The organism is Nocardia nova NBRC 15556 (assembly GCF_001613005.1).
Lineage (GTDB): Bacteria > Actinomycetota > Actinomycetes > Mycobacteriales > Mycobacteriaceae > Nocardia > Nocardia nova.
In genome coordinates this window covers 1-57,671 of sequence record NZ_BDBN01000045.1, presented here as the reverse complement: position 1 = coordinate 57,671, position 57,671 = coordinate 1, and the positions used below count along the sequence as shown (strand labels likewise).

The following is a 57,671-nucleotide window of genomic DNA, read 5'->3' as shown; positions in this document are numbered from 1 at the left end:
GCGCACGCGGAAAGGCGGTGCAGCCCAAGCTGATGCACGCCCTCTCGGGCGTCGTGCCCGCGCTGCTGGATGCCGACACCCCGGCGATGGTCCGCACCGCGGTTCGCCACACCCGCCGCCGCAGCCTGGTGGTCTGGTTCACCAGTCTCGACGGGGCGATGGTCGAAGAGAATCTGCTGCCGGTACTCCCGGTGTTGAGCAGCCGGCACCGGGTGCTGCTGGTGTCGGTCACCGATCCGGAGATCGCGGCGACCGCGACCCGTCGCGATACCGCTGCCGAGGTCTATGCCGCCGCGGCCGCCGAACATCTGCTGACCGAACGCGCGATCGTGCGAGAAACCCTGCAGCGCCAGGGCATCGACGTGGTGGCCGCGGCGCCGGAGCGAGTCCCGGAGGCGCTGGCCGACGAGTACCTGGAACTGAAGCGGTCCGGAGCCCTCTGAGCGTTCACGATCCCGGCCGGACCACCGATGCGTACGGCTGCGCCGGCCCGGCGGGTGGCGCCCACTGCTGGGGCATCGGCCAGAAGGGCAGGCGGGGCGGCGGCAGAATACGGCGTTGCCGCTCCCCGATGACCGCACCGAGGATGTGCAGCGGCGGATATCCGGCCGGTGGCGCCACCCGCAGTTGATCGCACACCGCGATCACCAGCGCCGCACCGAGTTCCGCCTGCACCTGCGGGGTGAGCTGCGGGAAGCGGGTCAGATACCGCCGCACGGGCAGCGCGAGATCCTCGGTGAGACCGGACAGATCCAGCCGGCCCACCCAGTCGACCAGCCAGGGCGGGGCAGTGGCCAGCGCGGGCATGGGAATTCGCGCCCGATCCGATACCACGACGGTGCCGGCCAGGATGTCACCGACCCGGCGCGCCCGCGGCGAACAGAGCGAGGTGACCACCGCGACCAGACCGAACCCACCGAGATTCCAGAAATCGACGAGGGCGCCGGCGAGGCCGCGGGTCAGCGCGTGCCGGAAATCGACGGGCCCGCCGTCGCTGCGCACCACGCGCAGGCCCAGCGCCAGTTTTCCCACGGTCCGCCCGCGCGTCAGCGTTTCGCTGACGACCGGATAGCCGACGAGCACGGTCACCATCGTCACCAGCACGGCCACGTCGACCCACGCGCCGTCGGGTTCGAATCGGAACAACACGGCGAAGACGGCCGACAACAACAGCAGGCCGAGCACGAGTTGCAGCACCAGATCGATCGCGAAGGCCGCGGCCCGGGTGGGGATGCGCGCGATCGGCAACTGCAGGGAGACGGCCTCCCCGGTGGTGAAATCGGCCATGATCGCTCCAGTATCCCGAATCGGGCCCGTGCGAACTAGCCTTCGAGAGGACCGGGCGGACACAGGAGAATCGCCGCGATACCCAGCGCAGCTCATTGCGGCGATTCGGTCGGGTGCGGGTGTCCCGCAGGAGCACAGGAGGAGCCGATGGACGTCGACGCCTATTCGTTCGCGCAGCGGCGGCATTGGGATCGGCTCGACCGGCTGACCGCGCAGCGGCGGCTCAGCGGCGCCGAGGTCGACGAATTCGTGGCCCTGTACCGCCGCACCTCCCAGCAGCTGGCGCGGTTGCAATCACATTCGCCCGATCCGGAGTTGATCAACGGTCTGAGCGCGGTACTCGCGCGGGCCCGGGGACGGCTGCTGGGCGCGCGCACCGACACCTGGTCGCAGATCGGCTATTTCTTCACCCATCGGTTCCCCGCCGCGGTGTATCGATCGTGGCCGTGGTGGGCCTCGGTGGCGGCGGCGTTTCTGGCCGTCTCGGCCGGTATCGGCATCTGGGTGTCCGGTTCCGGTTCGGCGCGAAGGACTTTGGGGCTGCCGTCGAACGCGGAATCGCTGACAGCCCCCGGCGGCCGCTTCGAGTCCTATTACTCCGAACATCCCCACGACGCCTTCGCCGCACAGGTGTGGACCAACAACGCCTGGGTGTCGGCCATCGCGTTGTTCACCGGCATCCTGATTCTCCCGGCAGCCTATCTGCTGTTCATGAACGCACTGAACGTCGGAGTCTCCGCGGGGCTGATGGCGGATGCCGGTCGGCTCGACTCGTTCTTCGGATTCCTGCTCCCCCACGGCATGCTGGAGCTCACGGCCGTCTTCGTCGCCGGCGGCGCGGGGCTGAAACTGGGTTGGACGCTGATAGAGCCGGGGCGGTCGTCACGCGCCGAGGCGCTGGCCCGGCAGGGACGGGCGACGGCGACGATCGCACTCGGGCTGGTGGCGGTCCTATTGGTCTCGGGCCTGATCGAGGGTTTCGTCACACCCGCCGACTGGCCCGCGTCGGTGCGAATCGGTGTCGGGCTGGTTGCCGAACTCGGATTTCTGACCTACGTCTTCGGCCCGGGGCGCCGAGCGGTGCAGGAACGAGCGGCGTTGCGGTCCGCGACCGATGCGAGCGAGCGCATATCGAGCTAACGCCGGGGCGGTTCTGCTGAGGCTGAGAAAATCCCTTGCGAGAGGGCGGGGATTCGAAGGATCATCGGAGTGCCGATTTGAGATCCACTGGCCGCAGCGAGTCCAGCTCAGCTGCGGCCAGCGTTACCGTCGACTCTACACAATCGTTATCCCTGCGCAACCTCCTGCACACTCCGTCTGCCCGGCCGTAACCGAGCCGAAACCCGCAGTCCGACAGCATCTCCGGAGACCATTCGCAAATACCTGGCGGGCGGTCGGAAATAACGGTCCCACGCATACCGCAACGCTCCGGTAGCCGGGATTTTTCTGCTAATTCGGCCGTTACTCGCGGTGCCGGATACCCGGACCGCGATGATTCCCCGGCGCGTCGCCTGCTGCTCACCTGTTGGTCATCACTGCAGGTCAGGGGCTCAATCGACCTGCGTCCGACCGGCTTTACCCACCTCACTCGGCCAGCAAACAAACTTCAAGTTTGTTACTGCCGGAGTTTCCAAGTCTGCTGTCAGGTAATTCTCAGATGGTTGCGTATGCGCTTCCATTGAATTGCGCAGTTATTTCGACAGCGAACTCGAACGGCGTTTTTTCACCGGTGATATCCGAAGCGAATAACGACCGGTCAACCGCCGAAAGTGCGGCGAAGATCACACCGGCACGCGCGTCCTCGCTCGAACCTGCGGGTATCCGACCTGCCGGACCGCGATACTGAGACCCATGACCGCCGAACAGCAACCCACTCCGGTCGTCACGCAGGCCGCGGAACGGTTCGAAATCAGCGTGGACGATCGGCTCGCCGGATTCACCGAATACCTCGACCACGACGGGCAGCGGATCTTCTACCACACCGAAATCGACTCCGACTTCGCTGGACGCGGCCTGGCCGGCGCCCTGGTCTCACAGGCACTGGACCGCACCCGCGAGGCCGGTTTGCGGATCGTGCCGATCTGCCCGTTCGTGGCCGGCTACATCCAGAAGCACGAGGAATTCGCCGACATCACCGACGCTGTCACGCAGGACGCCGTCGACTACGTGCGCACGCAGCGAGGCCGCTGACGACCGTCCCCGGAAACGATGCCGTCAGCGCACCCGGTCCGCGACCGGAACGTTCCACGCCTCGGGCAGATTGTGACTCGACACCTCGGCGATATCGCGCAATCGCCCGAGGGGAGTTCCCAAGCGGCTCAATTGGATAAGGCCCTGCGCGGTCATCACCACGGTGGCGCTGTAGGCGGCCAGGGTCGACGCGTCGAGTTCGGCGCCGGATTCCTCGGCGGCGCGGCGTAGCCGCTCGGCGACACCGCGTTCCATGGCGGCGGTGGTCCGATTCCCGATGCTGATCACTTCGGGCAGCCGCGAGCCGAGCTGGGCGATGCTGTTGAGCATCAGGCAACCACGCCGATCGGGCTGTGAGACGCAGTCGTCGATGATCGCCTCGAACAGTGCGCGCACCGCCGCCTGCGCCGAACCGGGAGCCGAGGTCACCACCTCCCGGACCAGGCGAGCACGGCCCTCGCAATAGCGTTCGAAGGCCGCGAGGAACAGTCCGCGCTTGCTGCGGTAGGCGGCGTAGATGCTGCCGTTTCCGATGCCACTGGCCCGCGAGACGTCCTCGACCGACGTCTGCTCGAAACCCTGCGACCAGAACAGTTCGGTGGCGGCGTCGAGCAAGGCCGATTCGTCGAACTGTCGTGGCCTCCCCATGGCGCCCACCGTATCAATCCCACTGCGACCCCGGCCACAAAGCTTGTTCTGGAGGCGTCACTCCAGAATGATGGCGGGATGGCCCTCGAACTCGCTCAACTACCGCGTCGGCGCGTAGGAATTCTGGTCTTCGACGGCGTCAAGATGCTCGACTTCACCGGTCCAGCGGAGGTGTTCGTCGAGGCCAACCAAGCCTGCCCCGGATACGAGGTCGTGCTGGTATCGGCGGACGGCGGCAGTGTGCAGACCTCGATCGGCGCCCGGATCGAATGCGCTGTCGCGGCAGCCGACGCGGGCGCCTTCGACACCGTCGTGATCCCGGGCAGTGAGCTGCCACCCTCGAAATTCGTCACACCCGAACTGCTCGCAGCGGCACGGCGACTGTCGTGGAACACCCGGCGTCTGGCATCGGTGTGCAGCGGCGCGTTCGTCCTCGCCGAACTGGGCCTGTTCGACGGACGCCGGGCCACCACGCACTGGAAGTTCGCCGCCCATCTGGCCCGGCGCTATCCCGCGATCGACGTGGCCGCCGACGACATCTACGTGCGTGACGGAAACCTCTACAGCTCGGCCGGAGTCACCGCCGGGGTCGACCTGGCGCTGGCGATGGTCGAGGAGGATTTCGGCCCCGACATCGCGCGCCGGATCGCCCAGCTCATGGTGGTGTACATGCAGCGCGCGGGCGGGCAGTCGCAGTTCTCGGCCTCGCTGTCGGGGCCGGCGCCGCGCAGCCCGCTGGTGCGCAAGGCCGTCGACCTCGTCTGCGCGAATCCGGCCTTCCCCCATACCGTTCGGACGCTGGCGGCACACGCCAACGTCAGTCCGCGCCATCTGACCAGACTGTTCCGCGCCGAATTGGAGCGCTCCCCCGCCGAGTACGTCGCCTTCATCCGCTTCGGGGTCGCCCGCGACATGCTGCATGCCGGCTTCGGAGTGACCGAGGCGGCGATGGCCGCGGGCTACGGCAGCAGTGAGGCGATGCGCCGCGCGTTCGTCGCCCGGCTCGGGATATCGCCCAGTAAATATCAGCGCCGGTTCCGCTCGACCGGTTCCGGCGAGACCCCCTTGGTCGCCGCCGTGTCTTGATCCGGTGTTTTCGCGTCCCGTAGCGAGGGGCGCGCCGCCCTCCGACCAGCGGAAACTGGTCGGGCGCCGCGTTGTTCGCAGCCGCACACCCGCTGAAAGGAAAAACCCGATGACCGGAAATCCGCTGGGCGTCTCCCTCGAGCCGGCCGCCCAGGAGTTCGTCGACGCAACCTCCCAGCCGCCGTTCCTCTATCAGCTGCCGCCCGAGGAGGGCCGCAAAGCCGTTGATTCGGTGCAGGATTCACCGATCGAGAAGCCGGCGATCGACGAGGAGTGGATCACCGTCGAGGGCGGGCCGACCGGGTCGGTGCGGGCCCGCATCGTCAAGCCGCAGGGTGTGACAGACATCCTGCCCGTCATCGTCTACACCCACGGCGCGGGCTGGGTGTTCGGCGATGCGCACACCCACGACCGGCTGGTACGCGATCTCGCCGTGGGCGTGCACGCGGCCGTCGTCTTCCCCGAATACGACCGCTCCCCCGAGGTGCGCTACCCGGTGGCCAACGAGCAGTCCTACCGCGTCGCGCAGTGGGTGCGCTCGAACGGCGCCGAGAAGGGGCTCGACACCACCCGCATCGCGATCGCCGGTGATTCGGTGGGCGGCAATATGGCCATCGCGCTGACACTGATGGCCAAGGAGCGGGGCGACGTCTCGTTCGTCCAGCAAGTGCTGTTCTATCCCGTCACCGACGCCAACTTCGATACGCCGTCGTACGAGCGGTTCGCCGAAGGCTACTTCCTGACTCGGGAAGGGATGCGGTGGTTCTGGGACCAGTACACGACCAGCGAAGCGGACCGCGCCCAGATCACGGCCTCGCCGCTGCGCGCCACCACCGAGCAGCTCGCCGGGCTGCCGCCGGCGCTGGTGATCACCGGTGAGGCCGACGTCCTGCGCGACGAGGGCGAGGCCTTCGCCGCCAAACTCCGCGACGCCGGCGTCCCCGTCGTCCAGACCCGTTACGGCGGCATCATCCACGATTTCGTCATGGTCAACTCCATGCACGACACCAACGCCGCGAAAGCAGCCGTCGCCCAGGCGGTTTCGGTGCTGCGGGCGGCCCTGTACCCGGCCTGACACACAAAAAGAAGAGCCGCAGATCGGATTCGATCTGCGGCTCTTCTTTTTGTGGGCGAAGGGGGACTTGAACCCCCACGTCCCGAAGGACACTGGCACCTGAAGCCAGCGCGTCTGCCATTCCGCCACTCGCCCGAGCGACTGGAAGACAGTATCACGCGCTCGGTTCCGGCACGAAATCGCCTGCTCACGGGGGTTGCGGACGAGTATTTTCGGGTAATGGGAACCGTGGGTGGACGGTCGTGAGTTACAGGGGTGGAGGATCGTGGATATCATGCAGTGACCGTGTCCGTTCGACGACACGCCCTATCGGCATGTCGTGTCGCGGGATCGTGACGCCCGGACGACACAGACCGATCAGCTGACGTAGACATACAGCGTAGGCAACGAGGGCGGGCATCGAAGGGAGGCCGGTATGGGCATCGTCTCGCGTTTCGAGCGACGTCTGCAGGGCGCCGTCGGTGACGCCTTCGCCAGGGTCTTCGGCGGCAGCGTCGTTCCCCAGGAGGTGGAAGCGGCGCTGCAGCGCGAGGCCTCGGATCGCCTGAGCGAACTCGACGGCGGGCATCTGCTCGCCCCGAACGTCTACGTCATCACGGTCAACCCCACGGACCTGCAGGAACTCGACGCAGACCACGAGTTGACCACCCGCGCGTTCGCCAAGCATTTACAGGACTACATCCGCGATCAGGGGTGGCAGACCTACGGTGAAGTGCACGTCGAATTCGAGACATCCCCTACGCTGCACACCGGACAGTTCAGGACGCACGGCCGGGTCGACCCGGATGCGGGCCGCCGGAACCCCCCGGCGCCGCGCCGGCCGCCCGATCGACCTGGACGACCCCCACAACGACCCGCACACCCGCAACCAGGAGCTGGCCCCATGACGCAGAACTCAGGCTACGACCCCAGCCGAGAGCCCGCGGAGTCCGATCCACGCAACCGCGGGTACGCACCCCCGCCGGGGGGCCGCCCCGCGCCGCAATATCAGGACGACTACGGCCGGGGTGGCCAGTATCCCGGTGCCGGTGAGTACGCCGCGCCGGAATCGCAGCCTGCCTATGGCGACTATCAGCAGGGCGGCGGCGACTACCAGAACGGCTACGACTACCAGCAGGGCGGCGCGGGCTACCAGCAGGGCGGCGCGGCCTACGGTCAGCCGGGCTACGAGCAGGGCAGCTACGACCAGAGCAGTTACGACCAGGGTTACGGCCAGCAGGCCTATGCCGACCAGGGGTACGGCCAGCAGCAGGCGTACGAACAGGGCGGCTACGAGCAGAGCGGCTACGACCAGGGTTACGGCCAGCAGGGCTACGCCGACCAGGGGTACGGGCAACAGCAGGGCTACCCGGAGCAGAACTACGGTCAGCAGCCGGGCTACGGCCAGGCTCCCGGATACGACCAGGGTTACCAGGCTCAGAGCGGCTACGGCCAGCAGGGCTACGCCGACCCCGGCTATGCCGATCAGGGGTACGCGGACCAGGGCGGTTACGGCGCCGAGGATCAGGCCTACGGTCAGCAGCCGGCCTACGGACAGCAGGGCGGCTACGCAGCGGCCCCGCCGCCGGCGCGCGGGGGGTCCGGTTATTCGGCCACCCTGCACCTGGACGACGGCAGCGGCCGCACGTACCAGCTACGCGAGGGCAGCAACATCATCGGGCGTGGCCAGGACGCCCATTTCCGGCTTCCCGACACCGGGGTGTCCCGCCGCCACATCGAGGTGCGCTGGGACGGTCAGGTCGCGATGCTGTCGGATCTCGGTTCCACCAACGGGACGCTGGTCAACGGCTCGCCCGTCCAGGATTGGCAGCTCGCCGACGGAGATGTGATCCGGGCCGGGCATTCCGAGATCCTGATCCGAATCGTCTGATCCCGTAAGCTCGCCGGTGCAGGTCACGATGGGGCGCGAAAACCGCTCGCCCGTATCGTGATCGCAACCGGTCATCGGCCCTATTATGCTGCCAACATTCGCTCGGCAGCCGGGCCGTGCTGACCAGCACGCCGGTTGGGGGACGAAACGCCACTACGGGACCGGTCGAACAGGAGGTGGAGCGCCGTGCAGGGACTGATCCTGCAGTTGACCCGTGCGGGGTTCCTCTTGTTGTTGTGGCTGTTCGTGTGGGCGGTGCTTCGCACCTTGCGCAGCGACATCTACGCGGCATCAGGCATTCGGATCCAGCCCCGACCCACCCGAGGTTCGGTGGTGCTGCCATCCTTCAGCCGTGGCCAGAAGGGCGCCAAGTATCTAGTGGTGACTCAGGGTTCACTCGCCGGCACTCGGATCACGCTCGGCACCCAACCGGTGCTCATCGGGCGTGCAGACGACTCCACGCTGGTACTGACCGACGACTACGCCTCGACCCGGCATGCACGGTTATCGCCGCGCGGCGAGGACTGGTACGTCGAAGACTTAGGATCGACCAACGGGACCTACCTCGATCGAGCGAAGGTCACCACCCCCGTCCGAGTTCCGCTCGGCACCCCTGTCCGTGTCGGTAAGACTGTGATCGAGCTGCGATCGTGACTCAAGTTCTCCGCTACGCAGCGCGTAGCGACCGTGGTCTCGTCCGGGCGAACAACGAGGACTCCGTCTATGCCGGTGCACGCCTGCTGGCGCTCGCCGACGGCATGGGCGGGCACGCCGCCGGTGAGGTGGCCTCGCAGTTGATGATCGCCGCGCTGGCTCATCTCGACGACGACGAGCCCGGCGACGATCTGCTCGGCAAACTCGACCGGGCGATTCGCGAAGGCAACGCCGCGATCGCCGACCAGGTCGAGGAGGAACCCGAACTCGACGGTATGGGCACCACGCTCACCACCATCCTGTTCGCGGGCAAGAAGCTCGGCCTCGCCCATATCGGCGACTCCCGGGCCTATCTGCTCCGCAACGGCGAGCTCGCCCAGATCACCCGCGACGACACCTTCGTCCAGTCGCTGGTCGACGAGGGCCGGATCACCCCGGAGCAGGCCCACACCCATCCGCAGCGGTCACTGATCATGCGGGCACTCACCGGAAACGAGATCGAGCCGACGCTCATCGTCCGGGAAGCCCGCGCCGGTGACCGCTATCTGCTGTGTTCGGACGGCCTGTCCGACGTGGTGAGCGACGAGACCATCGCGAACACCCTGCGCGAGGGCAATACCGACGAGGCGGCCGACCGGCTCATCGAATTGGCCCTGCGCAGCGGCGGTCCCGACAATGTGACCGTCGTCGTCGCCGATGTGATCGATCTCGACTACGGCCAGAGCCACCCCATCGTCGCGGGTGCGGCCTCCGGTGAGGACGAGGACACCCCGCCGCCCAACACCGCCGCCGGGCGTGCCGCCGCCATGCGTCCCCCGCGAGCGGCACCTCGCCGGGCCGCGGTCGCGGCGGAACCGCCCGAGCCGCACAAGAGTCACAAGGGCCGCTGGATCGCGCTGGCCGTCGCCCTGGTCGTGGCCGTCGTGGTCGGACTCGTGGTGGGCTACAAGATGATTCGCAGCAACTACTACGTGGGCGCCGACAACGGCAACGTGGTGATCATGCGCGGTCTGCCCGGCTCGGTCCTCGGCTATTCGATTCAGGATGTGGACCAGCTGGTCTGCGTCGACTCGCACAACAAGGTCACCCTCATGCGCCCCGGCGCCGGGTTCCCCAGCGGGTGTAAGCAGCTGGCCGTAGCCGATCTGCAGCAGACCGGCCGCGACAAGGTCAACAACGGCCTGCTGCCGCCGGGTGGATTCGACTCCACCCGCGGGCAGCTGGAGAAGCTGGCCGCCACCGATCTGTTGCCCGTCTGCGTCAAGCCGGCGCCGCCGGTCGCCCCGCCGCCGCCCGCCGAGGGCAGCACCGCGGCCCCGGGCAGCCCGGCTCCCGCACCCTCCCCCGCGCCCAACACCCCGGGTACGGCCGCGCCGAACCCGACCAATGCCCCCGCCCATTCCGAGCAGCCGGCACCCACCACCGCGGCGCCGGCCCCTCAGACTCCGGGGGAGAACTGCAGGAAGGCGGACTGATGTCCGCACCGGCACCGCCGTCCGCTGGAGCGTTCCCCAGTCCACCGGGCGGGTTCGCTCCCGCGCCGCCACCCTCGACCCGCCGCAACGTCGAACTGTTGCTGCTGGGTTTCGCGGTGGTCATCACCACGGTTGCGCTGGTGCTGGTGGAGGCCAGTCAGGATCAGGAAATCACCTGGGATCTGGCCAAATTGGGTTTCGCCTATCTGGCGCTGTTCGGTGTCGCCCATCTGGCGGTGCGGCGGTTCGCCCCGTTCGCCGATCCGCTGCTGTTGCCGATCGCGGCGCTGCTCAACGGACTCGGGCTGGTGTTGATCCATCGCCTGGATCTCGCCGACGAGCAGACCGCGATCCACAATTCGTGGTCGATCCCCTCCCCCGACGCCAATCAACAGGTGCTGTGGACAGCGCTGGGGATCACCCTGTTCATCGCGGTGCTGGTGCTGCTGCGCGACTACCGCACCCTGGCCCGCTACGGCTATACGCTCGGTCTGCTCGGCCTGGTGGCGCTGATGATCCCGGCGCTGCTGCCCGGGAGATTCTCCGAAACCAACGGCGCCAAGATCTGGATCCGGTTACCGGGTTTCAGTGTGCAGCCGGGTGAGTTCGCGAAGATCCTGCTGATCATCTTCTTCGCCTCGGTACTGGTCGCCAAGCGCGATCTGTTCACCGCGGCCGGACGCCACGTCCTGGGGATGGAGTTGCCGCGACCGCGCGACCTCGGCCCGATTCTGCTGGTGTGGGCGGCCTGCCTGGTCGTGTTGTTCTTCGAGAAGGACCTCGGCACCTCGCTGCTGATCTTCGCGACCGTGCTGGCCATGCTCTACATCGCGACCGAACGGGTGGGCTGGCTGATCGTCGGTGCCGGACTGCTCGCGCTCGGATTCTTCCTCGCCTACAACGCCTTCGGCCACGTGCGGGTGCGGGTGTCGACGTGGTTGCACCCGTTCGACGACTACAACAACACCGGTTACCAGATCTCGCAATCGCTGTTCGGGCTCGCGACCGGCGGCCTGGCCGGAACCGGACTCGGCAGCGGACGGCCCTCGCAGGTGCCGTTCGCCAAGACCGACTTCATCGTCGCCACCATCGGTGAGGAGCTGGGCCTGATCGGGCTCACCGCGATGCTGATGCTGTTCGCCGTCTTCGTGGTGCGCGGCCTGCGCACGGCACTGGCGGTCCGCGACAGTTTCGGCAAGCTGCTCGCCGCCGGATTGGCGTTCACGATCGCCATTCAGGTATTCGTGGTGGTGGGTGGCGTCACCAAACTGATTCCCCTGACCGGACTCACCACCCCCTTCGTGTCCTACGGCGGCTCCTCGCTGCTCGCGAACTACGCCCTGCTGGCGTTGCTGGTCAAGATCTCCGACGCCGCTCGTGCGCCGGCGCCGGCTCGCCGCCGGGAAGCCGCGCCGATCGCCGAAGCGCAGACCGAGATGATCCGCGCCGAGACGCCCCGACCCGAGAAGGGAGAGCCGGCATGAACACCCCGCTCCGCCGGGTCGCGATGGCCGTCATGGTGATGATCGTCGCGCTGCTGGTCAACGCGACCTACGTCCAGGTGATCAAGGCCGACAGCCTGCGCAACGACCCGCGCAACTCCCGGGTCCTGCTCGACGAGTACAGCCGCCAGCGCGGTCAGATCTCGGCGGGCGGCACGGTGCTCGCCAGTTCGGTGGCCACCGACGACCGCTACAAGTATCTGCGCACCTATCCCACCGACCCCTCCGCCTACGCCCCGGTGACCGGCTTCTATTCGATGCAGTACGGCAGCACCGGTCTGGAGCGTTCCGAGGATTCCGTGCTCAACGGGTCCGACAGCGCGCTGTTCGGCCGCCGCCTGATCGATATGATCTCCGGACGCGATCCGCGCGGCGGCAATGTGGTGACCACCATCAATCCGATGATGCAGAAGGTCGCCTACGACCAGCTCACCAGCAAGGGTTACACCGGTTCGGTGGTGGCCATCGAACCGAGTACCGGCCGCATCCTGACCATGGTGTCGACACCGAGCTACGACCCGAACCAGCTGTCCACGCACGACGGCGCGCGTGCCACCCAGGCCTGGGAATCGCTGAGCGCGGACCCCGGTCAGCCGATGTTGAATCGTGCGGTGTCGCAGACATATCCGCCCGGTTCGACGTTCAAGGTCGTCGTCGCCGCGGCCGCGCTGTCGATGGGGATCAAGCCGGAGGACGCGTTCACCGCCGCGCCGAACATCACCCTGCCCGGTACGAACACCACGCTGGAGAACTACAACGGCACCCCGTGTGGCGGCGGTGCGACCGCGACCATGCACGACGCGTTCCGGCTCTCGTGCAACACCGCCTTCGCCGAGATCGGCATGAAGGTGGGTGCGGCCAAACTCAAGGACGAGGCCGCGGCCTTCGGCATCGGCCCGCATTCGGGCATTCCGATTCCGGTGGCCGACAGCACCGTCGGGCCGATTCCGGACAACGCGGCGCTCGCGCAGACCAGCATCGGACAACGAGACGTGGCTCTCACCCCGCTCGACGATGCGGTGATCGCGGCTACCGTAGCCAATGGCGGTGTGCGGATGGAACCGCATCTGGTCGACCGGACCCAGGGTCCCGACCTGCGCGATCTGTCCACCACCAAACCGGTGTCGGTCGGGCAGGCGATCAGCGCCCCGGTGGCCAGCCAGCTGACCGGGCTGATGATCGATTCGGAGAAGTCCACGGCCGGGGGCACCCAGCCGCGGCCGTACCAGATCGCTTCCAAGACGGGCACCGCCGAACACGGCAGCGACCCGCGCAACACCCCGCCGCACGCCTGGTACATAGCGTTCGCGCCGGCCCAGAACCCGAAGATCGCGATCGCTGTCATCGTGGAGAACGGCGGCGACCGTGCCCTGGCGGCGACCGGTGGATCGGTGGCGGCGCCGGTGGCACGGGCGGTGCTGGATGCCGGATTGCAGGGGGGCTGAGAACAATGAGTAAGCGAGGACCAGGACCCCAGGTGGATATGCAACAACGTCGTGATCGGCGAACCTACCGACGGGGGCGGCCATGCTGAACAACGGTGCCCTGATCGCCGATCGGTATCGGCTGCAACGTCTGATCGCCACGGGCGGTATGGGCCAGGTGTGGGAGGCATTGGACACCCGCCTGGACCGCCGGGTCGCGGTGAAGGTCCTCAAGGCCGAATTCTCCGCGGATCCGACGTTCCGGCATCGGTTCAAGACCGAGGCCAAGACCACCGCCCAGCTCAACCACCCCGGCATCGCAGGCGTCTACGACTACGGCGAGACCTACGATCCACAGGGTGGTGAAACCGCCTACCTCGTGATGGAGCTGGTCCAGGGCGAACCGCTGAACGCGGTGCTGAACCGGCTCGGCCGGCTCTCGGTCGGCCAGGGTCTGGACATGCTGGAACAGACCAGCCGCGCCCTCGAGGTCGCCCATGCCGCGGGCGTCGTCCACCGCGACGTGAAGCCCGGCAATATCCTGGTCACCCCCACGGGTCAGGTGAAGATCACCGACTTCGGCATCGCGAAGGCGGTCGACGCCTCACCGGTGACCAAGACCGGCATGGTGATGGGCACCGCCCAGTACATCGCCCCCGAGCAGGCCACCGGCGAGGACGCCACCTCGGCCAGCGATGTGTACTCGCTCGGCGTCGTCGGCTACGAGGCGCTGTCGGGCCATCGGCCGTTCACCGGCGACGGTGCCCTGACGGTGGCGATGAAGCATGTGCGCGAGGCGCCCCCGCCGATGCCGGCCGATCTGCCGCCGAACGTGCGCGAGCTGATCGACATCACGATGACCAAGGATCCGACGCGGCGCTACCACAGCGGCGGCGAATTCGCCGATGCCGTGGCCGCGGTCCGGGCCGGTCGACGCCCACCGCCGCCGCGCGGAGGTGCGGTGCCGCAGACCGGTGCGACTCGCGTACTCCCGCCCGGTCCGACCGCGGTGATCCCACGCAACGACTACGACGGCGCGACCGTCCGCTACCCGACCGCCGAACCGGCCCGGGTGGGCGCGGCGGCAGGTTCGACGGCCATGATGCCGGGTCCCGGCGGCCCGGACGAGGACGGCGAGAAGTCGGGATTCACCACCGGTCAGAAGGTGATGGCCGGGCTCGGCGCCGGCGCGGTGCTGCTCGGCGGCCTGGCCGCGTGGGTGCTGCTCAGCGGTAAGGCGCCGGATTCGACGGTGTCGCCGGTGAAGTCGACCACCTCCGTCGTCGCGCCTCCGCCGCCGACCACGGTGTGGACGACGACCGAGGAACCGACCACCACCACCCAACCGGCCCCGCCGCCGGTGGTGACGACGACTCCCGAGCCGACCACGACGACGACACCCCCGCCGACCACGACCACCACCGCACCGCCGACGACCACCACCACCCGGGAGCGGCCGACCCGCACCACACGCCCCACAACTCGCCCGTCCTACCCCTCGCTCGACCTACCATTGCCGGGGGCCGGCGATTCACTGCCGGGGGTCGGCGGTACGCACGAAGCCGACAGCAGCAGATACCCCGAAACCTCCTCACAAGGAATGCCATGACGACCCCGAAGAATCTGTCTTCTCGCTACGAACTGGGCGAGATCATCGGATTCGGCGGTATGTCGGAGGTGCACAAGGCTCGTGACCTGCGGCTGGGTCGCGACGTGGCGATCAAGGTGCTGCGCGCCGACCTCGCTCGCGACCCCACGTTCTATCTGCGGTTCAAGCGCGAGGCGCAGAATGCGGCGGCGTTGAACCATCCGGCGATCGTCGCGGTGTACGACACCGGCGAGGCCGAGGTGGACGGCGGCCCGCTGCCCTACATCGTGATGGAGTACGTCGACGGCGAGACGCTGCGCGATATCGTGCGCGGCAAGGGTCCGCTGCCGCCGCGGCGGGCGATGGAGATCATCGCCGATGTCTGTGCCGCACTGGATTTCAGCCACAAGAACGGCATCGTGCATCGCGACATGAAGCCGGCCAACATCATGATCAACCGCCAGGGTGCGGTGAAGGTGATGGACTTCGGCATCGCGCGCGCCATCGCGGACAGTTCGAATCCGATGACCCAGACCGCCGCGGTGATCGGCACCGCGCAGTATCTGTCCCCGGAACAAGCCCGCGGCGAGCAGGTCGACGCCCGGTCCGATGTGTACTCCGTCGGCTGTGTGCTGTACGAAATCCTCACGGGGCAGCCACCTTTCACCGGCGACTCGCCGGTCGCCGTCGCCTACCAGCATGTCCGCGAGGATCCGAAGCTGCCGTCGCTGGTTCATCCCGGCGTACCGCGCGAACTCGATTCGGTCATCCTCAAGGCGATGAGCAAGAATCCGGCCAACCGGTATCAGTCCGCGGCCGAGATGCGCGCCGATCTGATCCGGGTGCTGGGCGGCCAGAAGCCGCAGGCCCCGATGGTGATGACCGAGGAGGACCGCACCACCTTCCTCGGCAGTATGGATCCCGAACCGCGTAGTTACCGCACGGTCGAACGCAACGACGGCGACGACGAACCGGAACCCGAATCCGAGGGGTCCAGACGCAAGTTGTGGATCGGCATCGGCGCGGCCGCGGTGGTCGCGGTGCTGGTCGCGCTGTTTTGGGTGTTGATCGGGCCGGGCAGCCGGCCCGATCAGGTCGCGATCCCCGATCTGGCCAACAGACCCGCCCAGGAAGCGCAGAGCGATCTGGAGAAGCTGGGCTTCGACGTCGCCATCCAGCAGAAACCGGACGGCAAGGTCGCCAGCGGCAATGTGGTCGCGACGCAGCCGCTCGGCGGCGCTCGGGTGGACAAGGGGTCCACGGTGACCCTGCAGATTTCGACCGGACCGCAGCAGGTACCGGTGCCACAGCTGACGAAACTCACTCAGCAGCAGGCCGAGCAGAATTTGAACGCGGCCGGGCTACTGCTGGATCCGCAGATCCAGCGGGGCGCCTCCAGTCCGGAGGACAAGGACAAGGTGATCGCCGAATCCCCCGCCGCCGGCACCAGGATCGATGCCGGTTCCAAGGTGACGATCACCCTCGGCAAGGGTCCGGACCAGGTTCGCGTGCCCGATGTGGTGGGTCAGTCGATCGATGTGGCCGAACCGAACCTGGCCGACAGCGCGGGGTTCAAGGTCGTGATCCAGAAGGTCAGCTCGTCGCGGCCCGCCGGTGAGGTGCTGTCCACCGATCCGGCCGGCGGCTCCATGGCCGACAAGGGCTCGACCATCACGGTCCAGGTCTCCAGCGACCAGATCACCATGCCGTCGCTGACCGGCCTCACCCCGTCGCAAGCCGTGGACAAACTGCGCTCGGTGGGCTGGACCGGCGGTGTGGGCCAGATCAGCCAGAGCACGCAGGGCACATTCGACGCGAGCAATGTCGGCCGGGTGATCGATCAGCAGCCCCGACCGGGTTCGTCGGTGGCGCGCAACGCGACCATCACGATCGTCACGGGAGTGCTGGGACCGCCCTGATCCGGGCCGGTAATCACAACGCGAGGTGGCGATTCATCGACATGGCTTCTTCGGCCAGGTCGGGAAGTTCGACCACCTCGACGCCGTGTTCGCACAGGTTCTCCACGCCGACGCAGTTCTCCACGAAGGTGCGCGGTTCCCGCCACGCGATGACGACGCGCGGAATTCCGGCAGCCAGGATGCGGTCGGCACACGGGACGCGGCCTACCGAGGCCCGGGTGGAACACGGCTCGAGCGTGCTGTAGATGGTGGCCTGAGCGAGCCGGGGGTCGGCGCCGAGTTTGTTCAGCGCCGATTCCTCGGCGTGCACCTTCGCGTCGGTCTCGCGGGAGTAGCCGTGCGCGAGTTCCACGCCGTCCGGGCCGACGATCACCGCGCCGACCGAGAAAGCGGTCGCACTCGGCGGGCACAGCCGGGCCAGGCCGATCGCGTGATGCATCCAGAATCGGTGCGCCCCCGGCCGGCCGGGGACACGGCTGGCCGACTCGACCGACTCCCACGCATCGGATTCGGTTGTCACTGTGAGTGTTCCATCGTCGGCGAACTCCCATCGGACGGTGTCTGCTTCGGCAGATAACGCAGCACTGCGATATCGCCGAGACGAGTGATATCCACCAAAGCCATTCTGCGCCGAGAACCGCCGGGAAAGTCGGCAGGATGCAGAAATTTCGGGGCCCCGCTGTCCCCGACCAGCACCGGGGCGACCGCCATCAGCAGTTCGTCGGCCAGATCCGCCGCGAGAAACGCGGTGTGGATGCGGCCGCCGCCCTCGACCATCAGGCGGCCGATCCCGCGCTCGCCCAGATCGTCGAGCAGCGCGCCGAAATCGACGGAGTTGCCGAGGGCGACGACCTCGGCGCGGCCTGCGAGCCGATCGCCCAGCCGCGCGCGCCCGGCCGTGGTCGTATAGACCAGTCGCTCCCCATCCTGTTTCCACAGCCGCTGTCCGGGATCGAGTTCACCGCTCGCGGTGACGATGACGCGCACCGGGAATTCGGATTTTCCCGCCGCGATGCGAGCCTCGCGCCGCCGCTCACTGCTCAGCGACAGCCGGGGATCGTCGCGCCGCAGGGTCTCGGCGCCGATCAGAATGGCGTCGGCCTCGGCACGCACCTGGTCGACGCGATCGAAATCCTCGGCATTGGACAGCAGCAGTCGTTGCGGGCCGGCGTCGTCGATATATCCGTCGACACTCGTGGCCACCGACAGCACGACATAGGGCCGAGCCATCAGCGCCGCCGGGTCACGACGACCGCACCGGGCTTATGCATGCGCAAACTCCTTGTCACGGTAAGGCTTTCGCGTGCGGCGCTACGAGCCCGTCAGACCAGCGCGGCGACCTCGGCTTCGAGCGTCTCGACCAGGCCCTCGGCCGGCCGCTCGCCGCACACCTCGAGCCAGTTCGCCAGCATCCGGTGCCCGCCCTGGGTCAGCACCGATTCGGGATGGAATTGCACACCGTGAATCGGCAGGTCGCGATGCCGCATGGCCATCACGATCCCGCTCTCGGTCCGCCCGATCACCTCGATATCACCGGGCAAGGTGTCCTCGAGCACGGTCAGCGAGTGATAGCGGGTGGCGGTGAACGGGTCGGGCAGCCCGGCCAGCACCCCGGAACCGATGTGGAAGACCGAACTCGTCTTGCCGTGCAGCAGCTCGGGGGCACGAGTCACGGTCGCGCCGAACGCCTCTCCGATCGCCTGATGTCCCAGGCACACCCCGAGCAGCGGAGTCCGGTTCCGGGCGCACGCGCGGACCAGTTCGATGCTCGCGCCGGCGCGGTCCGGTGTGCCCGGGCCCGGGCTGATCAACAGGCCGTCGAAATCGGCGGCCGCGGCATCGGTGTCCTGCAGCCGGGAGTCGTCGTTGCGCCAGACGGTCGCCTCGGCACCCAGCTGGCCCAGATATTGGACCAGGTTGAATACGAAGCTGTCGTAATTGTCGACGACCAGAACACGCATGGTTCGAGAGTACGTGGCGCCACCGCCGATACGCAGCTGAGATAGCCTTTAGGCAGACCTGCACGCCGAATACGAGGACGTCATGCCCAAGTCGAAGGTCCGCAAGAAGACCGACTACACGATCAACCCGACCAGCCGCACCCCGGTGAAGGTGAAGGGCGGTCCGTCGCCGGTCTGGTATGTGGCGATCATGCTCGGCTTCATGCTGGCCGGCCTGGCATGGTTGCTGGTCTATTACCTGGGCGCCGACCACATCCAGTGGATGAGCGATCTGAACGCCTGGAACTTCCTCATCGGCTTCGGACTGATGGTGATCGGCCTGATCATGACGATGCGGTGGCGTTGATCGCGCTGTCGCACGGGTGGCGTTGATCGCGCTGTCGCACGGGTGGCGTTGATCGCGCTGTCGCACGGGTGGCGTTGATCGCGCTGTCGCACGGGCGTTGACCCTTATTACACGCGTGTGATTCATGCACACCTGTGGATGACTCTGTGGACAACTCGAGGAGCAATTGGGGACCGTGAGCACACCACCCGAACACCCCGAGTCCGACCGCCCGGGATCCAGCCCGGAATTCGGCAGTTCCGAGTCGGCGCCCCGGCTCGAGTGGTCCACCCCCGCGCCCGCCTTGGCCGCGGTCACCCTCGGCGGAGTGGCGCTGGCCGTGGCCGCCGCGTTCGCCTCCGACGCACCGAGTCGGCTGTTGATCGGATTGGGTGCGGCACTGCTGCTGTGCATGGCCGGACTGGGCTTCCGTCAACGCCCGCGCCTGACCGTCGTGCCCGGGAAACCGGCCCACCTGGTGGTTCGTGGCCTGTTCGGCCCGGTCAGCTACGGACCCGAGCAGATTCTGCGGGCACGGGTCGTCGGTTTCCGGCGGCTGGGCCGGAGCATCCCCAATCTGGAACTCGATGTCGACCACAAGGGTGAGGAACGGCTGGTGATCTTCGGCCGCTGGGACCTCGGTACCCATCCTCAGGACGTCCTGGACGTGCTGACCGTGCACGGTCTCGTTCCCGCCGATCCCCGCACCAGCTGACAACCGGGCGGGCCGCAGTCGAATCGGGCGGCCACCGAATCAGGCGAGAACCGCCGCACCCGCACCGATCAGTGCGAGCGCCAGGGCGGCGAGTCCGGCTACCGCACCCCATCCGATCCATCGGATCGAATCGCGCGTGCGCGCCCGCAGCCATTCCGGCAGGAACAGGATTCCGGCGGCGGCGAGCGTGCCCGCCACCAATCCACCGAGGTGGCCCCACAGCGAGATGCCGGGCAGGGACACGCTGATGAGCAGGTTGATCGCGATCAACACCAGCATCTGCACCGGACTCTGCCGCAGCCGCAGCAGAATCACGGTCATCGCGCCGAACAGACCGTAGATGGCGCCGGAGGCACCGGCCGTGGCGGAATCGGTCGCCAGCCACATGACCGCCGCGGATCCACCGAGCAGCGACACCAGATAGATCGCGAGGAAGCGCGAACGTCCCAGCACGAGTTCGGTATCGCGGCCGAGAATGTAGAGCGCGAACATGTTGACCACGAGATGCAGCGGCCCGTAGTGCAGGAATCCGGAACCGAGGACCCGAATCCACTGCCCCTGGGCAACCCACTGCGGTGCGAGCACCCAGTCGAAGAACAGCCGCGACAGATGATTGTCGGTGACACTGTGCGCTTGACTCGCGGTGACGGCGAAGACCGCGACGTTGATCGCGATCAGCGCATAGGTGACATACGGCGTGCGGCGAGCGGTGGCGAACGGACCGCCGACGGTCGGCTGTACCGGCCGAATATCGGTGCGGCCCTGCGCGACACACTCCGCACAATGCTGTCCGACGGCGGCCGGTTGCAGACATTGGGGGCACGCCGGCCGCCCGCACCGCGTGCATGCCAGTCCGGTGGTGCGATCGGGATGGCGGTAGCAGGTCGGTACGGGCGGTTGCGGATTCACGAAACTCCGATGGGTCAGCTCAGGGTGATGCTCGAGATGACGACCGGCTCCTTCGGCCGGTCGTTGCGGTCGGTCGCGGTGGTCGCGATGGCGTCGACGACCTTGCGCGAATCGGCGTCCACCACTTCGCCGAAGATGGTGTGGCGACGGTTCAGGTGCGGCTGCGGACCGACGGTGATGAAGAACTGCGAACCGTTGGTGCCGGGTCCGGCGTTGGCCATGGCCAGCAGGTAGCCACGATCGAAGCGCAGTTCGGGGTGGAATTCGTCGGCGAATTCGTATCCCGGCCCACCACGGCCGGTACCCGTCGGGTCACCGCCCTGAATCATGAAACCATCGATCACCCGGTGGAATACGCTGCCGTCGTAGAACGGTCCGGAGGTGCCGCCGCCGGCGTTCTTCGTCGTGTAGGCCGCGCTGCCGTCGGCCAGGCCGACGAAGTTGCGCACCGTCTTCGGGGCGTGGTTACCGAAGAGCGAGATCTTGATGTCGCCGAGGTTGGTGTGCAGGACGGCCACGGCGGTCTGATTCGGTGAGGTCACGCCGAATATCGTGCCATGTCGGCTGTCCGTACTCGCGGGGCGCGCCTAGCCGGTGTGCGCCGCGTCGTCGGTGGAGGCCGCCGTCTCGGGCGCGGTCGCTCCGCCCGCATATCCCAGCCGCGGCGGTTCGGCGGCCGGCTCCGGAAGCTGCGGGCGACGCGAGGCGGCCACCCATGCGGCACCGCCCGCGGCGGCGGCAACGCCCGCCGCGATGAGCCGATTACGCAACCGACCGGATTTCCGGGAACTCCCCAACTGCATGGCACCATGCTGTCACAGGCACGGGCCGCCCGCAGTAGCGCCAGGTGAGAGGCTCACCGGCTGACGGACCGCTTGAACTGACGCAGCGCCAGCGGCACGAAGATCGCCAGGATCGCCACCACCCAGATCAATGTCGTCGCCACCGGATGCTGCAGCGACCACACATCCGGCGTCGGATTCGTCGGACTCGTGTTGCCGAACAGATCGCGCGTCGCCTGCGTCACCGCCGATACCGGATTCCATTCCGCGACGACGCGCAGCGGCGTCGGCAGCACCTCGCTGGGCACGAAGGTGTTGGCGATGAAGGTCAGCGGGAAGATCACCATGAAACTGGCGTTGTTGAACACTTCCGGCGCCCGCACCAGCAAACCGACCACGGCCATGATCCAGGAAATCGCGTAGGCGAACAGCAACAGCAAGGCATAGGCGAGCACGGCCTCGAGGAAGGATCCGTGGATGCGCCAGCCGACGAGCAGACCGGTCACCGACATCACGACCAGGCTCACCACGTTGATGGCGACATCGGCCACGGTGCGCCCGACCAGCACCGCCGACGGTGCCATCGGCAGTGAGCGGAACCGGTCGATGATTCCGCGCTGCATATCCTCGGCCAGGCTGGTACCGGTGAACGTGGCGCCGAAGACCGAGGTCTGGGCGAAGATGCCGGCGATCAGGAATTCGCGGTACGACGTGCCCTGCACGCTGATCGCCGAGCCGAAGATGTAGGCGAACAACAGGACGAACATGATCGGCGACAGCGTCGAGAAGATCAGCACGTCGGGCACTCGTTTGATCTTGATGACATTGCGCTTGGCAATGGTCAGGCTGTCCCCGGCCACGGTGGCCGCGCGTTCGGCCAGGGTCGGTCTGCGGGTGTCGGCCGCGGCGGTGATCATCTGCTCTGTCCTTCCGTGGCTTGTTCGAGGGTCTGCGCGGCATCGGCCGGGTCGATGGAGTCGGCGGCCTCGTGCCCGGTCAGGGTGAGGAAGACGTCGTCGAGCGAGGGCCGTCGCAGGCCCACATCCTGGATGCGCACCCGGTGCGCGGACAGCCGCTCGATGGTGTCGACCAGGGCCTGCGAGCCGTCGTCGACGGGAATGGTGAGCCGCCGCAACCCCGGTTCGACGTGGATATCGCCGACCGCCAGCCCGGCCAGTGCCTGCTGGGCGACGGCGAGCGCGTCGACATGCTCGACCGTCAACTCGATCCGATCGCCCCCGACCGTAGCTTTCAACTCGTCGGCGGTGCCGCGCGCGATGACCGAGCCGTGATCGATCACCACGATGGTGTCGGCCAGCCGGTCCGCCTCCTCCATGTACTGCGTGGTCAGCAGGAGGCTGGTACCACCGGCGACGAGTTCCTCGATCACATCCCACAGGTCCATCCGGGCCCGTGGATCGAGCCCGGTGGTCGGCTCGTCGAGGAACAGCACCGGCGGATTCGCCACCAGGGCTCCGGCCAGGTCCAGCCGGCGCCGCATGCCGCCGGAGTAGCCCTTCACCGGCCGATCGGCCGCCTCACTGAGCCGGAAGCGCTCGAGCAGTTCCCGGGCACGCTGTTTACTGCGCTGAATGCCCAGGTGGTACAGCCTCCCCACCATCTCCAAATTCTCGAAGCCGGTGAGATATTCATCCACGGCCGCGTACTGACCGGAGGCACCGATGTGGGCGCGTAACCGCTGCGGTTCGCGCAGCACATCGATACCGGCGACCGTGGCGCGGCCGGCATCGGGGGTGAGCAGTGTGGTGAGCACCCGGACCGTCGTGGTTTTCCCGGATCCGTTGGGGCCGAGCAGGGCGGTCACCGTCCCCTCGGGAACCGCTAGGTCGAGCCCGTCGAGTGCGACGAGCCGACCGTACTTCTTGACCAAACCCTCGGCGATGATGGCGTCGGGCATGCTTTTCCCCTGCCGTTCGATGTGGATGTGAGGTTCGCTACTTGCCGTGCAGTATTGCCCACACCACCGACAAGTTCATCCGAATAAACCCATATCGGACATCGACCGAGCGAGGAACCCCGACCGGGCAGAGGGCGGAGGTGGTCGCATCCCGGGGATCCGGCGGTGCTCGGGGGTGCCGGCGGGATGCGACCGACTCGATACTCCCGCGCCCGGCCCCGAAGGTCGCGAGTAGCGCGCTACTCGAGTGCGGCCCGCACGGCTACCTGCCGTGGCGCTCACGGGGCCCCGAGGGTGTGAAAACGCCCACCGTCGTGCGCCGCCACACCCGCACAGCTACCGAATTCGACGCTCGCGAAGGCGCCCCGCCACGCCCGATCGTTTCACGTGGAACAAGTTTATTCCTTTGTGTTACAACGTAATTCACGAATGCCTCCCCGCCGACTATCAACCCTCCGGCAAACCGGACGACGCGCCCCGCAACACGCCAGAGAAAAAAATTCCGAAACTAGCGCCCCTCATGCAGACACAAACGAGAATCGTCGCGTAGGATCAGTCACGTCGGCCCCTCCCCCCCGGGCCGACCCTACGCGGGCCTCGGCTAACTCCCCCCCTTCGCCGAGGCCCGCTTCCAATTCCGGTACTTTTCCGGTCGGCGTCTGCGCCGCCTCCACCCTTGTGCGACAGCGTTTTCGGATCCGACGACAGAGGCGGTCAGCTACCGTTCCGCCGCAGCACGTGCGAACCCAAACGGTTGATTCCGCGCACCCGCACAGTGCGCAGATGCCGCAACGAGAACTCGGGCTCGTCCGCCAATTGTGTTGCCGCGCCGTCGTCCACCAGGACCGTGCCCGGCCGGGCGACTCCGGTCAGCCGCGCCGCGGTATTCACCACCGACCCGTAGAGATCACCGAAACGTTGCAACACTTGGCCGTAAGCCAGCCCGACCCGCAGTTCAGGGGTGGTTCCGGCACTCGTTGTGGCCTCCTGGATCGCCAATGCGATCCGGGCGGCCGCCACCGCCGATTCGGCCGCGAACATCACCTCGTCGCCGACATTCTTGATGGTCCAGCCGCCGTTCGCGGTGATCGCGTTCGTGGTGACGGATTCGAACGACTCCAGCAGATCGTCCAGTTCGTCGGCTTCCAGATGCCGGGTCAGCCGGGTGTAGCCGACCATGTCCGCGAATCCGACGGCCAACTCCCGCAACGTTTCTCCGGTGCCGTCACCGGCCAGCGACCGCGTCAGCGCCGCCGCGAGATGGCGCCGCCACGCGTAGGCCTGCAGTTGCTGCAGCGCCGACACCACCTCGGCGGTCGCCTCCCGGGCGACCTTGTCCTGGTCCACCGCGGGATCGCCCGCCGTGATCGAACGGATCCGGTCGGCGATCTCCTCCGCGACCAGATCGACCTGCCATTCCGCCAGCCGCGCCATCGACTGCCCGAGGGTGCGCGCGGCCGCCTGCTGCCGGCGCACATCGGCGCCGGCCAGCGCGTCGAGACTTCTGAAGTTCCGGACCGCGTTGACATCGCCGTCGGTGAATTCGACCGCGGCGTCGTCCTCATGAGCCGGGAATCCGAGCGAAACCCACAGCCGCCGCGACAGATCGGCCGGTACGCCCGACAGTTCCGCGACCTCGACCCGGTTGTAGCGGCGAGATCCCTCCAGTAGATAGGGCTCGACCACCGACTGAACCAGCTTCGACAGCTCCGGAGAGGCCATAATTCCGACGATACGGATCCCGCAGAGGCCGGGCCGCCGGCTGATTATTTGTCACAGCCGGTTGTCACAGCCCGGCGAAGCGGGGATCAGACGCGGTCCGGGCCGGGCTGCCAGGTGGCGACCGCCCAGATGACCACGACATTCAACGCGATCACCAGGATCGACCATGCCGGGTAGTAGGGCAGCCACAGGAAGTTCGCGAGGATGGACAACGCCGCCAACGTGATTGCCACGATCCGGCCCCACGTGGTGCCGGCCATCAGACCGAGGGCGGCGATGACCAGCAGGATCCCCAGCACGATGTGGATCCATCCCCAGGTCGTGGTGTCGAATTGGTAGACGTAGTCGATGCCCACGACGAAGAGGTTGTCGTTGGCGACCGCCGAAATTCCTTCCAGGATCGAGAGCACACCGACGGTGATCAGCAGGATCGCCGCGCCGATCGATGTTCCGGCGGCGATGCCCTGACGTACGGGATGCTCCTGCGGGGTTGTGGTCATGGCAGAACTCCTTCCCAGCCGAGAGGTCTTCCCCTGAATGTGCCCAGCGCGGTGCGCAATGGCTTCACCCGTGACGGGTGAGTGTCGGACGCCGTCGCCCCGCGGGACCGGTTCGCGGCCGGATCTCGAGCTCATCCCGGGCGGATGAGGCGACTACCAGCGGTTGTGCCCGAGCCTGGAGACGCGCATGCACCCCGGCCGAGGAGGTGAGTTGGTCGTTGTCGATCCGCTATCAGTTCGTCATCGATGGTGAATTGTCCGAACGGGCGCTGGCCGCATTTCCGGAATTGAGCCGCAGCAATCATTCGTCGGCTGGGACGACCACACTGTTCGGCACCCTCTCCGACACCACGGCCATGCGTGGCGTGCTGGCACGCATCGATTCGCTCGGGCTGACACTGCTGGGGATGGCGCAACTGCCCGACTCCGCCGGCTGAACTCGTCGGCTTGGGTCGTCGGCTGGGCCCCAGGTGGGGTCGCCGCCGCCTACGGTTCCTCGTCCGGATCGGGCGCCCGGTCCTGGATCAGCACGTTGACCCACCGCGTGGTCGGATCGATATCGAGCAGCAGCGCCTTCATCAGCAGCGTCAGCGGAATCGCCAGCAGCGCACCGAGCGCGCCCAGGACCCACGACCAGAAAACCAACGACAGGAACGTCACGGTCACGCTGAGGCCGACGGCATCACCCACGAATTTGGGCTGGATGATCGACTGAATCACGAAATTGATCACCGAATAGACGACGATCACCCACAGCATCAGCATCGGGCCGCTGTCGAGCAGCGCCAGCAGCGCCGGCGGAATCAGGCCGATGACGAAGCCGATATTCGGAATGTAGTTGGTGATGAAGGAGAGCAGCGCCCACAGCACCGGAAGCGGCACGCCCATCAACCACAGGGCACCGCCGTCGAAGACGGCGACGATCAAGCCGAAGACCGTGGAAACCACCAGATATTTCCGGGTGCCGATGGCGAATACACCCAGCGCATAAGCGATTTCGGGCCGTGCCTTGGCCACCACCGCCAATTTTCGATCGATCATCATGCCGTCGATCGCCATGAACAGCAGCAGTGCCAGAACGAAAAACAGATTCGAGAAGATTCCGAGCGCGTTGCTCAGTGCGACCGACAGCAGATCGACGACCTTGCCCACATCCAGACCGTTGAGGGCGTTGTGGATCTGCTCGGTGTCCACCCCGAAATCGGCGAGGGTACTCCGCACACCGTTGAGCATGTCGTCGAGTTTGTCGGAGTATTTCGGTAGTTCGGACGCCAATTGCGCGACCGAGAGCACCAGCGCCCCGATCAGTACGAGCAGAATCAGAACGACCAGGAAAAGGGCCGCCACCATCCCGATCCACGGCCGCCAGCCGCGCCGTTGCACCCAGGTCTGCACCGGCTGAACGGCCATGGTCAGCATCAGCGCCAGGAAGGTGGGACCGAGCACGCCTGCGAACGCCTTCATACCCATGACGGCCACCACGGCCCCGGCGACCGAAAGCATCACGATCAGACCGCGCGGTAGCGACCATGTCGCTCCGGACGCGGGCGGCGGAGCTTTTCGCTCGGCCCGCGCGGGCCGATCTCGTCGCAATTGCATCGGAATTACCTCGCCGCCGCAGACCGGTGTGTCGATTCTCCGACCGACACTACGGCTCCGACCGGCCCGTTACGTCCTGCGCCACGGCCGAATTCGACGGCCCGAGACCGATTCGAAATCATGATGGGACGCACATTTTGACCGAATTCAGCAAATGATTAGTGTACGTTTCAGTTTGGAGAAAGCAGGCTTCACCGACACTGCCTTCGGCGAAGGCACAGCTCCGGGAGGCGCTTTGAACGCTTCGCCCAGAACAACGCGATCGCTAGCCGATAGCTCGAACGTTGCCGCCATTCGCAGTGGCCTCCAACTCGGCGTGCCGGAACTCTCCTTCGTACCGCTGTCGCTTCCCGCTGCCCACGCCCGCATCGACGAGGCGGCGGCGACCGGCGCCGGCCAGACCGTATTGATCTGCGCCCCCGCGGGAACCGGCAAGACCGTCCTGGCCGCCGACTGGGTGGCGCGACTGACACCCCGGCATTCCGCCTGCCGGGTGGGCTGGCTGACCTTCACCGGCCGCCGCGGTGAGTCGGCCGATCTGTGGCGTGCGATCGCCGGAGTGCTCGACCTACCCGTCGGATCACCCGACCGGGACCCCACCGGCCCCCTCGCCGAACCGGCGACGCTGGTGGACCGGTTGACCGACCGAGCCGAACCGACCGTTCTGGTCCTCGACGACGCCCACCTGCTGACCGACCCGTTGGCTCTCGCGGGATTGGAATACGTCGTCGAAAACGCACCGCCCACATTGACAACCATCGTCACCGGCCGGTTCGATCCGCCGCTGCGATGGCACGGCCTCGAGCTGAGTGGCCGGCTCACCCGGCTGACGGCGCGCGAACTCGCGCTCGACGACGAACACACCGCGGCCCTGCTCGATCAGCACGACCTCCACCTGAACGCGGCCGATATCGCCGGCATTCAGCGACTGACCTGCGGCTGGGCCGCGTTGGTACGAATAGCCGCGATCTATCTGGCCGCGAATCCGCAGGACCGGCCCACCGCCTTGGCGGCATTGGCCCGCGCACCGCATGCCATCAGCGACTTCCTCGTCGGCGAGCTGCTGGGGGCGTTGCCGGACGATGCGCTGCATTTCCTGCTCGCCACGGCGGTGCCCGAGGAGTTCAGTGTCGCGCTGGCCACGGAGCTGGTCGGCGAATCCGCCCCGGCCACGCTGGAATATCTGCTGCGCAACAATCTGCCGATCACCTGCGTCGCCCGCGACGGCGAACTGTGGCACAGCTACCACCCCATGCTGCGCGCCTATCTGCTCGCCGAAGCCGCACGCTCACTTCCGGACCGGCTGCAGCGCATTCACCGCAGCTGTTCGAAGTGGTTCATCGATGCCCGGATGCCGTCCGCCGCACTGCATCACGTCCTCGCCGTGCCGGGACATCCACAGCTGTCGCGGTTCATCCGCGAACACGGCCCGAGGTTGGTGTTCGGCGGGGACGGGCCGTCCTTCTTCGCCCGATTGGACGACGTCGGCGAACTCGCCGACGATCAATTCGTCCAACTGCTGCGCATCGCCGAGGCCGTGGGCCGCGGAGACGTGGCGGCCTGCACGGCCTACCTGGATCGCCTCGAAGCAGAGCCCTGTTCGGCGTCCGCACTGGTGCCCGCGTCCTGGCTGACCGCGCTGCGCTGCGCCGTGGCCGCCGATGTCGCGGTGCTGACGGGCACCGAACCCGCCGCTCCCGATCCGGCGACGCCCACTCCGACCGGGCATGCCGAACTGGACTGCTACATCATCCTGCAGCTGGCCAACGCGCACCTGCACCGCGGCGATGTCGCGCGCGCGGAATCCGGGCTGTGGCAGGCGCTCGCGCTGGCCGAACATGCCGGACTGGGTCGCTTCGTCGTGCCGGCGGCAACGCGACTGGCGTTGTGCGGTGGTATCGGCGGCCATCTCACGGTGATGTGCAAGCGGGCCGAACATGCCGTGGAGCTCGCCGAGAAATACGGAATGCGAACACATTCCGCGATGACGCACGCACAGGCGATGATCGCGTACGCCCGCTATCTGCAGGGCGATCCGATCGATGTGCACGGCCAGCTACCGCCCGCCACGACGAGCGGCCTGTCTCCCGCGCCGGCCGCCGACCGTCAGGCGCAGGCGATTCTGCGGCTGATCGAATTCGATTCCGCCACAGATCGTTTCCTGGCTGCCGATACGCTGCGGATTCAGCTGCTCGACATGCTCGCCGAACCGACACCGGCGCGCTCCTCGGGCAATCTGGTCCTGCATACGATCCTCGCCCTGCTGCGGATCCAATCCCGCGTCGGCGCACAGACTCTGGTCGAGCGAGCGGTCGCGGTACTGGGCCATACGCCCGAGGTCGTGCTGGCGCAGGCATGCCTGTCGGAGTATGCGCAGACCTCGTCGACGACACTCGAGCTGCTCCAGCCACTGCTGCGCCGGACCGACGGACTGCCCCCGCTCACCTCCGTCACGGCATGGCTCCTGTATGCCTCCGCGGCCGCCCATCTGGACCGCCCGGTCAAGGCCTACGAGGCGGTGGCGCAGGCGCTGACTCACGCCGCCGACGACCGGATCGTGCGCCCGTTCCTGGAGGTGCCGGGAACCGTTGCGTTACTGGACGGTTCGGTCGGCCGCTTCGGTCACCACGACCGGCTGGTCGATCTGATCCGGTCGCACCCGTCGGCTCGCGGCGCGGCGCACAATCCAGGATTGACCGAAACCGAGATGTCGGTGTTGCGCCAGTTGCCGTCCGGGATGACGACGCTCAATATCGCCGAGGGCATGGGCGTTTCGATCAACACCGTCAAAACACACTTGCGCGGGATTTATCACAAGCTGAGCAGCGGTTCCCGGGCCGAGGCCATCGCGCGGGCGCGCGAGCTCGGTTTGATCTGATCGGAATCTCCGGATTCGCCGAGGAATTCGCCGATCGCGGGCCAGATCGAGCCGGCCGCGTCGGGACCCACCATCAGGCCCAGATGTCCGCCGGTCACCTCCGCGAATCGCACGTCGGCGGCACCGGTGAGCAGCTCGACTCCGCGGCGGGTGGACCGGGCGGGCACGAGCATATCGGTGCGGCTGCCGATCAGCAGGACCCGGCAGGTCAGTTTCGACAGATCCACGACGAGATCCGAGCGCAGTCGAATCACGCCGTCCGCCAGCTCGTTTCGCAACACCAGACTGTGATAGATCTGCCACAGCGAACGGCCGAGATAACCGGGCATCGGCGCCATGAAGCGGTCGACCGCTTCCATCCGGGCCAGCGCTTCGGTATCGGCGGCATGCCGCGCGATGAACAGCGGACGTCCCGCAGCACGCGCCGGACCACACCGGCACCTCGACGAACGATAGCTCTGCGATCGTAGGCAAGCAGCACATCTGCCCGCTACGCGCAGTCACATATAACACGCCCGAACGAGCCGACGAGAAATCCCGCTCACCGGCCGAACCAGCGAGTCAGCGCGGTCGTCAAACCTTCGGTGCCGTCGGTGGCGGCCCAGGCGACGTAGCCGTCCGGACGGACGAGCACGCCGGCCGCATCGCGGGAGCCGGGCACGTCCGAGGCGTCCAACGGCTTCGCCGTGACGATCCGGATCCGGTCCTGCCACGGCGCCGCCGCGGCGCGCAGCTGCGCGGAGTCGGCGAAATCGAACAGCACACCCTGACCGGTGGCGAAGTGCTCCGCCACGCGGGTCCCGTCGGACAGATCGCGATCGGGAGCGATGGTGCCGATCAGCTCGTGGTCGCCGCCCAGATGATAGCGGTGCAGCACACCGGAAATCCGCTTGAACACGGCGGTCGCGCCGTCGCCGGTGGACAGTAGCTCCGACATCACCGCCCGCAGCGCCTTGCTGCGGCGGTCCAGTCGCATGAGCGCGACCTGCGCCCGGGTCCATTCCAGCACCCAGGCGCCGATCGGATACCGCTCGGCGGTGTAGGTGTCCAGGAGCCGCTCGTCCATCCGCCCGTCGACAACCGCGGCGAGCTTCCAGCCCAGGCAGACCGCATCGCCGATTCCGAGATTCAGGCCCTGTCCGCCGAACGGCGAATGCACATGCGCCGCATCACCGGCGAGCAGCACACGGCCCTTGCGGTAGTCCGGCACCTGACGGGTGTTGTCGGTGAACCGGGTGGCGGAATGCACCGCCGAGACCCGCACGGGCGCCCCGGAAACGCGACGCAGGCTCGCCTCCAGCTCGGCGGCCGTGATCGGCGCGTCGCGATCGATCGGCGGTCCGTCGAGTTCCACGGTCAGGAAGCGGCCGGGAGTCGGCCCGTAGACGTAGATGCCGTGCTCGGTATCGTGCCAACCGGGTTGCAGCCCTTCGGTTTCCGACATCTCGACCACCGCCTGCCGTCCGGTGATCTCCGGCCCGATGCCCGGGAAGTCGAAGCCGGCGAGTGTGCGGACGGTACTGCGTCCACCGTCGCAACCCACCAGCCACGAGGCACGTATCACCTCGCCGCCACAGGTCCCGGCACCACCACCCTGGGCGGCCCGGCAGCGCACGGTCACGCCGTCGCCGTGGTCGGTCAGATCGGTCACTTCCACGCCCCGGCGCACCACGACGCCGAGTTCCGCGGCGCGCGCACCGAGAATCTCCTCGATGCCCTGCTGGCTCACCAGGACGGCCCGGCCCGCTGGCCCCACCCCCGCGAACGCCGGGTCTTCGGCGTCGATCAGGTCGAACGACAACATGATTCCGGCGAAATGTCCCGCGATCGGCGGCCGGTTCGCGGCCACCCTCCGGACGTCGAACGCGTTCATCCGCTCGATCGCCGCCTGCTGATGCGCCAGCAACTCGGGCAACAGTCCGCGCCGATCGAAGGCCTGAGCCGTCGGCACATTGATCGCTCCGGCCTTGATGGTCCGATCGATCTCCGTCAGCCGCTCCACGACCAGCACCTCGACCCCGGCCAGCCGCAGTTCACAGGCCAGCATCAGTCCGACCGGGCCCGCACCGGCGACCACCACATCGAATGTCTCGCTCATGACATCGACCCTGCCGCCAACCGCTTGCAGCGTCCTTGCACCGCGGATGCGCGAACCGCGCAAGTCTCAGGTGAGCGCCACCAATTCGTGCAAGGTGGTGCCGGTGCGGCGGACCGGTTCCGCACCGCCGAGCACGGTCAGTTCGAAGGTGGATTCGAATCGGAAATAGCCCGGATGTCCGATCAACTTGTGCGCCAGCGGTTTCAGCAGCCGAGTGCCCACCAGCGGAATATCGTCGAGGAGATCGTGGGCGTGAATCACCCGATCCACTGTCAGCCGCAATTCGACCCGATCGGGTACGCGCAGTTCGATCCACTCCGGATAGCCGCGCCCGGCGGTCGCGTCGAAACGCGCCGGTCCCTCGCGCAGCGTCGTTTCGCCGGTCGAGAGAACGACGCGGTCGTGGTGGGCCAGCATGAGCGGCGCGATCTCGTGCGCGCCGCGTCGCTGCTGGGTCAGCACGTCGGCGAACAGCAGCGAATAGTCCTCCACATACAGCCGCCCCCAGTGCCAGCGCTCGATGATCTTGCGCATATCGCCGACGCCCCAGTTGTGATCGGCGTACCCGCGACCGGTGACGGACCGCTCGACGCCGTCGATGGTCACGGTGCCACTCACCCGTGCGCGCGGCGCGCCGACGACCCAGCCGAAGGAATCACCGCCGCCGAAATGCGTCTCCCCCTTACCGGGCATCCAGCTCGGCAGTTCGTTGTCGAAGCGCAGGTCGAAAACCAAACCGTCCTCGGCCAGTCTCAGGTGATGCGTCGGCAATCCGTCGGGCCGGAATTCGGTGTAGGCCCGGTTGTCTCCGATCCGCACATCACACGACTGCGCGTCGAACGACGCCTGATTGCGGGGATATTTGCGCGAGACCTGCCGACGGGTGCCGTCCGGTTCGTAGACCATCAGCTCGACCCAGGGACGCGCGTGCGGGAAATCCTCCGGGCGGCGTTTGGTGAGGAATCCGACGACGGTATGCCCGCTGTCGAGATGTGCGTCGAAATACCAGTGCTCGAAGGCGAGCGAACTCGCCGCGGGATGCAGTGCGTTGTGGCGCGGTTCGACCGTGGTGAGTTCACCGTCCCGGCGGCCGGGACCGTTCCACGCCTCCACAATGGCTGTCGTTCATCGCCGCAACGCTCCGCTCGCATCGAATTCCGCTTCTCTGCCCTGCATTTGGGCCCGGTACCAGTTCTCCCGGTGCCGCACCATCACCTTCTCGTGCACCCGCCCGACCGGCGGTATCCGGCGCACGAATTCCATCGCGGTGATGAGCGGAAACCGCAGCACCGGAATCAGCAACCAGGGAAAGGCCGGGGGCATACGGTATTTGCGCCGCGTGCCCGGCGCCATGTACATCGCCGAATACACGGAGTTGATGCGGTAGTTGTAGGCGGCGCGCAGCCGGCTCACGCCGCGGTGTTCGGGACGGGGAGCGAACGCGGCGGGATAGGACTCGATCAATTCCGCGGCGTGCGCACCGGCGTCGTAGGAACGCGAGGCGATGGTCATCGCCAGCACCCGCAGCGAGTCGACCACGGTTTCCGGATGCCACTGCAACCGCACGCCCAGCAGATATCCCATGTACTTCTGAAAGTGCAGCAGCGCACGGATTTCCGACGGCGTCGTCTGATATCCCAGCGCCCACAGCCCGAGGCCGGGTGTCACACTGCCCGCGATCAGGGTCAGCAACTGATAGGTCTGGCTGATCGGCAGCCCCCACTTGTCGATATCCCATTCGGGATGGCCGGCCACCCGTGCCCGCACCGACACGTGCATCACCCGGACCTTGAGCGCGGTGGCGCGCCCGGTCGACCCCGGGGTGAGCAGCGCATTCGGCTGCGAGACGTCCATCCAGAATCGGCAGGTCTCCAAATACCTGCGCAGCGCACTGTTTCCGGCATATCCGCCCGCCAGCGACAGCGGAGTCGCGACCGCCGATTCGGTGTACATCTCCAGTGTTTCCGCACCCGCGAAGCTGAACAGCATGGTGCCCCAGCGCCGCCAGATGGCCGCGCCCTGTTCGACCAATTCGGGACGCACCCACTCGGGCACGGTGTCGAATTCGGCGAACAGTTCGCGCATCGAATCCGGCGCCTCGGGAACGGCATCGATCCCCTCGGCCAAGGCCCGGTCCAGCAGTGCGCGGCCCTGTGCCGAACCACCGGGACCGTGCATCACCTCGGCGACGAATCGTTCGGCGACCGGATCACCGGCGAACAGATCCTCGGTGAGAGCCCGGGCCTGCTCGTCGGTGGGAAAGAGTTCGGCCCCGGTCACTTTCCGCACGATCGCTTCCAAGCGCTGCACGGCGGGCTGCTGCTTCGCCTCCCAATACCGGAAAGCGCTGGGGCATTTCAGGGTTCGTATCTGTGTCGTCATTTCACCGCACCGTTCGGAATCGCAGCATCATGTCGTGGTCCTCGTGATCGAGCAGATGGCAGTGCCAGACGAAGCCGCGCAGATCCGAATCCCGATGCGCGGCATGCTCCGCCGAATGCGCCGCACCCGGCATGGGCGCGGTGAGTCCGGTAAAGGGCGCGTCGGGATCGAATCCGAGTTCGTCGGCGGTCGGAAATCGCACCACGATCCGGGTGACGGTGCCGCCGTCGACTCGCACCACATCCTTACGGCCGCTCTCCCACGGCGCCGGCGGCTGCGGCGGCCCGGCCAGGAAGCCCTCCGGATCGGGAGTCCACCGGGTGCCGATCGCCGGTTGGGGATGAGCGAGTTGGTAATCCACAGTGCGCAGCGGCGTACGGCTCAGGATGCGGAAATCCACCAGGTGGATGTGGATGGGATGGGGATCGGGCGTGATGTTGACGATGTTCCACACCTCGGTCGTGCCCTGCCGCGGCATTTCGATATCCGGATCCGAATAGCGCAGGTTGTTCAACGACATGATCGCGGGCGGCATCCGCAGTTCGTACGGCTGGCTGACCGTGAGGGTCCGCGACAGAGTCGGCACCGGCACCGGCGGCAGCGGCGCGGGCTGTCGCGGTCCACCGCGCAGCGTCTGCGGGACCGGCCCGCGCAACCCCGCGCGATCCTCGGCGCGGAAGCGGCAGAACACCGGCATCGCGACCTCGCCCAGGATCGACGCCTGGAACACCGGTGCTTCGTCGTTGCATAGTTCGACCGTCTCCCCCGGCGCGAGCTCGGCGAAATCCACCAGGAGATCCACCCGTTCGGCCGGAGCGAGTCGTAGATTGCGTACCGGCACCGGCGCATCCAGCAGTCCGTGGTCGTTTCCGATCACCCAGAACCGCATCCGATTGCCGAAGAACAGATTCCACGTACTGAACGAGGCGGCATTGATCGCACGGAACCGATACAGCCCGCGCGCGACCGGCAGCTGTGGCCACACCACCCCGTTCACCACTCCGACGTCGCCGACCGCACCGCCTTCCCACGAACCCGGTGGCACCACCGCGGTCGAGCGCAGACTCTGGCGGCCGTCGGGGGCGAACAACTTCTCCTGCAGCACCAGGGGTATCTCGAACTCCCCCGCCGGCAGTCCGAGCGGATTGTCCGGAGCTCCCGTGTCGAATTCGTCGCGCAGCAGCATCATGCCGGTCAATCCGGCGTAGACATTCGCCCGCGTGATCCCCATCGCGTGGTCGTGGTACCAGAGGTGACCGGCCGACTGCCGCAGCGGGAAGTCGTGATCGAGGTGTTGTCCCGGCATGACCAGTTGTTCCGGGTGCCCATCACTGGCGGGCGGAGTCACTCCACCGTGCAAATGCAGCGAGGCGGGAACCGTGGTCCGGTAGCTCTCCGGCACCCCGTGCAGGGTGGTGTCGATATCGGCCGCGAACGGATGAGCGCCGAGCCGGTTGCGGAACCGGACAGTCAGCGGTCGGCCGGCTTCGTGTTCGACGGTCGGGCCCAGATAGGTCTGATCGTTGTATCCGAAGGCGGGCACCGCGGGCATATCGCGGTGAAATCGATGGCTGGTGGTGGTCGCGACAAGGTCCAGGTGACTGCCGGTGACGACGGGCGGCCGCGGGAGTTCGTCCACGAAAGGCTGCATAGGGGGCGAGTGGAACAACAGCGGGCTCTCGAATCCGCCCGGCACGGGATCGGCCGTGACTGTCGCCGCGCGCCCGGCCACCGCGGCCGTCAGACCTGCGCCGATACCGCGCAGCATCGCACGGCGGCCGATCGGTCGATTCATCCCTCGCACCTTCCGAGGTGACATCGATCGTCACCCGTCGCAGCGACCATACCATTGAGTACAGTAGACGGTACTCGTTTGAACGGTGCGAGGAGGTGGGCCGTGCGCATGTCGAATCCACAGCGGGCCGGCTCCCCTACGATCGGGTTATGGACCTGGGCGACTCGGCGGTGAATGGATGACGGCACCGAAGAAGGCCCCGGTCACGTCCAAGAAGGCGGTGTCCGGAAAGGCGGCCTCCAGAAAAGCGGAGGCACAACATCGCAACCGCCGTCAGACGACGCGGCTGTCGTACGACGACTGGGTGAACGGCGCGTTGGATCTCCTCGCGCGCGAGGGTGTGACCGCGATCCGGATTCCCCGGCTGTGCGAGGAACTGGGCGTCACCAAGGGTAGTTTCTACTGGCATTTCGACGATCTCGAACAACTGATGGCCGCGATGGCCGACCGGTGGGGCGAAATGCAGAGTGAGGCGGTCCGGGCCCTCGCCGCCTTGGATTCGATTCCGGTCGAGTCCCGCATCGAACAGATGGCGGCCATGCTGGTGGATCCGCAGCACTGGATGGTGGAGGCCTCGGTGCGGGAGTGGTCACGCACCGACGACACGGTGGCGGCGGCGGTCCGGGCACTGGATCAGCGCATCTTCCGGACCGTGCAGACGGCGATGCTCGATCTGGGTTTCGAGCCGGGACAGGCGCGGCTGCGCGCGGGCGCGATGGTGTATCTGGGGATCGGGCTGATCCACGGCCGCGACAATCTGCCGACCCCGACACCGGAGGAAGTGCAGGCGGTCATCGACCTGCTGGCCCGGCCGTGAATTTGTGGAGCTGTGGGGTTTTGTGGAGCTGTGGGGTTTTGTGGAGCTGCGGGGTTTGTGGAGCTGCGGGGTTTGTGGAGCCTAGGGGAATCGAACCCCTAACCCCTGCCTTGCAAAGGCAGTGCTCTGCCAATTGAGCTAAGGCCCCGGTGAGCGTGGCGGCTCAGCGCGCGGTCACCTCGTGCCACAGATCCGCCTCGCTCCGCTTGCGAACCTTGGTGACGGCGAAGACAACTGCGGCAATGGCACCGATCGTCAGAAGAAGTTTCATGCCGTCCACCCTACTGTGCCGCGACCGCCCCAGCAGCCACGGCTTCCGGCATCGACGACGCGGTACCGGCAGCGCTGCGTGAGGTGTATCGGCGCGACAGGAACCGGCGAGAGAGACGGATCGGATCCCCCCGGATCGTGAGAAGAAGAAGTGGAGCCTAGGGGAATCGAACCCCTAACCCCTGCCTTGCAAAGGCAGTGCTCTGCCAATTGAGCTAAGGCCCCCTCGGCCGTCGTCGACGACCAGGTATGCGAATGTGGGCCTAGGAGGACTTGAACCTCCGACCTCTTCGTTATCAGCGAAGCGCTCTAACCGCCTGAGCTATAGGCCCGTAGTGTTCGTCTCGACTCGACATGCTGTCGTGACTGACTCGGTAGAGACTACACAACCCCCCGATTGCTCTCCAAAACGCCTGGTCAAAGCACCCATAAAGCACGAACGGCCGGTCCGGTGAGAACCGGCCGGCCGTTCGTCGCGGAGCGTCAGTCCGGATCGGCCAGCGTCACCTGCACGCCGCCCACCAGATCGGTGCACTGGTTGTAGATGAAGACACCCACCGTCGAGAGCGCGGTGAACAGCACCACGTTGATCAGGCCGATGACGGCCGCGTATCCGAATACGCTGCCGGCGTCGATGATCGTCGTCGCCGACGAGTTGTTGTCGTTCACCATGTCGGTGAAGGTGCTGTTCAGGCGGTCCCACACACCCATGCCGGAGAGCACGATGTAGAGGAATCCGACGGCCAGCATCCACACGAAGAACATGGCGACGCTGATCACCAGCGAAACCTTCAACGTCGACCACGGGTCGATATGGCGCACCTGCACGGTCGCGCGCAACGGCTCACCGCTGGTCACCGCCTGGGCGACCGCCGCCTGCGCGGCCGGCGAGACGGTCGGCGCCGCGGTCTTCACCGCCATCGGAACCGACTGTGCCGCACCGGCGTCCGCCTGCGGCAGCGGATGCCGCAGATCCGACAGATCGGGCAGATCCTTGATCAGTTCCGGACGGGCGATGCTGCGGGTCGGTCCGTCGATGCCGACGGATTTCACCATCGCCGCTTCCTTGCGCGCCGCCTTGGCCGCGAGGTCGGTGGTGGTACGGGCGTTCTTAACCCCGCCGCCGAGTCCGGTCTGGGGGTTCGCCCGGCCCTGCACGGGAGCCTGGCCGGGGCGATTCAGATTCGACTGCGGCTCCCGCTGCGGCAGCTGCGACCAACCCTCCTCGAAGCGAGAACCACCACGACCCTCACCGGCCTCGGCGGCCTCCGGCGCCGCAGCGCCGGATTTCGCGGAATCGCCCTGCGACTCGGGGTTTGCGGACGAACTACCCGAGCCGTTGTCGGCCGACGACCCGGACCGCGGCGCCGGCCGCGGCGGAATCGGTGACGGTGCGATCCGCTCGGTCACACCGTTGGCGTGGTTTCGCTCGTCGTTCGGCTGATTCGGAGTGGTCAATGCAGAATCCTTCGATCCGTCGTGGCGCCGCTGCTTGTGGAGAAATTACCGCTTCCAGAACCTAACGCTAATCCGAGCCTCAGGCCTCTTCTTCCCCGGAAACCTGGTCGGGCTCATCGGCGTTACGCGCGATCGCGAGCAAGGTATCGCCCTCGCCGAGGTTCATCAAACGCACGCCCTTGGTCTGCCGGCCCGCCTTGCGTACCTGATTCGCCGCCGTCCGGATGACACCGCCGCCGGACGTGATGGCATAGAGCTCGTCATCGTTGTCGACGATGAGCGCTCCTACCAGACTGCCACGCTTCGGGTCGTACTGAATCGTCAACACACCTTTACCGCCGCGGCCCTGCGCGGTGTACTCCTCGATCGCGGTGCGCTTGGAGTATCCGCCCGCGGTCGCGACCAGCAGATAGGTGCCGTCTCGAACCACGTTGAGCGACAACAGCTCATCGTCGGCGTTGAAGCGCATACCCTGCACGCCCGAGGTGGCGCGGCCCATGGGACGCAGCACCTCGTCGTTGGCGGTGAACCGGATCGACTGTCCGTGCGCGGACACCAGCAGCAGATCGTCGTCGGCCGAACACAGTGCGGCGCCGACCAATTCGTCACCGTCGCGCAGGTTCACCGCGACGATGCCACCGGTGCGGTTGGAGTCGAAGTCGGTCAGTTTCGACTTCTTCACCAGGCCGTTGCGGGTGGCCAGCACCAGGTAGGGGGCGTCCTCGTAGGTCTTGATCCGGATGACCTGGGCGATCTTCTCCTCCGGCTGGAACGCCAGCAGGTTGGCCACGTGCTGGCCGCGCGCGGTGCGGTTGGCCTCGGGCAGCTCGTAGGCCTTGGCCCGGTAGACCCGGCCGAGGTTGGTGAAGAACAGCAGCCAGTCGTGGGTCGAGGTCACGAAGAAGTGCTTGACCAGATCGTCCTGCTTGAGGCCGGCGCCCTGCACGCCCTTGCCGCCGCGCTTCTGGCTGCGGTACAGGTCGGTCTTGGTGCGCTTGGCGTAGCCGGTCGCGGTGATGGTGACCACGACGTCCTCGCGAGCGATCAGATCTTCGTCGGCGACGTCACCGTCGGCCGCGACGATCTTGGTGCGGCGGTCGTCGCCGTACTTCTCGACGATTTCGGCCAGTTCGTCGCGCACGATGGCACGCTGACGCTCCGGCTTCTCCAGAATGTCCTTCAAATCGGCGATCTCGGCCTCGATGCGGGCCAATTCGTCGACGATCTTCTGCCGCTCCAGGGCCGACAGGCGCCGCAGCTGCATGTCGAGGATGGCGGTCGCCTGGATCTCGTCGATCTCGAGCAGTTCCATCAGGCCGGTGCGCGCGGTGTCGGTGTTGGCCGAACGCCGGATGAGGGCGATGACCTCGTCGAGCATGTCCAGCGCCTTGACCAGGCCGCGCAGGATGTGCGCCCGCTCCTCGGCCTTGCGCAGCAGGTAGCGGGTGCGCCGGACGATGACGTCCAACTGGTGATCGACGTAGAGCCGGATCATCTGGTCCAGCCGCAGCGTGCGCGGTACGCCGTCGACGATCGACAGCATGTTGGCGCCGAAGCTGGTCTGCAGCTGGGTGTGCTTGTAGAGGTTGTTCAGCACCACCTTCGCCACGGCATCGCGCTTGACCGTGACCACGATCCGCATGCCCGCGCGGTCGGAGGACTCGTCGTGGATATCGGAGATACCCGCGATCTTGCCGTCCTTGACCTGCTCGGCGATCGAGTTGATGAAGTTGTCGGTGTTGACCTGGTACGGGAGCTCGGTGATGACGATCGTGGTGCGACCCCGATTGTCCTCTTCGATCTCGACCACACCGCGCATCCGGATGGAGCCGCGACCGGTGGTGTAGGCGTCGTGGATGCCCTGGCTTCCGACGATCAGGCCGTAGGTCGGGAAGTCCGGTCCCTTGACGCGCTCCATGCACGCCGCGAGGGTGGTCTCCTCGTCGGCGTCGTAGTTGTCCAGCGCCCAGTAGATGGCATCCGCCAGCTCGTTCAGGTTGTGCGGCGGGATATTGGTCGCCATACCGACGGCGATGCCGTTGGACCCGTTCATCAACAGGTTCGGCACCCGGCTGGGGAGAACCACGGGCTCCTGGGAGCGGCCGTCGTAGTTCGGCGTGAAATCGACCGTCTCGTGATCGATCTCGCGGAGCAGTTCCATCGCCAGCGGGGTGAGCCGGCATTCGGTGTACCGCATGGCGGCGGCACCGTCGTTACCGCGGGAACCGAAGTTGCCCTGGCCGTCGACCAGCGGATACCGCAGCGACCACGGCTGCGCCATGCGCACGAGGGTGTCGTAGATCGAGGCGTCGCCGTGCGGGTGGTAGTTACCCATGGTCTCGGCGACCGGGCGCGCGGATTTCACGTAGCCGCGGTCGGGCCGGTAGCCGTTGTCGTACATCGCGTAGAGCACGCGCCGGTGCACCGGCTTGAGCCCGTCGCGCACATCCGGCAGCGCGCGGCCCACGATCACGCTCATCGCGTAATCGATGTAGCTGCTCTGCATTTCGTTCTGAATGTCGACCGGCTCGATCCGGTCGCCCGCACCACCGTTGGGCGGCAGCGTGGTCTCGGTCATGAAGTCTCCTTAGAGGGCCTGTGCATAGGGCTCGGCATGTGGACGGGCGCGCAGTGTGCTGCGCAGCGCCGGCTACACGTCGAGGAAGCGAACGTCCTTGGCATTGCGGGTGATGAAGCTGCGACGCGCCTCGACGTCCTCACCCATCAGCACGGAGAACAACTCGTCGGCCGCGGCCGCGTCGTCCAACGTCACCTGACGAAGCACCCGCACCGAGGGATCCATGGTGGTCTCCCACAGTTCCTTGGCGTTCATCTCGCCGAGACCCTTGTAGCGCTGGACACCGTCGTCCTTGTTGATCTTCTTGCCGGCGGCCAGACCGGCCTCCAGCAGACCGTCGCGCTCGCGGTCCGAGTAGGCGAATTCCGGCTCGGAGCGCTGCCACTTCAGCTTGTACAGCGGCGGCTGGGCGAGATACACGTGACCGTGCTCGACCAGCGGGCGCATGAAGCGGAACAGCAGGGTGAGCAGCAGCGTCGAGATGTGCTGGCCGTCGACGTCGGCGTCGGCCATCAGCACGATCTTGTGATACCGCAGCTTCGAGATGTCGAACTCGTCGTGGATACCGGTGCCGAAGGCGGTGATGATCGACTGGACCTCGTTGTTCTTGAGGACCTTGTCGATGCGCGCCTTCTCGACGTTGATGATCTTTCCGCGCAGCGGCAGGATCGCCTGGTACATCGAGTCGCGGCCGGATTTCGCCGAGCCACCGGCGGAGTCACCCTCGACGATGTAGATCTCGGACTTGCTCGGATCCTTGGACCGGCAGTCGGCCAGCTTGCCCGGCAATCCGCCCAGATCGGTCGCGCTCTTGCGCCGGACCAGCTCACGAGCCTTGCGGGCGGCGACGCGAGCCTGCGCCGAGGACACCGCCTTCTGCACGATCGTCTTGGCATCGGCCGGATTGGCCTCGAACCAGTGCGCCAGATGTTCGTTGCAGGTGCGCTGGACGAACGACTTCACCTCGGTGTTGCCGAGCTTCGTCTTGGTCTGTCCCTCGAACTGCGGCTCGCTGACCTTGACGCTCACGATGGCGGCCAGACCCTCGCGGATGTCGTCGCCGGTGAGGTTGCCGTCCTTCTCCTTGAGGAGCTTCTTGTCCTTGGCGTACTTGTTCACCACTGTGGTCAGCGCCGCGCGGAAGCCCTCTTCGTGCGTGCCACCCTCGTGGGTGTTGATGGTGTTGGCGAAGGTGTGGACGGATTCGGAGTAACCCGAATTCCACTGCATCGCGACCTCGAGTTCGTGGCCGGTGCCCTTGCTGGTGAACGAGACGACCGTGTTGTGGATCGGCTGCTTGGTGCGGTTGATGTGCTTGACGAAGTCCTCGAGGCCGCCCGGGTAGTGATAGGTCCGAGTCTTGACCTTGTGCTCGGGCGCGGCCGCGCCTTCGTCGTGCTTGGGTGCCTCGGCGGTCTCACTGACCACCTCGTCGGTGACCTCGGCATCGCTCACCCGCTCGTCGGTGAGGGTGATGGTCAGGCCCTTGTTCAGGAAGGCCATCTCCTGCAGCCGGCGCGAGATCGTCTCGAAGTTGTAGGTCGTGGTCTCGAAGACGTCCGGATCCGCCCAGAAGCGCTGCGTGGTGCCGGTCCGGTCGGTGGGCTCACCCTTGACCAGCTTGCCGGGCTTGGCGTCCTTGTACTCCTGGCTCCAGTGGAAGCCGTCGCGGTCGATCTCGGTCACCATCCGGCTGGACAGCGCGTTCACCACCGAGATACCGACACCGTGCAGACCACCGGATACGGCGTAGGCGTCCGAGTCGAACTTGCCGCCGGCGTGCAGCTGGGTCATGACGACCTCGATGGTGGGCACGCCCGTCGCGTGCATCGCCACCGGGATACCGCGGCCGTCGTCGACGACCTCGACGCCGCCGTCGGCCAGCAGGGTCACGTCGACTCGGCTGGCGTAGCCGGCCATCGCCTCGTCGACGGAGTTGTCCACAACCTCCCAGATCAGGTGGTGCAGACCGCGCTCACCGGTGGAACCGATGTACATACCGGGGCGTTTGCGGACCGCCTCGAGTCCCTCGAGAACGGTGATGTTGGAGGCACCGTAGTCCTTGTTGCCCGCTTTCGCCTTGGACGAGCCGCTTGCGTTGGAGTCGTTGGCAGCCACTGCTCGGTAGCTCTCCTTACTTGCTGATCCCTCGATGCGACGTCGGACAACACACACAGCCCGAGCCCCGTATGGCCTCTGCTCGAGATTTCGAACTGCTCGAGAATTACGGGTCCTCGCGCGTGCTGCACGGAACGCGCCGAAGGTATCGCCGCTAGTTACTCTTCCATCCTACTGGTACCCCCGGCACAGGATGCACCTATGACACCCCTGAGAGCGTCGTGAGTGCGTGAAATCGGTCGCCGCCGGGTCCGGTTATGGGCGAACCCGCTCCCGTGAGCCTCAGCGAAAGCGACGGGCACTCGGATCCCGCGGCGCGAAGTTACGCCGATGTGGTTCGGCCGGCCGCCGGACTGCGCACCGGTTCCACGTGAAACTCGGCGCCCGCGGATCAGCCGTAGGTGTCGCGCGGACCCCGCCCCTTGATATGACGCTCACCCTTGCGCCAACTCGGCGCGGCGGGACCGCTGATCTTCAGCGAGGTGACCACGCCCTGACCGACCGCGGCATTGATCTTCGCCAGTAGCTGCGACTGCAGCATTCGCAACTGAGTGGCCCAGGCGGTGGATTCGGCCTGGATACTCAGCACGCCGTCGGTGAGCGATACCGGGTCGGCGTGTGCCGCGATGTCGTCGCCGACCACGGCCGACCACCGGCCGAAAACCATTCCCTCGGCGACCTTTCCGGACCACCCGCGACTCTTGGCGAGCGATCCGGCCAGTGCGGACAGCAGTTGCGGATCCCGGTCGTCGGGCCGCGCACCGGACCAGCCGGAGCGCCGGCGCAATGCTCGAACCCCGCCTTTACGCGGCGATGCGCGCCCCTGGCCGACCGCCTTACCGCTGGCGCGAGCCGCGGCGCGCGCCTCCTCCAGGGCACGACGAGCCAGGTCCACACCACGCAGTTCCGGTTCGGGGCCGGTGGACGGCGGGGAGCCGTCTTCGCGCCCGGGGTCTGCGGCCACCTTCGACTCCTTTCCGGTCACTACGTTGCGGCAAGGCTAGCCGCTGGGTCCGACAGCTTCAGCCGATGTGCCGGCCTTCGGCGCTCTCGTCCGCGAGGGTCTCGTCCGCGAGGGTCGGCGGCTCGACGATGCGCGAGGTCCGCCCGTCCGCGACGCCGTCGGTCTCGACCCGGACCGGATTCGCCTCGAGTTCCGGCGGCACGTCCTCGGGCACCGCGGCCGTGATCAGCACCTGTTCGGCCCCGGCGGCCACCGCGGCCAACGCGGTGCGACGACGCCGGTCCAATTCCGCGAAGACATCGTCGAGCAGCAGGACCGGATCGGTACCCGCGCTGCGAAGCAGTTCGAAGGCGCCCAGCCGGAGGGCCAGCGCGAACGACCACGATTCCCCGTGGCTGGCAAAGCCTTTCGCGGGTGCCGAACCGAGCATCAGATCCAGATCGTCGCGATGCGGGCCGACCAGGCAGACCCCGCGCTCGAGTTCCTTGCCGCGCGCGGATGCCAACTCGCTCAACATATTCGCCTCCAGCGCCTCGACATCGTCGGACTGTGGAGAACGCTGTGGATCGAGGAACTCCTCGGGCAGCGCGGAACTGCGGTAGCGGATAGCCGCGGTCCGCGATTCCGGGGCGATGGACCGGTAGGCCTGCTCGAGATAGGGGTGCAGTTCGTGCACCAGCCGCAGCCGCTGCGCCAGCAGTTCGGCGCCGTGCGCGGCCAGATGCCCGTCCCAGACGTCGAGGGTGCTCAGTTCGGCCGGCGCGCCCGAGCGCGAACGCGCCTGTCGCCCCGCTGTTTTCAGCAGCGCGGAGCGTTGCCGCAGCACACGGTCGTAATCCGAGCGCACCGCCGCCAGCCGCGGCAGCCGGGCAGTGGCCAGTTCGTCCAGGAAACGGCGTCGTTCGGACGGGTCGCCGCGGACCAGCGCCAGATCCTCCGGCGCGAACAGCACGGTCTGGAGGATCCCGAGGATCTCGCGCGTGCGGCGGACCGGTGACCGATTGATCTGAGCGCGATTGGCGGCGCCCTGGTTCAACTCCACATCGATGCGCAGTTCGCGGCCACCGTTGACGACGGTGGCGCCGATCCGAGATCGCTGCTGCCCCAACCTGATCAGCGAGGCATCGCCGGCAACCCGGTGGGAACCGAGTGTGGACAGATAACCTACGGCCTCGACGAGATTGGTCTTACCGTTGCCGTTGGCCCCCAGGAAAACGGTTCTGCCCGTGGGTAATTCGAGGTCGGCATGCTCCCAGGAGCGGAAATCGCGCAGCGTGAGCGTTCGAATGTGCATGGATGAACCCGCCGTCACCAGGCACTTTGTGACGGACGGGTCGAAATGCACACGCGCCCGGGGTTTTTCACAGGTTTATCAACATCTCCACAGGTCGGGTTGAACGAGTGCCGCCTCGCCGGTCGTATCGTGGCCGGCGAGGCGGGGAGGATCGGAGCCGAATCGATCAGCCGGGCAAACGAACCGGCATCAGCAGGTAGATGTAGTTGCTCGACAGCGCCGCGAACGCACCGGACTCCGAAAGCTCCGGCTCGTCGTCGGTGGTCGGGCACATCACCGCGGGGCGGCTGGGTGTGGTGAAACCGAAGGTCACCCGGTCCGAATGCAGCGCCGACAGGCCGTCGTTGAGGTAACTGGGGTTGAACGCGATGGTCAACGGCTCACCGCGGAACTCGGCCTCCAGCCACTCCTCGGCGCGACCGGCGTCGTCACCTCCGGCGGACAGCTGCAGGCCCTGGTCGGAGAATTCGAGCCGCACCTGGGCGCCGCGCTCGGCGACCAGGGCCACACGTTTGATGGCCTCGATCAGTGCGCTCACCTGCAGGGTCGCGATCGAGGTGTGCTCCTTGGGGAGCAATTGGCGGAACTTGGGGAATTCCGCGTCGAGCAGTCGCGTGGTGGTCCGGCGGCCGCCGTTGACGATCCCCAGCAGTCCGTCGGTCCCGGTGCCGAAGGCCAGCTGGACGGGCGCGTCGGAGGCTCCGAGCGTCTTCGCCGATTCCGACAGCGTGCGAGCCGGGACCAGGACCGCAGTCTCCACATCCGGGCGACCGGGCTGCCACTCCAGATGCCGCACCGCCAGGCGGAAGCGGTCGGTGGCTGCCAGAACCACCTGGGAGCCCTCGATTTCGACGCGGATGCCGGTCAGCATCGGCAGCGTGTCGTCGCGGCCGGCGGCGACGGCCACCTGGCCCACGGCCTCGGAGAACAGATCCACACCCAGTTCGCCGGTCTGCGGCGGCAGTTCGGGCAACTGGGGATAGTCCTCGACCGGCATGGTCGGTAGCGAGAACTTGGCGCTGCCACACGCGATCAGCACCCGGGTGCCGTCGACCGAGACGTCGACCGGCTTGTTGGACAGCGCCTTGGTGATGTCGGCCAGCAGGCGACCGGAGACCAGCACCTGTCCCGGGCCGGCCACCTCGGCGGCGACGCGCATCTGCGCGGAGACCTCGTAGTCGAATCCGGAGACCGTGAGACCGTCCTCGTCGGCCACCAGCAGCACACCGCCCAGGACGGGCACGGGCGGGCGAGACGGCAGGCTACGGGCCACCCAGGCGACGGATTCCGCGAAATCCTCGCGAGCGACCCGAAACTTCATACTTGCAAGCTCCATCGCTCGGTATGTCCTCTCCCAGTCTCGATCGGTCGTGATCTGTTCGACGCCGTGGTGATCAGCGTGGTTCATACAACAGCGTGGTTCGCGCGGCAATGCGGTCGAAACGACTCGCCCGTACGCACCGCAGTGTGGCACAGGCGACCGACATCAAACCGTACCCGCGCATGCGGGCGATGACTACGTCACCCCCTCGCCCGGTGCGTCGTCCGCCGGGATGGGCCGGACGCGTTCCGCTCCCTGCTTCGTTCGGTTGTGGAGTGCCACGAATCGATCCGTCCGCCTCCGAGCCGAGTTTCCACACACCCTGTTTTCAAGAAGAAATCTAAAGAAGAAGAACTGAAGTAGTAGTAGGCACTGTGGATTCTGTGGACGCGGCCCGTCCGCCCAGCTCAGGTGGCGTGGCGGCGTGGGGATGTCCGGCGGGTGACTCGAGGATGAACAGTGGGCCGCTGTGGAGGCCGCGAAACTGTTCAACTTCCATCCTCGAGCCATCCTCGAGTTCTTCCATGGCCCGAGACCTGTTGTACACACGTGTGTGCCGATCGGTGCACTACCGGGGGATTCCTCGAGGACCTGACAGGGAGTCCTCGAGGAATCCACATGCCGATTCGGCCGTCTTCGCAGTTCGGACCCCGTGGACGAATTCGGCTGTGGGAACTGTGGACCGAGGGCTGTGAGCGAATGCGTGCACAGCCCCGCGCATCGACTGTGCGCAACCTCGAGGACAAACCTGGGATTCCTCGAGGACTCCACAAGGACTCCTCGAGGAATCCACAACACGAAAAAGCCGATCCACCCAGGTCAACCGGGTGGATCGGCTTGTGTAGCGATTCAGCGCGAGCGCTGTTTGATTCGGGCTGTGAGTTCTTGGACCTGGTCGTAGACCCGGCGGCGCTCGGTCATCTCCTTGCGCACTTTCTTCTCCGCGTACATGACCGTCGTGTGGTCGCGACCGAAGGCCTGACCGATCTTCGGTAGCGACAGGTCGGTCAGTTCCCGGCACAGGTACATCGCGATCTGGCGAGCCTGGGCCAGCGGCCGAGCCTTACCCGGACCGGTCAGCTCCTCCAGCGTGGTGTTGAAGTATTCCGCGGTCACGGCCACGATCGTCGACGCCGTGATCTCGATCGTGGTGGTGTCCGGCATCAGATCGCGCAGGACGACCTCGGCCAGCGACAGATCCAGCGGCTGTCCGTTGAGGGAGGCGAAGGCCGTTACCCGGATCAACGCGCCCTCGAGTTCACGGATGTTGCGCTCGACCCGGCTGGCAATCAGTTCCAGCACGTCGTGCGGCACATCGAGGCGGTCCATCCGCACCTTCTTGCGCAGAATCGCGATCCGGGTCTCCAGCTCCGGCGGCTGCACGTCGGTGATCAGGCCCCATTCGAACCGGGTACGCAGTCGCTCCTCGAGCGTCGCCAGTTGCTTCGGTGGCCGATCGGAGGACACGACGATCTGCTTGTTCGCGTTGTGCAGGGTGTTGAAGGTGTGGAAGAACTCCTCCTGGATACCTTCCTTGCCCTCGATGAACTGGATGTCGTCCACCAGCAGGATGTCGGTCTCGCGGTAGCGCCGCTTGAACGCCACCTTCCGGTCGTCGCGCAGACTGTTGATGAAGTCGTTGGTGAATTCCTCGGTCGAGACGTACTTGACGCGCATCCCAGGGAACAGCCGCTGGGCGTAATGCCCGGCCGCGTGCAGCAGATGCGTCTTTCCCAGACCGGAAGCCCCCCAGACGAACAGCGGGTTGTACGCACGGGCCGGCGCCTCGGCGATCGCGACCGCCGCCGCGTGGGCGAATCGGTTCGAGGCGCCGATGACGAAGGTCTCGAAGGTGTATTTGGCGTTCAGGCTGGCCGAGGAGTTCGCGGGGGCGGGCGGCGGCGGTTCCGGCGACTTCGTGAAATACGTCGGCCAGGAATTGCGCGCGCTCACCACCGGTTCGTCGGCCTCTTCGGCCGCGCCCGGCCGCTGACCGACCTCCGGCTCCGGCGCGAACAGCGACTCCTGTCCGGGATGGCCGCCCGGCCGGGGCAGCTCGGGATCGTGACGCAACGGTTCGGTCTCCCGCCGCAACGCCTCCTGGGGATGCAGTTCGTGGTCGCGGCGCAGGGTGTCCGCCTCACGCCGCAGCGAATCCGGACCGTGCAGGCCGTCCCGGCCGGGCAGGCTGTCCGGGTCCCGCCGCAGGACGTCGGCTTCGCGGCGGAGTACGTCCGGGTCGTGGCGGAAGGCTTCGGCTTCCCGGCGCAGATCGTCGGGATCGCGACGCAGACTTTCCGGATGCCGGACCAGCGCTTCGTCGTGCAGATGCGCTTCCGGGTCCCGGCGCAGCGGGGAGGACGGTCCGAGGCTGTCCGGCAATTCCCCGGCCATCGGCGCGGACGGATATTCACCCTGGGGATAGGCGGTCCGGGCCTGGTAGTCGGCTGGGGAAAGATAGCGTGGGGTGGGGAAATCGTCGGCGTCGGGATACTGCGGTGGCGCCGGGAAGCCGACCGGTTCACGGGGCTTGTCGCGCATCCGCTCCGGACGCGACGTCAGGCGAGCATGTCGGGCGCCGGCGCCGGGGCGGTCCGGCGGCGGATTGGCCGGAGCGGCGATCCGGACGCCCAGACCCTCGACCTGCGGGCCCAGCCGACGGGCCAGCGACCGCAGAATCGGTTCGCGCAGATCGCGTTCGATGGCCTCCTGGGCCAGGGAAGAAGGCACCGAGAGCAGGGCAAAGCCTTGTGCGACCGTCAGCGGCTTGACCAAGCCGAGCCACGCCTTCTGGGCGTTGGTCACCGGCGGAATGGCTCCGTCGGTGGAGCCGGCGGTGAGCTCGGCGACCACTTCGGGCCAGACCGCGGTCAACACGTTCTGCTCGTCGTCCACGTATTATTTCCTCCCCGGAGCAAGTCGACAGGAGCTCCAACGGTCGGCGACCACTGACAAGCCTGGCCGTCAGCCATACGAATATGCCACTCCAGGGGTCTTTCCACACAATTATCCACAGATGTGGAGAACTCGGATGATACGTGGCTCGCTGCAACAACCCCCCGGTCAGCGCCTGGACCTGCGCTTCTGCAGCTATCTTCTAGCTATGAATCGTAGTGCGTCCGCGGTGGCTGTGACAAGGGCGGTTCACGACCGCGCCGTCCGCACGGCGCGTCGCGGCCGTTCGGTGCGTCGCGCGGAGCGAACGGATATCGTCGACCCGGAAAGCAGTGGCGGGCGTCTCATGGGGGACCCCGAGTTTGACCCTCTCCTGGCTGATCAGTACCCTCGTACAGTCACCCGTTGACGCGGTGTTGGCTGCCTGCTGCCCGGTCGAATCGTCGATCCAGCGGGACCACCACGCAATGGGCGTTGTGCCGATGAAGACCAGTTTTCATCGCGACCACATACGTTTCACCGAACAGCTTCGGGCGCCGCCTGGCGCCCACCAACTCGAGGAGTGTTGACCGTGGCCAAGGGCAAGCGGACGTTCCAGCCGAACAACCGTCGTCGTGCGCGGGTCCACGGCTTCCGACTCCGGATGCGTACCCGTGCCGGGCGCGCGATCGTGTCGGCGCGCCGTCGCAAGGGCCGCGCCTCTCTGACGGCCTGATCGCACGGCATCGGCATCGCCGCCATGCCTGACTCGTCGATCGTCTCGCTGCTTCCGTTCACCCGTTACGTGGTCGGACACTCGGGTGTTGCCTGAGCCGTACCGGCTGCATCATCGTGCCGACTTCTCCCGGACGGTGCGACGTGGCCGACGAGTCGGGAGACGGGACATCGTCGTGCATGTGGTGATGCCGTCGGCGTCGGAGGAACTGAGATCCGACGATGCCGTGAGGTCCGACGATGCGGCGGCTAGGCCGCTCGCACGCTTCGGTGGTCCTCGTTTCGGATTGATCGTCAGCAAGGCGGTGGGCACCGCGGTGGTTCGACACCGCGTCGCCCGCCGCCTGCGTCATATCTGCGCCGGGGTCGTCGCAGATCTACCGGCGGAGGCCGATGTCGTGATCCGCGCCCTCCCGGGTGCCGCGGTGGCGACCTCGGCGGAGCTGGATCAGCAGTTGCGGTCCGCGCTGCGGAAAATGTCGTTCGATCTCTCCGCCGCGCGGGTGGCTTCGAGTGATGCGTCATGAACCGCCTACGCGTAGTGACGCGGCTTCCGGCGAATCTCTTGATCTTTCTGATCGAGCTGTACCGGACGTACGTCTCCCCCACCCGCATGCCGGTATGCCGATTCACCCCGACCTGTAGCGAGTACGCGGTGACGGCTCTGCGTACGCGCGGGCTGTTCGTAGGTCTCGGATTGACGGCCGTGCGTCTGGCCAAATGTGCGCCCTGGCACCCTGGTGGGTGGGACCCGGTTCCGGAACGGAAACGGGCTGCTGCCGAAGCGGCTCACGAGACGAGTCGGGCCCACGACGAGGCGGCCGAACACAAGTCTTGTAAAGGGTCGCCGCGCGCGGTGACCGGCGACACGACCGACGGGAGTACATAGAGCCGTGCTCGACTTCATCTATTACCCGGTGTCCTGGATCCTTTGGTTCTGGCACCGGATCTTCGGGTTCGTCTTCGGACTCGGAGATTTCGACAAGGGCGCCAGCAACGGGTTCGCCTGGGCGCTGGCAGTGGTGTTCCTGGTGTTCACCTTGCGCCTGGTGCTGTACAAGCCCTTCGTCAAACAGGTGCGCACCACGCGGCAGATGCAGGAACTGCAGCCGCAGATCAAGGAACTGCAGCGCAAATACAAGAACGACCGCCAGAAGATGGCCGTCGAGATGCAGAAGCTGCAGAAGGAGCACGGCTTCAACCCGCTGATGGGCTGTCTGCCGGTGCTGGCTCAGGTGCCGGTGTTCATCGGTCTGTACCACGTGCTGCGGTCCTTCAACCGCACCGGTAGTGGTATCGGCCAGCTGCACATGACGCCCGAGCAGAACGCGATGACGCCGAACTACGTGTTCAGCGCGCACGATGTGCAGTCGTTCCTGAGTGCCCGCATCTTCGGTGCGCCGATCTCCGCCGCGATCACCTCGCCCAAGGCGACCCTGGACGCGTACGCCGATTACGGCGGCATTCCGCACGTGTGGAATATGGTCGTCGTCGCGGTGCCGCTGATGATCATCGCCGGCCTCGCAACCCACTTCAACGCCCGCGCCTCGGTGGCACGCCAGAGTGCGGAGGCGGCGGCGAATCCCCAAGCCGCGCTGATGAACAAACTGGCGCTGTGGGTGTTCCCGCTCGGTGTCGTCGTCGGTGGCCCCTTCCTGCCCATCGCGATCCTGCTCTACTGGGTGGCCAACAACATCTGGACCTACGGGCAGCAGCATCTGGTCTTCGGGCGCATCGATAAGGAAGAGCAGCAGAAGAAGGAAGAGGCGATCGAGCGGAAGGCGCAGAACGCCCCGAAGCCCGGCGCCAAGCCGACCGCCAAGAAGAAGTCCGGGGCCGCCGAGCCGTCGGCCGCCGACGGGGACAAGCCCGCAGCCGCGACGAACGGCACCTCCGCCTCCACGACGTCGGAGTCCACCACTCCGACTTCTTCGGCCAAGGCAGGTTCGGCCTCCGGCAAGTCGGGCTCGTCCGGTAAGTCACCCGGGCCGGGTAATCGCAAGCGGTCCGGCAACAGAGGTCGGGCGAATCAGAAGCGACGTCGCTAGCGGATCCGGATACGACGGAAGATTCAGATTGAAGGAAACGACATATGACTGTTGAGACCGATGGAGGGGACGCCACTGTGGCCCTCGGTGTGCAGGATGATGCGTCAGCGGTAGACGACCGCGATGAGGCGACGACCGAGCCGGATACGACCGATGCCGAAGAGGCGTTGATCGAAGAGGGCGAGATCGCGGGCGACTATCTGGAGCAGCTGCTGGACGTTCTCGACTTCGACGGCGATATCGATCTGGATGTCGAGGGCGACCGGGCGGTCGTCAGCATCGACGGCGGGCGGGACCTGTCGAAGCTCGTCGGTCGGCGCGGCGAGGTTCTGGACGCGTTGCAGGAGTTGACCCGACTGGCCGTGCAACAGGCGACCGGTGTGCGCAGCCGCCTGATGCTCGATGTGGCCGGCTGGCGGGCGAAGCGTCGCGAGGAACTGAGCGCGCTCGGAACCGATGCGGCGCGACGGGTGGCGGAATCGGGCAAGCCCGAATCGCTGGCCCCGATGACTCCGTTCGAGCGCAAGATCGTCCACGATGCGGTGGCGGCCGTGGACGGTGCCGCCAGTGAGAGTGAAGGTGTCGAACCCAACCGGCACGTGGTCGTGATCCCGGCCTGAGAAATTGGATGGGTAAGGTAGGGCCCCCGGTTCATCGAACCGGGGGCCCTACTCTTTGTGATGAGTTGCGTGTGATGGATTTCGACGGTCCGGAAGGATGTTTCACGTGGAACGAGGCGCGGGTGCCACTCCTCAGCACTCCCCCGGCGGTGACTCCGTCGATCTGACGCCGCCCGCGGTGGCGGCCGAGGTATTCGGCGATCGTCTTCCGCTGGCCGAGCAGTACTGCGCCGCGCTGGCGACCGCGGGCGTCGAACGCGGTCTGATCGGTCCGCGGGAGGTGCCGCGGCTCTGGGACCGCCACATCCTCAACTGTGCGGTGCTGGGCGAGTTGATTCCTCTCGGAGCTTCCGTCGTCGACATCGGCAGTGGCGCCGGACTTCCGGGAATTCCACTCGCCATCGCGCGTCCGGATCTGCGCATCACACTCGTCGAGCCGTTGCTGCGGCGCACCAAGTTCCTGGCGGAGTTCGTCGAATCGGCAGGGCTCGAGATCACCGTGGTGCGTGGTCGCGCCGAACAGCCGGACGTTCGAAAGGAAGCGGGCGGTGCGGATTACGTGACTTCCCGTGCGGTCGCTCCCCTCGGGAAATTGGCCAAGTGGTCCCTGCCGCTGGTTCGCGAGCACGGCCATATGTTGGCGCTCAAGGGATCCAGCGTCGCCGAGGAACTCGAGCGGGATCAGGTTGAACTGGCGCGCGCGGGTGCGGGCCACGCGAAGATTCTCGAATGTGGTGTGGGCATCGTGTCGCCGCCGACCGTCGTGCTCAGTGTCGAGCGTGTGCCCCGCGCGGAGAAGCGGGCGAACAAGGAAGCGAGTCGACGCGCCCGGCGCGCACAGTAACTTTCGTTGTTTCACATGAAACAACGCCTCGCGAGGCCGCTCGAGACGGCCGCAGCGAGTCATTCCGTGCGTGTCGGATAGTGATTGCCGCGGTTCAACTTCCGTATTCTGGCCGGTGCTGGCAAGCTAGTTGTCGTCGAGCGTGAGCGCGCGGTTTCGCGGTTCCCGGCAGCTCCGCGTTCTGCTTGTTCGAGCCATGCGGCGCCGGTGCTGCCTGGGCACGTGTCTGAAGTTCTCGGGGTTAGGAGCCTGTATGTCGAACCGTCCGGCGAATGTTTCACGGGAAACAACATCCCGGGTGCCCGGAATGCTGGACAGCGGCGGCCTCGAGGGAGATGAATTCGCCAAGACCGCATTCGGAAACATCTCCGCCGCTGAAACTCCGATCGCGGCCGAAGCGCATCGCGCCAGCCAGGTCCTGCACCCCGGCTCCCTCAACATCCCCAAGCCGCGCGAACAACGCATCATCACCATCGCCAATCAGAAGGGTGGCGTCGGTAAGACGACGACGGCCGTGAATCTCGCTGCCGCGCTGGCACTGCAGGGGATGACGGTGCTCGTCATCGATCTCGATCCCCAAGGCAATGCCAGCACCGCGCTCGGCGTGGAGCACCACTCCGGCGTGCCGTCGAGCTACGAACTGCTGATCGGTGAGATCTCGGTGCAGGACGCGATCCAGCGGAGCCCGCACAACGAACGCCTACTGTGCATTCCGGCGACGATCGACCTCGCCGGCGCCGAAATCGAATTGGTCTCCATGGTCGCCCGTGAAGGCCGATTGAAAGCGGCCATTCAAGAAGCCAACCTGGCGGGCTACGACATCGACTACGTGATGATCGACTGCCCGCCTTCTCTCGGCTTGCTGACCGTCAACGCGATGGTGGCGGCCAAGGAAGTGATGATCCCGATCCAGTGCGAGTACTACGCGCTGGAGGGCGTCGGCCAGCTGCTGCGCAATATCGGTCTGGTGCAGGCACATCTGAATCCGGAGCTGCACGTCTCGACCGTCGTTCTCACCATGTACGACGGCCGGACCAAACTCGCCGACCAGGTTGCCGAAGAGGTCCGCGGCCACTTCGGTGACGCGGTGCTGCGCTCGGTGATTCCGCGCAGCGTCAAGGTTTCCGAGGCGCCGGGCTACGGCATGACCGTGCTCGATTACGATCCTGGTTCCCGCGGCGCGATGAGTTATCTCGACGCGGGGCGGGAGATCGCGGCCCGCTCGGCCGTCATCCAGAGCCGAGTGTCGCCGGGCCAGGAAGGCGCGTCGGCCGGTACGGCTGGTGCAGCACAGGAAAGGGGTCGGTAGGCCGATGAGTCAGGCGAAGAAGGGTGGCTTGGGGCGCGGGCTAGCCGCGTTGATTCCGACCGGTCCTGCCGATGTGCAGGGACTCGGAAGCGCGGCAGCCAATGCGGTGATCGGACTCGATCCGATCGGGCCGCATCCCGCGTCGGCCTATCTGCATCGGGTGCCCGATGCGGCCGAGGAGTCGAGCGCCGGTGCGGTGTACCGGGAGATTCCGCCGGATCAGATCGAGCGCAATCCGAAGCAGCCGCGGCAGGTCTTCGAAGAGGATGCGCTCGCCGAACTCGTCCATTCGGTGCGGGAATTCGGTCTGATGCAGCCGATCGTGGTGCGGGTGTTGGAGTCCTCCCCCACTCCGCGCTATCAGCTGGTGATGGGTGAACGGCGATGGCGAGCCTGCCAGGAAGCCGGCCTGGAGACCATCCCGGCGATCGTGCGGGAGACCACCGACGACGCCATGTTGCGCGATGCGCTGCTGGAGAACATCCACCGGGTGCAGCTGAATCCGCTCGAAGAGGCGGCGGCCTATCAGCAGCTGCTGGAGGAGTTCGGCGTCACCCACGAAGAACTGGCGAACCGAATCGGCCGATCCCGACCGGTCGTCACGAATATGATTCGCCTACTGAAGTTGCCGATTCCGGTGCAGCGACGAGTCGCGGCCGGCGTGCTCTCCGCCGGACATGCTCGCGCGCTGCTCGGGTTGGAAGCGGGCGCCGAGGCGCAGGAGCGGTTGGCCGAACGCATCGTCGCCGAGGGGTTGTCGGTTCGTGCGACCGAGGAGGCCGTCACTCTCGCGAACCGCTACCCCGAAGAAGAAGCGAAGCCGACCCCCAAGCGGCGGCAGATCTACGCACCGGGGTTGGACAAGGTTGCCGAGCGATTGGCCAATTCGTTCGACACCAGGGTCACGGTGAGTATGGGCAAGAAGAAGGGCAAGATCGTCGTCGAGTTCGGTTCGGTCGACGATTTGGAGCGCATTGTCGGGCTGATGGAGCAACAACAGCTCTGACGAGACAGAACCCTGAGGTTCGGCGAGAAACGTCACTGTGACACCGCTGTTTTTCGCGCCGATCCGAATGTGCCGCGATCGATAAGGGATGGGAAATGAGGCGTTCGCTTTGATCGCATATTCTTGCTGGCGAGAAGATGTTGATGCGGCGTGAGCATAGATGAATCGGAAAGCTGGAGGCTGAGCAGAGCGGTGTCGACCAGCGTGACCGCACTAACCCTCGGCGGACTGGACAAACTTCCCGCACATGCGCGTCGATGCGTGTTCTGGGAGATCGACCCTGCCGTGGCGGCAGACTCTCGTGAATTCAGCGATCCCGTCTTCGAAAAGGAGGCGTGGTTGTCGACGGTCATGCTCGAATGGGGGTCCTGCGGGCAGATCGCGTTGGTCGATGGCCAGCCGGCCGGATGTGCGCTGTATTCGCCGCCGAGTGTGGTGCCGCGCGCGGCGTTGTTCCCCACCTCCCCCGTGAGCCCGGATGCGGTCCTGCTGACCACGCTGCGGGCCGAACCGCCGCACAACGATGGAGATATTGCCCATCGGCTGATTCAGGCCGTAGTCGGCGATCTGATGCGCCGAGGTGTGCGAGCGATCGAGGCCTTCGGAATTCGCACCGATCCGGCCGCGACCGCGCTGCCGGCGCGCGGAGTGCGATCCATGTTCTTCATGGAGCGCATCGACTCGCCGGGCCACGGCATCGCCTCGGCCCCGCGGCCGAAGGCCAACAGGGCCTGCTCTCCCGAGAGCTGCATGATCGACGCGGATTTCCTCGAGGACGTCGGATTCTCGGTGGTGGCGCAGCACCATCGTTTTCCGCGACTGCGGTTGGAACTCGACAGCGATCATCTGTGGAAGGAAGACGTCGAGCGCGCCCTGGACCAGCTGCTGGCCGCCGCCGCGATGCAGGCCCAACCGAGCGTTCCCTGCCACTGACCGAAAAAGAGGGCGCCCCCGGAATCCGATTCCGGGGGCGCCCTCTTGCGGTATATGGGAACTACATGCGGTCGGCCGCGGCCAATTCCTCCGCCAACAGCTCGGCGAATGTGTAAGTGCCGGTGGGCTGATCGTCCTGGCCGAGCAGATACAGCCGCTTGACCGAGATCAGAATGGCTT

Annotated in this window: 52 protein-coding genes and 4 tRNA genes (1 of these 56 running past the window's edge); 26 read left to right on the top strand and 30 right to left on the bottom strand. The window is 66.6% G+C overall.

Annotated features, from left to right (window positions below):
• On the top strand, positions 1–443 hold the 3' end of the coding sequence (locus tag NN2_RS18990; protein WP_063015295.1) for a DUF58 domain-containing protein. 850 nt of this gene lie to the left of the window's left edge; only the last 443 of its 1,293 coding nucleotides appear in the window; the start codon falls outside the window, past its left edge; its stop codon occupies positions 441–443.
• A gap of 4 nt (positions 444–447) precedes the next feature.
• On the opposite strand, the gene NN2_RS18985 is transcribed toward NN2_RS18990, so the two are convergent.
• Complete coding sequence (locus NN2_RS18985) at positions 448–1,287, bottom strand: RDD family protein (RefSeq protein WP_063910805.1); 840 nt, start codon at positions 1,285–1,287, stop codon at positions 448–450.
• 147 nt (positions 1,288–1,434) lie between these two features.
• On the opposite strand from NN2_RS18985, the gene NN2_RS18980 reads away from it, so the two are divergent.
• Entirely contained in the window at positions 1,435–2,427 is a 993-nt protein-coding gene (locus NN2_RS18980; RefSeq protein WP_063015294.1) for a stage II sporulation protein M, read from the top strand.
• A gap of 711 nt (positions 2,428–3,138) precedes the next feature.
• Positions 3,139–3,477 carry a GNAT family N-acetyltransferase gene (locus NN2_RS18975; RefSeq protein WP_030516716.1) on the top strand — a complete coding sequence of 113 codons (339 nt, stop codon included), beginning with the start codon at positions 3,139–3,141 and terminating at the stop codon, positions 3,475–3,477.
• A gap of 24 nt (positions 3,478–3,501) precedes the next feature.
• Here the strand turns inward: NN2_RS18975 and NN2_RS18970 are convergent, their stop codons facing one another.
• Positions 3,502–4,125 carry a TetR/AcrR family transcriptional regulator gene (locus NN2_RS18970; protein WP_063015293.1) on the bottom strand — a complete coding sequence of 208 codons (624 nt, stop codon included), beginning with the start codon at positions 4,123–4,125 and terminating at the stop codon, positions 3,502–3,504.
• A gap of 78 nt (positions 4,126–4,203) precedes the next feature.
• Between NN2_RS18970 and NN2_RS18965 the strand changes: the two genes are divergently transcribed.
• Positions 4,204–5,211 (top strand): GlxA family transcriptional regulator, encoded by a 1,008-nt coding sequence (locus tag NN2_RS18965; RefSeq protein ID WP_036525364.1) that lies wholly within the window; start codon positions 4,204–4,206, stop codon positions 5,209–5,211.
• Positions 5,212–5,320: 109 nt separating this feature from the next.
• Positions 5,321–6,286, top strand: coding sequence for an alpha/beta hydrolase (locus NN2_RS18960; RefSeq protein ID WP_063015292.1), 966 nt, complete (start codon positions 5,321–5,323; stop codon positions 6,284–6,286).
• Positions 6,287–6,338: 52 nt separating this feature from the next.
• Here NN2_RS18960 and NN2_RS18955 read toward each other — a convergent pair.
• Positions 6,339–6,421: transfer RNA gene (locus NN2_RS18955), tRNA-Leu, on the bottom strand.
• 280 nt (positions 6,422–6,701) lie between these two features.
• Between NN2_RS18955 and NN2_RS18950 the strand changes: the two genes are divergently transcribed.
• The 7 genes from NN2_RS18950 (at position 6,702) to pknB (ending at position 16,718) form a co-directional block, all read left to right on the top strand.
• A complete protein-coding gene (locus tag NN2_RS18950) occupies positions 6,702–8,156 on the top strand; it encodes an FHA domain-containing protein (RefSeq protein WP_063015291.1) in 1,455 nt (484 codons plus the stop codon).
• Between the two features lie 186 nt (positions 8,157–8,342).
• A complete protein-coding gene (locus tag NN2_RS18945) occupies positions 8,343–8,810 on the top strand; it encodes an FHA domain-containing protein FhaB/FipA (RefSeq protein WP_030516711.1) in 468 nt (155 codons plus the stop codon).
• A complete protein-coding gene (locus NN2_RS18940; RefSeq protein WP_063015290.1) occupies positions 8,807–10,285 on the top strand; it encodes a PP2C family protein-serine/threonine phosphatase in 1,479 nt (492 codons plus the stop codon). Before NN2_RS18945 ends, NN2_RS18940 begins: the two co-directional genes overlap by 4 nt.
• On the top strand, positions 10,285–11,769 hold the full coding sequence (locus NN2_RS18935; RefSeq protein ID WP_036525362.1) for an FtsW/RodA/SpoVE family cell cycle protein: 1,485 nt from the start codon (positions 10,285–10,287) through the stop codon (positions 11,767–11,769). The genes NN2_RS18940 and NN2_RS18935 overlap by 1 nt, the downstream gene beginning before the upstream one ends.
• Positions 11,766–13,232, top strand: a complete 1,467-nt coding sequence (locus NN2_RS18930; protein WP_063015289.1) for a peptidoglycan D,D-transpeptidase FtsI family protein — start codon at positions 11,766–11,768, stop codon at positions 13,230–13,232. Before NN2_RS18935 ends, NN2_RS18930 begins: the two co-directional genes overlap by 4 nt.
• Positions 13,233–13,314: 82 nt before the next feature.
• Positions 13,315–14,820, top strand: a complete 1,506-nt coding sequence (locus NN2_RS18925) for a protein kinase domain-containing protein (protein WP_063015288.1) — start codon at positions 13,315–13,317, stop codon at positions 14,818–14,820.
• Entirely contained in the window at positions 14,817–16,718 is a 1,902-nt protein-coding gene (gene pknB, locus NN2_RS18920; protein WP_063015287.1) for a Stk1 family PASTA domain-containing Ser/Thr kinase, read from the top strand. Before NN2_RS18925 ends, pknB begins: the two co-directional genes overlap by 4 nt.
• 13 nt (positions 16,719–16,731) lie before the next feature.
• On the opposite strand, the gene NN2_RS18915 is transcribed toward pknB, so the two are convergent.
• The 3 genes from NN2_RS18915 to NN2_RS18905 form a co-directional block, all read right to left on the bottom strand.
• On the bottom strand, positions 16,732–17,238 hold the full coding sequence (locus NN2_RS18915; protein WP_245658767.1) for a deaminase: 507 nt from the start codon (positions 17,236–17,238) through the stop codon (positions 16,732–16,734).
• Positions 17,235–17,948: a RibD family protein gene (locus tag NN2_RS18910; RefSeq protein WP_063015286.1), complete on the bottom strand. Its 714-nt coding sequence runs from the start codon at positions 17,946–17,948 to the stop codon at positions 17,235–17,237. Before NN2_RS18910 ends, NN2_RS18915 begins: the two co-directional genes overlap by 4 nt.
• Positions 17,949–18,040: 92 nt before the next feature.
• On the bottom strand, positions 18,041–18,679 hold the full coding sequence (locus tag NN2_RS18905) for an aminodeoxychorismate/anthranilate synthase component II (RefSeq protein ID WP_063015285.1): 639 nt from the start codon (positions 18,677–18,679) through the stop codon (positions 18,041–18,043).
• An 82-nt stretch (positions 18,680–18,761) separates the two neighbouring features.
• On the opposite strand from NN2_RS18905, the gene crgA reads away from it, so the two are divergent.
• Both crgA and NN2_RS18895 read left to right on the top strand, forming a co-directional pair.
• A complete protein-coding gene (crgA, locus tag NN2_RS18900; RefSeq protein WP_030516702.1) occupies positions 18,762–19,025 on the top strand; it encodes a cell division protein CrgA in 264 nt (87 codons plus the stop codon).
• A gap of 175 nt (positions 19,026–19,200) precedes the next feature.
• Positions 19,201–19,719 carry a PH domain-containing protein gene (locus NN2_RS18895; RefSeq protein WP_081879641.1) on the top strand — a complete coding sequence of 173 codons (519 nt, stop codon included), beginning with the start codon at positions 19,201–19,203 and terminating at the stop codon, positions 19,717–19,719.
• 39 nt (positions 19,720–19,758) lie between these two features.
• Here the strand turns inward: NN2_RS18895 and NN2_RS18890 are convergent, their stop codons facing one another.
• The 7 genes from NN2_RS18890 to NN2_RS18860 all read right to left on the bottom strand — a co-directional run bounded on the left by NN2_RS18890 (position 19,759) and on the right by NN2_RS18860 (position 25,550).
• Positions 19,759–20,628: a rhomboid family intramembrane serine protease gene (locus NN2_RS18890; protein WP_082857089.1), complete on the bottom strand. Its 870-nt coding sequence runs from the start codon at positions 20,626–20,628 to the stop codon at positions 19,759–19,761.
• Positions 20,629–20,642: 14 nt separating this feature from the next.
• Positions 20,643–21,170, bottom strand: coding sequence for a peptidylprolyl isomerase (locus NN2_RS18885; protein WP_062965673.1), 528 nt, complete (start codon positions 21,168–21,170; stop codon positions 20,643–20,645).
• Positions 21,171–21,215: 45 nt separating this feature from the next.
• On the bottom strand, positions 21,216–21,431 hold the full coding sequence (locus tag NN2_RS18880; protein ID WP_063015283.1) for a hypothetical protein: 216 nt from the start codon (positions 21,429–21,431) through the stop codon (positions 21,216–21,218).
• Between the two features lie 53 nt (positions 21,432–21,484).
• Positions 21,485–22,327 (bottom strand): ABC transporter permease, encoded by an 843-nt coding sequence (locus tag NN2_RS18875; protein WP_081879640.1) that lies wholly within the window; start codon positions 22,325–22,327, stop codon positions 21,485–21,487.
• Entirely contained in the window at positions 22,324–23,328 is a 1,005-nt protein-coding gene (locus NN2_RS18870) for an ATP-binding cassette domain-containing protein (RefSeq protein WP_063015282.1), read from the bottom strand. The genes NN2_RS18875 and NN2_RS18870 overlap by 4 nt, the downstream gene beginning before the upstream one ends.
• Before the next feature lie 714 nt (positions 23,329–24,042).
• Positions 24,043–25,050 carry an adenylate/guanylate cyclase domain-containing protein gene (locus NN2_RS18865; RefSeq protein ID WP_063015281.1) on the bottom strand — a complete coding sequence of 336 codons (1,008 nt, stop codon included), beginning with the start codon at positions 25,048–25,050 and terminating at the stop codon, positions 24,043–24,045.
• Between the two features lie 86 nt (positions 25,051–25,136).
• Positions 25,137–25,550 carry a DUF7144 family membrane protein gene (locus NN2_RS18860; protein WP_030516695.1) on the bottom strand — a complete coding sequence of 138 codons (414 nt, stop codon included), beginning with the start codon at positions 25,548–25,550 and terminating at the stop codon, positions 25,137–25,139.
• Positions 25,551–25,756: 206 nt separating this feature from the next.
• Here NN2_RS18860 and NN2_RS18855 point away from each other — a divergent pair, with 206 nt between their 5' ends.
• On the top strand, positions 25,757–25,987 hold the full coding sequence (locus NN2_RS18855; RefSeq protein WP_063015280.1) for a DUF8691 family protein: 231 nt from the start codon (positions 25,757–25,759) through the stop codon (positions 25,985–25,987).
• Between the two features lie 49 nt (positions 25,988–26,036).
• On the opposite strand, the gene NN2_RS18850 is transcribed toward NN2_RS18855, so the two are convergent.
• Complete coding sequence (locus NN2_RS18850) at positions 26,037–27,149, bottom strand: AI-2E family transporter (RefSeq protein ID WP_063015279.1); 1,113 nt, start codon at positions 27,147–27,149, stop codon at positions 26,037–26,039.
• A 316-nt stretch (positions 27,150–27,465) separates the two neighbouring features.
• On the opposite strand from NN2_RS18850, the gene NN2_RS18845 reads away from it, so the two are divergent.
• The gene (locus NN2_RS18845) at positions 27,466–30,027 is read left to right on the top strand and encodes a winged helix-turn-helix domain-containing protein (RefSeq protein WP_063015278.1); all 2,562 of its coding nucleotides are present in this window, start codon (positions 27,466–27,468) and stop codon (positions 30,025–30,027) included.
• Here the strand turns inward: NN2_RS18845 and NN2_RS18840 are convergent.
• The 5 genes from NN2_RS18840 to NN2_RS18820 form a co-directional block, all read right to left on the bottom strand.
• The gene (locus NN2_RS18840; protein WP_174554987.1) at positions 29,961–30,386 is read right to left on the bottom strand and encodes a hypothetical protein; all 426 of its coding nucleotides are present in this window, start codon (positions 30,384–30,386) and stop codon (positions 29,961–29,963) included. The two genes, NN2_RS18845 and NN2_RS18840, sit on opposite strands and share 67 nt — an antisense overlap.
• Before the next feature lie 182 nt (positions 30,387–30,568).
• A complete protein-coding gene (locus tag NN2_RS18835; RefSeq protein ID WP_156511369.1) occupies positions 30,569–32,125 on the bottom strand; it encodes an FAD-dependent monooxygenase in 1,557 nt (518 codons plus the stop codon).
• A 66-nt stretch (positions 32,126–32,191) separates the two neighbouring features.
• Positions 32,192–33,238, bottom strand: coding sequence for a lipocalin-like domain-containing protein (locus NN2_RS18830; protein WP_369689964.1), 1,047 nt, complete (start codon positions 33,236–33,238; stop codon positions 32,192–32,194).
• A 12-nt stretch (positions 33,239–33,250) separates the two neighbouring features.
• On the bottom strand, positions 33,251–34,507 hold the full coding sequence (locus NN2_RS18825) for an oxygenase MpaB family protein (protein ID WP_063015276.1): 1,257 nt from the start codon (positions 34,505–34,507) through the stop codon (positions 33,251–33,253).
• Between the two features lies 1 nt (position 34,508).
• Positions 34,509–36,302, bottom strand: coding sequence for a multicopper oxidase family protein (locus NN2_RS18820; RefSeq protein WP_063015275.1), 1,794 nt, complete (start codon positions 36,300–36,302; stop codon positions 34,509–34,511).
• A 178-nt stretch (positions 36,303–36,480) separates the two neighbouring features.
• On the opposite strand from NN2_RS18820, the gene NN2_RS18815 reads away from it, so the two are divergent.
• Positions 36,481–37,119, top strand: coding sequence for a TetR/AcrR family transcriptional regulator (locus NN2_RS18815; protein ID WP_063910804.1), 639 nt, complete (start codon positions 36,481–36,483; stop codon positions 37,117–37,119).
• A 75-nt stretch (positions 37,120–37,194) separates the two neighbouring features.
• On the opposite strand, the gene NN2_RS18810 is transcribed toward NN2_RS18815, so the two are convergent.
• The 11 genes from NN2_RS18810 to dnaA form a co-directional block, all read right to left on the bottom strand.
• Positions 37,195–37,267 (bottom strand) — tRNA-Ala (locus NN2_RS18810).
• Between the two features lie 15 nt (positions 37,268–37,282).
• A complete protein-coding gene (locus tag NN2_RS38190) occupies positions 37,283–37,390 on the bottom strand; it encodes a DLW-39 family protein (protein ID WP_218018595.1) in 108 nt (35 codons plus the stop codon).
• 151 nt (positions 37,391–37,541) lie between these two features.
• Positions 37,542–37,614 (bottom strand) — tRNA-Ala (locus NN2_RS18805).
• A gap of 33 nt (positions 37,615–37,647) precedes the next feature.
• Positions 37,648–37,721, bottom strand: a tRNA-Ile gene (locus NN2_RS18800).
• A 151-nt stretch (positions 37,722–37,872) separates the two neighbouring features.
• Positions 37,873–38,847, bottom strand: coding sequence for a DUF3566 domain-containing protein (locus NN2_RS18795; RefSeq protein WP_063015274.1), 975 nt, complete (start codon positions 38,845–38,847; stop codon positions 37,873–37,875).
• 79 nt (positions 38,848–38,926) lie between these two features.
• Positions 38,927–41,425, bottom strand: a complete 2,499-nt coding sequence (gyrA, locus tag NN2_RS18790) for a DNA gyrase subunit A (RefSeq protein WP_063015273.1) — start codon at positions 41,423–41,425, stop codon at positions 38,927–38,929.
• Positions 41,426–41,497: 72 nt separating this feature from the next.
• Positions 41,498–43,543: a DNA topoisomerase (ATP-hydrolyzing) subunit B gene (gene gyrB, locus NN2_RS18785; RefSeq protein ID WP_063015272.1), complete on the bottom strand. Its 2,046-nt coding sequence runs from the start codon at positions 43,541–43,543 to the stop codon at positions 41,498–41,500.
• A 391-nt stretch (positions 43,544–43,934) separates the two neighbouring features.
• Entirely contained in the window at positions 43,935–44,507 is a 573-nt protein-coding gene (locus tag NN2_RS18780) for a DUF721 family protein (protein WP_063015310.1), read from the bottom strand.
• 58 nt (positions 44,508–44,565) lie between these two features.
• On the bottom strand, positions 44,566–45,801 hold the full coding sequence (recF, locus tag NN2_RS18775; protein ID WP_063015309.1) for a DNA replication/repair protein RecF: 1,236 nt from the start codon (positions 45,799–45,801) through the stop codon (positions 44,566–44,568).
• A 166-nt stretch (positions 45,802–45,967) separates the two neighbouring features.
• Positions 45,968–47,137 (bottom strand): DNA polymerase III subunit beta, encoded by a 1,170-nt coding sequence (gene dnaN / locus NN2_RS18770; RefSeq protein ID WP_063015308.1) that lies wholly within the window; start codon positions 47,135–47,137, stop codon positions 45,968–45,970.
• Between the two features lie 834 nt (positions 47,138–47,971).
• Complete coding sequence (gene dnaA, locus NN2_RS18765; RefSeq protein ID WP_063015271.1) at positions 47,972–50,017, bottom strand: chromosomal replication initiator protein DnaA; 2,046 nt, start codon at positions 50,015–50,017, stop codon at positions 47,972–47,974.
• A gap of 571 nt (positions 50,018–50,588) precedes the next feature.
• On the opposite strand from dnaA, the gene rpmH reads away from it, so the two are divergent.
• The 9 genes from rpmH to NN2_RS18725 all read left to right on the top strand — a co-directional run bounded on the left by rpmH (position 50,589) and on the right by NN2_RS18725 (position 57,491).
• Positions 50,589–50,732: a 50S ribosomal protein L34 gene (rpmH, locus tag NN2_RS36375; RefSeq protein ID WP_006550910.1), complete on the top strand. Its 144-nt coding sequence runs from the start codon at positions 50,589–50,591 to the stop codon at positions 50,730–50,732.
• Between the two features lie 85 nt (positions 50,733–50,817).
• Complete coding sequence (gene rnpA / locus NN2_RS18755; RefSeq protein WP_082857087.1) at positions 50,818–51,258, top strand: ribonuclease P protein component; 441 nt, start codon at positions 50,818–50,820, stop codon at positions 51,256–51,258.
• Positions 51,255–51,620, top strand: a complete 366-nt coding sequence (gene yidD / locus NN2_RS36370) for a membrane protein insertion efficiency factor YidD (RefSeq protein ID WP_081879322.1) — start codon at positions 51,255–51,257, stop codon at positions 51,618–51,620. Before rnpA ends, yidD begins: the two co-directional genes overlap by 4 nt.
• Positions 51,621–51,624: 4 nt before the next feature.
• Positions 51,625–52,779, top strand: a complete 1,155-nt coding sequence (gene yidC, locus NN2_RS18750) for a membrane protein insertase YidC (RefSeq protein ID WP_063015269.1) — start codon at positions 51,625–51,627, stop codon at positions 52,777–52,779.
• Positions 52,780–52,823: 44 nt separating this feature from the next.
• Positions 52,824–53,399 carry a Jag family protein gene (locus NN2_RS18745; RefSeq protein ID WP_193615583.1) on the top strand — a complete coding sequence of 192 codons (576 nt, stop codon included), beginning with the start codon at positions 52,824–52,826 and terminating at the stop codon, positions 53,397–53,399.
• A gap of 97 nt (positions 53,400–53,496) precedes the next feature.
• A complete protein-coding gene (gene rsmG, locus NN2_RS18740) occupies positions 53,497–54,243 on the top strand; it encodes a 16S rRNA (guanine(527)-N(7))-methyltransferase RsmG (RefSeq protein ID WP_081879323.1) in 747 nt (248 codons plus the stop codon).
• A gap of 307 nt (positions 54,244–54,550) precedes the next feature.
• On the top strand, positions 54,551–55,552 hold the full coding sequence (locus NN2_RS18735; RefSeq protein ID WP_104362470.1) for a ParA family protein: 1,002 nt from the start codon (positions 54,551–54,553) through the stop codon (positions 55,550–55,552).
• Between the two features lie 4 nt (positions 55,553–55,556).
• Positions 55,557–56,558, top strand: coding sequence for a ParB/RepB/Spo0J family partition protein (locus tag NN2_RS18730; protein ID WP_063015267.1), 1,002 nt, complete (start codon positions 55,557–55,559; stop codon positions 56,556–56,558).
• 192 nt (positions 56,559–56,750) lie between these two features.
• The gene (locus tag NN2_RS18725; RefSeq protein WP_030514053.1) at positions 56,751–57,491 is read left to right on the top strand and encodes a hypothetical protein; all 741 of its coding nucleotides are present in this window, start codon (positions 56,751–56,753) and stop codon (positions 57,489–57,491) included.
• Positions 57,492–57,671: the final 180 nt, after the last annotated feature.

Bases quoted from the DNA above. Each gene is read 5' to 3' on its own strand.
- NN2_RS18985 (WP_063910805.1), bottom strand. From the start codon at position 1,287: ATGGCCGATTTCACCACCGGGGAGGCCGTCTCCCTGCAGTTGCCGATC.
- NN2_RS18980 (WP_063015294.1), top strand. From the start codon at position 1,435: ATGGACGTCGACGCCTATTCGTTCGCGCAGCGGCGGCATTGGGATCGG.
- NN2_RS18975 (WP_030516716.1), top strand. From the start codon at position 3,139: ATGACCGCCGAACAGCAACCCACTCCGGTCGTCACGCAGGCCGCGGAA.
- NN2_RS18970 (WP_063015293.1), bottom strand. From the start codon at position 4,125: ATGGGGAGGCCACGACAGTTCGACGAATCGGCCTTGCTCGACGCCGCC.
- NN2_RS18965 (WP_036525364.1), top strand. From the start codon at position 4,204: ATGGCCCTCGAACTCGCTCAACTACCGCGTCGGCGCGTAGGAATTCTG.
- NN2_RS18960 (WP_063015292.1), top strand. From the start codon at position 5,321: ATGACCGGAAATCCGCTGGGCGTCTCCCTCGAGCCGGCCGCCCAGGAG.
- NN2_RS18950 (WP_063015291.1), top strand. From the start codon at position 6,702: ATGGGCATCGTCTCGCGTTTCGAGCGACGTCTGCAGGGCGCCGTCGGT.
- NN2_RS18935 (WP_036525362.1), top strand. From the start codon at position 10,285: ATGTCCGCACCGGCACCGCCGTCCGCTGGAGCGTTCCCCAGTCCACCG.
- NN2_RS18930 (WP_063015289.1), top strand. From the start codon at position 11,766: ATGAACACCCCGCTCCGCCGGGTCGCGATGGCCGTCATGGTGATGATC.
- NN2_RS18925 (WP_063015288.1), top strand. From the start codon at position 13,315: ATGCTGAACAACGGTGCCCTGATCGCCGATCGGTATCGGCTGCAACGT.
- pknB (WP_063015287.1), top strand. From the start codon at position 14,817: ATGACGACCCCGAAGAATCTGTCTTCTCGCTACGAACTGGGCGAGATC.
- NN2_RS18910 (WP_063015286.1), bottom strand. From the start codon at position 17,948: ATGGCTCGGCCCTATGTCGTGCTGTCGGTGGCCACGAGTGTCGACGGA.
- NN2_RS18905 (WP_063015285.1), bottom strand. From the start codon at position 18,679: ATGCGTGTTCTGGTCGTCGACAATTACGACAGCTTCGTATTCAACCTG.
- crgA (WP_030516702.1), top strand. From the start codon at position 18,762: ATGCCCAAGTCGAAGGTCCGCAAGAAGACCGACTACACGATCAACCCG.
- NN2_RS18880 (WP_063015283.1), bottom strand. From the start codon at position 21,431: ATGCAGTTGGGGAGTTCCCGGAAATCCGGTCGGTTGCGTAATCGGCTC.
- NN2_RS18875 (WP_081879640.1), bottom strand. From the start codon at position 22,327: ATGATCACCGCCGCGGCCGACACCCGCAGACCGACCCTGGCCGAACGC.
- NN2_RS18870 (WP_063015282.1), bottom strand. From the start codon at position 23,328: ATGCCCGACGCCATCATCGCCGAGGGTTTGGTCAAGAAGTACGGTCGG.
- NN2_RS18865 (WP_063015281.1), bottom strand. From the start codon at position 25,050: ATGGCCTCTCCGGAGCTGTCGAAGCTGGTTCAGTCGGTGGTCGAGCCC.
- NN2_RS18860 (WP_030516695.1), bottom strand. From the start codon at position 25,550: ATGACCACAACCCCGCAGGAGCATCCCGTACGTCAGGGCATCGCCGCC.
- NN2_RS18850 (WP_063015279.1), bottom strand. From the start codon at position 27,149: ATGCAATTGCGACGAGATCGGCCCGCGCGGGCCGAGCGAAAAGCTCCG.
- NN2_RS18840 (WP_174554987.1), bottom strand. From the start codon at position 30,386: ATGGAAGCGGTCGACCGCTTCATGGCGCCGATGCCCGGTTATCTCGGC.
- NN2_RS18835 (WP_156511369.1), bottom strand. From the start codon at position 32,125: ATGAGCGAGACATTCGATGTGGTGGTCGCCGGTGCGGGCCCGGTCGGA.
- NN2_RS18825 (WP_063015276.1), bottom strand. From the start codon at position 34,507: ATGACGACACAGATACGAACCCTGAAATGCCCCAGCGCTTTCCGGTAT.
- NN2_RS18820 (WP_063015275.1), bottom strand. From the start codon at position 36,302: ATGAATCGACCGATCGGCCGCCGTGCGATGCTGCGCGGTATCGGCGCA.
- NN2_RS18815 (WP_063910804.1), top strand. From the start codon at position 36,481: ATGACGGCACCGAAGAAGGCCCCGGTCACGTCCAAGAAGGCGGTGTCC.
- NN2_RS38190 (WP_218018595.1), bottom strand. From the start codon at position 37,390: ATGAAACTTCTTCTGACGATCGGTGCCATTGCCGCAGTTGTCTTCGCC.
- gyrA (WP_063015273.1), bottom strand. From the start codon at position 41,425: ATGACCGAGACCACGCTGCCGCCCAACGGTGGTGCGGGCGACCGGATC.
- recF (WP_063015309.1), bottom strand. From the start codon at position 45,801: ATGCACATTCGAACGCTCACGCTGCGCGATTTCCGCTCCTGGGAGCAT.
- dnaN (WP_063015308.1), bottom strand. From the start codon at position 47,137: ATGGAGCTTGCAAGTATGAAGTTTCGGGTCGCTCGCGAGGATTTCGCG.
- yidD (WP_081879322.1), top strand. From the start codon at position 51,255: ATGAACCGCCTACGCGTAGTGACGCGGCTTCCGGCGAATCTCTTGATC.
- NN2_RS18745 (WP_193615583.1), top strand. From the start codon at position 52,824: ATGACTGTTGAGACCGATGGAGGGGACGCCACTGTGGCCCTCGGTGTG.
- rsmG (WP_081879323.1), top strand. From the start codon at position 53,497: ATGTTTCACGTGGAACGAGGCGCGGGTGCCACTCCTCAGCACTCCCCC.
- NN2_RS18735 (WP_104362470.1), top strand. From the start codon at position 54,551: ATGCTGGACAGCGGCGGCCTCGAGGGAGATGAATTCGCCAAGACCGCA.
- NN2_RS18730 (WP_063015267.1), top strand. From the start codon at position 55,557: ATGAGTCAGGCGAAGAAGGGTGGCTTGGGGCGCGGGCTAGCCGCGTTG.